Here is a 44745-nt window from a genome sequence, read left to right as displayed (position 1 = left end):
CACCCCTCTGCAGGCCCTCGTCCTCGGCGTCGACGAGCAGGAGTCCCCACCACGACACCCTCCGCGACGCCGACGACCTCCACGCGATGCCCGTCGTCGTCGCCGACCTCCACGCGATGCCCGTCGTCGTCGCCGACCTCCACTCCGCCCTGCCCGCCGTCGTCGCCGGCGCCCGCCACGCCGCGGCGCTCGCGGGCCGGCCCGCACCGCGCATCGCCTACGTCATGACCGACGGCGGCGCCCTGCCCGCCGCCTTCTCCCGCACCGTGGCGACCCTGCGCGAGACCGGCTGGGTCGACACCTGCGTCACCGTCGGCCAGGCCTACGGCGGCGACCTCGAGGCCGTCACCGTCCACACCGGCCTCCTCGCCGCCCGCCACGTCGCCGGCGCCGACCTCGCCGTCGTCGCCCAGGGGCCCGGCAACCTCGGCACCGGCACCCGCTGGGGCTACTCCGGCGTCGCCGCCGGCGAGGCCCTCACGCCGCCGCCACCCTGCGCGGCCGTCCCGTCGCCTCCCTGCGCGTCTCCGGCGCCGACCCCCGCGCACGCCACCGCGGCGTGTCCCACCACTCCCTCACGGCCTACGGACGCGTCGCCCTCACCGCCGCCGACGTCGTCGCCCCGGACCCCGCGCCCGACATCGAGACCCTCCCCGGCTGGGGGCCCGGGCTCAGCCACCTCGTCGCCGAGCAGGCCGCCACCCTCACCACCCCCGCCGGGCACCACCACCGCGTCGACGTCCCCGTCGACACGCCCCTCCTCCAGGCCCTGCGCACCACCCCCGTGCGCCTGTCCACCATGGGCCGCGGCCTCGACGACGACCCCGCCGCGTTCCTCACCGCAGCCGCCGCCGGCGTCCACGCCGAGCACCTCGCCCGGGCATGACCACCCACCAGGGGGCAGCCACCCAGCAGGAGGGGCACACACCGCCCCGCCGGCGCGGACCGCGCCCCACCACCCGCCCCACCACGCGCCTCGTCCTCGTCACCACCCTCACCGCCGCCGTCCTCGCCGCCGCCGCCACCGCGCCGCCCTGGACCTGGCAGCCCCCCGCCTGGCTCGAACGCGTCACCGGACCCACCGAGCAGCCCCCGCCCCTGCCCACCACCGCACCCACCCCCGACACCACCACCCACCTGCGCGACGCCGTCCACGACGCCCAGGACCACCACCACCCACCTGCGCGACGCCGTCCACGACGCCCAGGACCACCTCGCCCCCCGCGTCCCCCCGCGCGACGCCGTCGTCGCCGCCTGGGTCGCCCTCGAGGACGCGGCGGCGCTCGCGGGCGCGCGGCGCGCCCCGGCGCAGACGCCGACGGAGTTCACGGTCGCGGTGCTCGGGCGCACGCCGGCGGACCCGGGGGCGGTCGCGACGCTGCGGGGCCTGTACCAGCGGGCGCGGTTCGGGCGCGGCGACGTCACCGCGAGCGACGTCGAGACGGCGCGGGACGCCCTGGACCGCCTGGCCACGGACCTCTCGACGGACCGTCCGGTCCGCACCGCGGCCGGCACGGCGCGCGACGGCGCCGAGGAGAGCGGCGCGTGAGCCGCCGGGCGTCGCGCCACCGCGTGCCCGCGGCCGTGCGCCGCGGCGCACCGCCCGCGACGCTCGTGGTCGTCGCGGCGGCGGGCCTCGTCGTCCTCGGCGTCTCGGTCCCGCACGCGCTGGCCCTCGGCGCGGCCGGCCTGAGCGCCGTCCTGCTGTGGTTCGGCACGGCGTACACCGCCGACGGCGCGTGGCCCGAGCTGCCGACGCGGAGCGTCACGGCGCGCGGCGTGACGTGGCCGAGCTCGGCTGGGGCGTCGTCGGGAAGGACGGCCGCGCCAACGGTCGTGCCGCCCGGCGGGTCGGCGCGCTCGCCGAGCGCCACCTCGCCCGCCACGGCGTGCGCGGGCCGCTCGCCGCACCGGACGTCGCAGAGAGCGCCTCGCCCCTCCTCGGCCGCGCCGTCGCCCGCGGCCTCCACGCGCACGCGGCGCGCGGCCGCCTGCCCACGCAGACCGAGCTCGAGACGTGGATCGACGCCGTCGAGCGTCTCGCCACCCAGCCACCCGACGAGAGGACCACCCGGTGACCGAGAGCCCCGGCCACGACCGCCCCCGGACCGACCCGGCGCACGTGCGGCCCCTGCCCGTCGCGGACGTCGCCGAGCACGGCCGCCGCATCCTCGACGAGGTCGCGACGGCGGTCGTGGGCATGCGCGAGACGCTCACCCTCGCGCTCGCGACCGTGCTCGCCGGCGGGCACGTGCTCGTCGAGGACGTCCCCGGGCTGGCCAAGACCCTCGCCGCGCGCAGCCTCGCCAAGGCCCTCGGGCTCGACTTCGCCCGCCTCCAGTGCACCCCGGACCTCCTGCCGTCGGACATCACCGGGTCCACCGTGTTCGACCCGGCGACGCGCACGTTCGAGTTCCGCCCCGGTCCCGTGTTCACCGGGCTGTTCCTCGCCGACGAGATCAACCGCACCGCTCCCAAGACCCAGTCCGCGCTGCTCGAGTCGATGGCCGAGCGCCAGGTCACCGTCGAGGGCCGCACCCACCGCCTCCCGCGCCCGTTCCACGTCGTCGCGACCTCGAACCCCGTCGAGTACGAGGGCACCTACCCCCTGCCGGAGGCGCAGCTCGACCGCTTCATGGTCCGCCTCGCCGTCGGGTACCCCGACCGCGACGAGGAGCGCGACGTGCTCGCGCGCCGCATCGCGCGCCGCCACGACGAGCCCGACGTCGCCCAGGTGGTCGACGCGTCCACCGTCCTGGCGATGCAGGCCGGCGTCGAGGCCGTCGACGTCGACCCCGACGTGGTCGGGTACTGCGTCGACCTCGCCGCCGCCACCCGCACCCACGACGCCCTCGAGGTGGGCGCCTCGCCCCGCGGCTCCCAGAACCTCGCCCTGCTCGCGCGCAGCGTCGCCGTCCTCGACGGCCGCGACTACGTCCTGCCCGAGGACGTCAAGCGGGTCGCCGTCCCCGTGCTCGCCCACCGCCTCACCCCCACCCCCGCGGCCTGGGCCGCCGAGGTGCGGCCCGAGACCGTCGTCCGCACCCTCCTGAGCACCGTGCCCGGACCCGCGACCGTCGCCGCCGCCACCCCGGGCCACCCCGGGTGAGCACCACCGCGCCCGCACGGCCGCCCGCCGCACCGGGCCCGTGGCGCACCACCAGCACGCTCGGCGCCGGCGCGGCCGCCGGCATCGTGCTGCTCGCTCTCGGCCTCGTCCTCGGGCGGTCCGACGTCGCGCTGCTGGGCGTACCCGCCCTGCTCGGCGCCGCGTGGGGCTGGACCCGTCGCCCGGACGGGCCCGTCACCGTCGAGGTCCACGACGAGCCCGGCGCCGCGCCGGGCATGCTCGCCGCACGGCTCCGGGTCGGCGGCCCACCCGGCGCCGAGACCGCGCGCGTGCGCGTCGTCGCGCCGGGCGGCGCCACCGCCGAACGCGTCCTCGCGCTCACGGACGCCCCGCGCGACCTCGCCGTGCGCACGCGCTCCGCCCGCACGGGCGCGCTGCCCCCGTTCCGCGCCGACCTCCTCGCGTACGGGCCCGACGGCGTCGAGGAGCAGGGCCCCGTCACCACGACCGGCCCACCGCTGCTCGTGCTGCCACGCCCCGCAGCCCTCGCCCGCGTCCCGATCTCCTCACGGCTGCGCGGGCTCGCCGGACCGCACACCTCCCGCCGGCCCGGCGACGGCACCGAGCTGCGCGACGTCGCCCCGTTCGGCCCCGGCGACAGCGCCCGGCGCGTCGACTGGCGGGCCACCGCCCGACGATCGCCCGAGCTCGACACCCTGTACGTCCGCCGCACCGTCGGGACCGCGGAGGCGACCGTCGTCCTCGTCGTCGACTCGCGCGACGACGTGGGCTCCGACCTCACGACGTGGGGCGGCTCCGGCGCGCCGCACCCGGTCCAGCCGACCTCTCTCGACCTCGCCCGGCACGCCGCCGCGTCCGTCGCGCAGGCCGTGCTCGACGCGGGCGACCGCGTCGCGCTCGACGACCTCGGGAGGCTGCGCCGACCCGTCCGGCCCGGCGGCGGCCGTCGCCACCTGCGCCGCGTCCTGCACGGGCTCGCGCTCGCCCGACCCGTCGGCGAGCCGTCCGTCCGCGTCCGCGCCCCGCAGGTTCCCGCCGGCGCCGCGGTCCACCTCTTCTCGACGCTCCTCGACGACGGCGCCCCCCGGCTCGCGCTCCAGTGGCACGACGCCGGCCACGTCGTCGTGGTCGTCGACGTCCTGCCCCCCGTCTCTCTCGCCGACGCGGAGCCGCGCGTCGTGCTCGCCTGGCGCATCGCCCGGCGCGAGCGCGAGGACCGCGTCGCCGCACTGCGCACCGCGGGGATCGACGTCGTGCGCTGGGTCCCGCACACCCCGGGACGGCACGATGCCCGCCTCGGCCCGTCAGCGGCCCAGGACGACACGCTCGGACCCGCCGCGGCGCTGGACCTCGCCGCGCACGCGCGCCTGCGCGACCGTCGCCCCGCCGCCACCCGCGCCGGCGCACGATGAGGGCGCTCGCGGACCGCGTCCGGCGCCGTCGGGCCCTCGGTCCCCAGCCTGCGCGCGTCGACGTCGACACCGGACCTGCCGTGGGCGGTGCGGCGCTGCGCGTCGCCGTGCTCGTCGTCGCGAGCGCGTACGCCGCGCTCGCCCTGACGTTCGTCGGCGGCGACCTTGCCACCCGGTCGGCGGTGGCGGTCGCGGTGGGCGCGCTGGTCGCCTGGCGGTGCGCGGCACCGGCGCCGCACGTGGTCGTCGTCCTCGGCGGGCTCGCGCTGGCGGGCGAGGCGACGTCGTTCGCCCCGGTGGTCCTCGCCCTGGCCCCGCTCGCGCACCTGCTGCTGCGCGTCGCGTGGTGGGCGTCGCACGTCCCGCTCGCGGCGCGCGTCGAGCTGCGCGCCCTCCTGCCCGACGCCCGGCGCTTCGTCGTCGTGCAGGGCGCGGTGCAGGCCGTCGGTGTCGTGCTGCTCCTCGTCGCCGGCACGGTGACGTCCCCCGTCGTCCTCGCCGTCGGCGGCGCGGCGCTCCTCGCGCTCACGGTCGTCCTCCTGCGACGCACCTGAACCGACGCCCGGCCCGCACCCCGCCAGGGGCGTCGCGCCGGCGCGTGAGCACCGCCACGGACCGAGCGCGGCGTTCGACCTGCGAAGGGCACCGCGCCGCACCAGGATGGGGTCGACGGAGCCGACCGCCCGTCCGCCGCACCCGCGGCGTGCGCACCGACACGAGGAGGCGCCACCACATGGCTGCTCGCACCGACCTGCCGAAGTACACCGTCCCGTCGCTCACGCCCGAGGAGGGAGCGAAGGTCGCCGGGATCCTCCAGGAGCGCCTGCACGCGCTGAACGACCTCCAGCTCACGCTCAAGCACATCCACTGGAACGTGGTCGGCCCCCACTTCATCGCCGTGCACGAGATGATCGACCCGCAGGTCGACGCCGTGCGCGCCATGGTCGACGCGATCGCCGAGCGCATCGCGACCCTCGGCGTCTCCCCCCTCGGCACACCGGGTGCCATCGTCGCGGGCCGCACGTGGGAGGACTACTCCCTCGGCCGCGCGTCGACGATCGCGCACCTCGGCGCCCTCGACGAGGTGTACGTGGGCGTCATCACCGACCACCGCGCGGCCGCCGAGGCCACCGAGGAGCTCGACGACGTCACCAACGACCTGCTCATCGGGCACCTGCACGACCTCGAGCTCTTCCACTGGTTCGTCCGGGCGCACCTCGAGTCGTCCGGTGGCGAGCTGTCGACGTCGGGCGAGGGCACCGAGACCGGGGCGGCGTCGAAGGCGGAGGACGCGGCGAAGCGCCAGCCGTAGGCCCCCTCCCCTCCTCCACGGCGACGGGCCGCCACCGCACTCGCGGGGGCGGCCCGTCGCCATGTGCGGGGCCGGGTTTCCCGCGGCCGACCGGGCTTTTGGGCAGATCGGTGGGTCGAAAGGTCGGGTGCTCTGGATCATCGTTTGGACGCTTGGCACACTATTTATTTCGACATGCCAGGGAGGCACCTCCCGGAAGCGTCCGTCTAGGGTCGACCGCATGGACCCCGCAGCACAGCCGCCCGTGCGCCAGCTCCGTCTCGTCGTCGAGGCCGAGGACTACGACGCCGCGCTCGCCTTCTACCGCGACGTCCTGGGTCTCCCCCAGCGCGCCGCCTACGCCCAGGGGGACGAGGAGCGTGTGGCGATCCTCGACGTCGGGCACGCCACCCTCGAGATCGCGAACCCAGCGCACAAGCGCGCGATCGACGACCTCGAGGTCGGGCGGCAGGTCGCCGGGCACCTGCGCGTCGCGTTCGAGGTGGAGGACGCCACGACGACGACCGACCGCCTCGTCGAGGCCGGCGCGCAGCTCGTCGCTCCCCCGACCCGCACGCCGTGGAACTCCCTCAACTCACGCCTCGACGCCCCCGCCGGCCTCCACGTCACCCTCTTCGAGGAGCTCGGCGGCGAGGAGGGCGTCCCGCCCGGCGTCCGCCCCGAGCCCGGGCCCGACGGAGCCCCCGGGACCGCCCTCCCCTGACGCCTCGACCCACGCGCGCCGCACCTGCTCGAACCGCGTGGGCAACGGCTCGCGCACGGCGCCGTAGCGCGCGTTCGTCCGGTGCACGAACCGGCGCCAGGACAGCACGAGCCCCTGCTTGGTGATCGGCAGACCGCTGGAGACGGTCACCCCGTTGTCGTGCGTGTGGTGCACGGTGAGGAGCAGCGCGCGCGGCACGGAACCCTCGAGGTCCGCCGCGAGCTCCTGCCGCACGTCCATCCACCGCCGCAGCACCACGACGACGCTCGCGCTCAGCACGTGCTCGCGCGCCACGCGGTGCTTGCCGTGCGTGAGCAGGACCCCGCCCTCCCCCGCGCGTGCTCCCGCCGGGCCGAGGTCGATCGCGTCGACCGTGCAGCGCAGGAGGTCGGAGTACCGCGCCCCCGTGGCGCGCGTCAGCCCCGCGACGACCGCGAGACGGACCGTCTCGGGCTTCGCGCCGCCGGTCATGGCCTCCGTCGCGAGCGTGCGCCACACCCACTCGGCCTCCGCGAGGGTGACGGTGGGTCGCGGGTAGCGACCCGCGGACGCCTCGGCTCGGGGCGTTCCGCCGCCGGTGCTCCTGGTGCTCACGGGTGGAGTGTAGCGCTTGGCACACTATTTGCCCGGGTCACGACGGGACGGCCGCACGGCGCCACCGCCTACGCTCGGACCGTGGACGCGCCGAACCTGCCCTCGACGATCGCGGCGCCGGTCGACCACGAGCTCGTCGTCAAGAAGTCACGGTTCCTCGCCCACCTCTCCCCCGTGAGCGGCGTCCCCGAGGCCGACGCCGTCGTCGCCGCCGTGCGCAAGGAGCACTGGGACGCCCGGCACCACTGCGTGGCGCTCGTCGTGGGCGCCCACGCGGACCAGCAGCGGTCCACCGACGACGGCGAGCCCTCCGGCACCGCGGGGGTGCCGATGCTCGAGGTGCTCCGCCACCGCGGCGTCACCGACCTCGTCGCCGTGGTGACGCGCTACTTCGGCGGTGTCCTGCTCGGCGCCGGCGGGCTCGTGCGCGCGTACTCGTCCGCCGTCGGCGACGCCCTGGCCGAGGCCCGTCTCGTACGCCGCGCCGTGCGCACGCACGTGACGGTCGACGTCCCGCACGCCGAGGCGGGGCGCCTCCACGGTGTCCTCCAGGGCTGGGCGGCGGCGCACGACGCCGTCCTGGCCGGTGTCGCCTACGAGGCTGAGGCCCGCTTCAGGCTCCTCGTCGCCCCCGGCGACCTCGACCGGTTCGACGCCGACCTCGCGGCCGCGTCCTCGGGAGCGCTCTCCGCGCGCCGCGGCGACGACCGCGTGGTCGACCTCCCGGGCTGAGGCGGCTCCGGTCCGCGGCGGGGGCGCTCAGGCGCTCACGCCGTCCGGGCCGACGACCGCGCCGTCGGGGACCCGCGAGGCGTCGCCCGGGTCCGGCAGCTGCGCGTCCTCCACGACCGAGACCGCGGAGCCGAACGTCCAGTCGCCTCGCACCGTGAGCGAGCGCGCGCCCCGCAGCGACGGCGTGCCGTCGCCGAAGCGCGCGTCGAAACCGGCGATGGTCTTGTAGTACGCGGTGTCGAGGTCGACGAGGGGCGCGTCGGTGCGTGCGACGAACCGGTAGTCGTCGTCGAGGTCGTAGACGTCCGAGCGCAGCACGAGCAGGTCGTTCGTCGTCTTGACGGGCAGGAAGCGGTCGCGCCCCACCTCGATGGCGACCGCGCCGTCGAACACCTCGACGGCCGCGCCCATCGCCGACTCGATCTGCACCACCTCGGGCGACGACGGGTCCGTCGGGTCGACCGTCTTGGTGTTGCGGATCAGCGGCAGCTCGAGCACCCCCTGCGTCCGGTCGAGCTCGGCGGCCAGCGCCTCGAGGTCGAACCAGAGGTTGTTCGTGTTGAAGTACCGGTGGCGGGCGATGTCGGCGGCGGCGTCCTGGTCGTCCTTCGGGGTCTGCGCCGTCTCGCGCAGGACGAGGCGGCCGTCGGAGCGCCGCACGACGAGGTGGCCGCCCTTGCGGTCCGCCGGCGTGCGCCGGGCGACCTCGGCCGCGAACGGCGCGCCGCTCGCGGCGAACCACCCCGCCATCGCGGCGTCGGGCGCGGCGCCGAGGTTGTCGGAGTTGGAGACGCTGGCGTACCGGTAGCCGGCGTCCAGGAGCGCACGCAGCGCCCGACGCGTAGAGGGCGGTGTAGAGGTCGCCGTGGCCGGGCGGGCACCACTCGAGCTCGGGGTCGGCGGGCCAGTCGACGGGCGTGAGGTCGCTCGCGAGGAGCTTCGGCTCGCGGTTCTGGAGGAAGTCGAGCGGGAGCCCGTCGACGACGAGGTCGTCGTACGGGGCGAGGGCGCCGAGGGTGTCCTCCTGCGTGCGGAAGCTGTTCATGAGCAGCAGGGGCAGGCGCGCACCGGTGGCGCGCCGGGCGGCGCGGACCTGGGCGACGATGACGTCGAGGAAGGTCAGCGGCGCGTCGTGGCCGCGGTCGGGGTCGGCGTCCCGCACGGTGAGCAGGGACTTCGCGCGGTCCATGCCCATGGAGGTGCCGAGGCCGCCGTTGAGCTTGACGACGGCGGTGCGCTCGAGCGCGGCGCGCGCCTCCTCGGGGCTCACGTCGAGGTCGTCGCGCCGGACGACGTCGGTGAGGGGCTCGACGTCGGCCTCGGGGATCATGCCGGTCGCCCCGGACTCCAGGAGGCCGTAGAACCGCGTGAAGACGTCGACGGCGGCGGGGGCGACCCCGGCGGCGCGCATGCGGTCGATCGACTGGGTCAGGCCGGTGCTGCTCGACGGGCTGCTCATGTGCCCGATGCTAGAGGCGGCCCCGACCGCAGGCCCGGGCGACGGGTGAGACGCGGGTCACATGCCTACGGTGGGGCGGTGGAGGGGTTCGCCGGGTGGGTCGGCTCGTGGTTCTGGGCGGGCGACTACGACGTCGCGCGCGAGGTCCTGCAACGCGGGACGGCGGCGATCCTCGTCGTGGCGTTCTGGGCGGTCGTGCGGCAGTGGCGCGCGCTCCTGGGCGAGCGAGGGCTGACCCCGGCGCCCGGCTGCTGCGGCGCACGTCGTGGCGCGACGCCCGAGCGTGCTGCGGTGGCGGTGCTCGGACGGGTTCGTGACCGGGCTCGGCTGGTGCGGGGTCGCGCTGGCGGCGCTGCTCGTGGCGGGCGTGCCGCAGCTCGGGCCGTGGTGGGTGCCGGCGCTCGCGTTCCTCGTGCTGTGGGCGGCGTACCTGTCGGTCGTGAACGCGGGCGGGCGCTTCTACGGGTTCGGGTGGGAGTCGCTGCTGTGCGAGGTGACGTTCCTCGTCGCGTTCCTGGGGTCGTCGGGCGGGGCGGGGGCACGGGCCCCGCTCCCCCGCTGCTCGTGCTGGTGCTGGCCCGCTGGTGCCTGTTCCGCGTCGAGCTGGGCGCCGGCCTCATCAAGATCCGCGGGGACCGGGCCTGGCGCGACCTGACGGCGCTGGACTTCCACCACGAGACGCAGCCGCTGCCGGGACCGCTGTCCTGGCACGCGCACCGCGCGCCGCGCTGGTGGCACCGGGTCGAGGTGGCGGGCAACCACGTGACGCAGCTCGTGGTGCCGTTCGCGTTCTTCGCGCCGCAGCCGGTGGCGAGCTGGGCAGGGGCCGCCGTGGTGCTCACGCAGCTGTGGCTCGTGGTCACGGGCAACTTCGCGTGGCTGAACTGGCTGACGGTCGTGCTGGGGCTGTCGCTCGTGAGCGACGGGTCGTGGGCGGTCGTGGGCGGCTGGTTCGGGCTCGGCGCGTCCGCGGGCCCGGCGGCGGGAGCGGCACCCGACGGCGCGGGCGGGCTGGGCGGGCCGGTCGCGCAGGTGGTGGTCGTCGTGGCGGTGACGGCGCTGCTGCTCGTGCTGAGCCGGCGCCGGCGCGCAACCTCGTCGCGCGGCGGCAGCTGATGAACGCGAGCTTCGAGCCGTTCCGTCTCGTCAACGCGTACGGCGCCTTCGGGTCGGTCTCGCGGCGGCGGGACGAGGTGGTGCTCGAGGGCTCCACGGCGCGCTCCCCCGGCCCGGACGACTGGGTGGAGTACGCGTTCCGCGGCAAGCCGGGCGACGTGCGCCGTCGCCCGCCCCAGGTGGCGCCGTACCACCTGCGCCTCGACTGGCAGATGTGGTTCCTCGCGCTGGGGTCCGCGGGCGGCGGGTGGTTCGAGCGGCTGCTGCTGCGCCTGCTCGAGGCCGACGCGGCGACGCTGCGCCTGCTGCGCGCCGACCCGTTCGCCGACGACCCGGCGGGACCGGCGCCGCGGTGGGTGCGGGCCCGGCTGTACCGGTACCGGTTCACGACGCGCGAGGAGCGGCGCCGCACGGGCGACTGGTGGGCGCGGCACGAGCTCGCGGTGCTCGTCGATCCCGTCGACCTGGCGCGGATGCGCGCGCTCCTCGGTCGCGACGCCTGACGCGCGCGTCGTCCGGAGGGCACCGACGTCGGCGAGGTGTCCCGGACGGCGGTCGGCTACTCGAAACGGGACGGGTCCCCCGCGCCGACGCGCACGACCTCGGGCACGCCGTCGGACGCGTCGACGACGGTCGTCGGGGCGCTGCCGCGCTCCCCGCCGTCCACGACCGCGTCGACCACGTGGTCGAGCTCCTCCTTGATCTGCCACCCGTCGGTCATGGCGTCGTCGTGCCCGGGAAGGATGAGGGAGCTGGACAGGATGGGCTCGCCGAGGGCGGCCACGATCGCCTGGGCCACGGTGTCGTCGGGGATGCGCACGCCGACCGTCTTCTTCTTCGGGTGCGCCAGCCGGCGCGGGACCTCGGACGTCGCGCGCAGGACGAACGTGTACGGGCCCGGCGTCGCGGCCTTGATCGCGCGGAAGACGGAGTTGTCGACCATGACGAACTGGCCGAGCTGGGCGAAGTCCGCGCACACGAGCGTGAAGTGGTGGCGCTCGTCGAGGTGGCGGATGCGCCGGATGCGGTCGGCGCCCTCGCGGTCGTCCATGCGGCAGCCGAGCGCGTACCCGGAGTCCGTCGGGTAGGCGACGAGCGCGCCCTCGCCGAGCATCGCGACGACCTGCGCGATCGCGCGCGGCTGCGGGTTGTCCGGGTGCACGTCGAGGTAGCGGGCCATGCGGCCGAGACTAGGCGCGAGGGCGCCGTCGTGCCGCTCGGACGCCACGACGGGTCACGCGGGCACCGACGCCAGGACGCGGCGCAGCTCCGCCGGGCTCGCGTTGCCGCCGGTGCACACCACGCCGACGCGGCGACCCGCGAACCGCTCCCGGTCGGCGAGCACGGCGGCGAGACCGGCCGCCCCCGCGGTCTCCGCGACCGTGCGCGCACCCGTGAGGAACAGCCCCGCGGCGCGGTCGATCGCGTCGTCGTCGACGAGGACGAAGTCGGCGAGGTGGTCGCGCAGCACCGCCTGGGTGAGCGCGAAGCCGCACCCCGTCGCGAGGCCCTCGGCGCGCGTACGGATGTCCCGCTGCACGAGGTCGCCCGCGCGCCACGAGTCGTGCGCGGCCGGCGCGGCGGCCGACTGCACGGCGACCACCTCGAGGTCCGGGGCGAGCGCGGCGGCGACGAGGCACGCGGCCGCCGCGCCGCTGCCGCCGCCGACCGGGACGACGACGGCGTCGAGGTCGGGCGCCTGCTCCAGCAGCTCGAGGTACGCGGTCGCCACCCCCGCGACGAGCTCCGGCTCGTTCGCGGCGCTGACCAGCCGCGCACCGCTCGCGGCCGCGAGAGCCGTGGCGTGGGTGCGGGCGCGTCGAAGGTGGCGCCGTGGAGGACGAGGTCGGCGCCGAGGGCGCGGACGGCGGCGGCCTTGGTGGGGTTGGGGTCGGTGGGCATGACGATGGTGCAGCCGGTGGCGGTGGTGCGCGCGGCGTGGGCGACGGCCTGGGCGTGGTTGCCGGTGGAGAAGGCGACGACGCCGCGGGCGCGTTCGGCGGGGGTGGTGCGCAGCAGGAGGTTGAGTGCGCCGCGGACCTTGAAGGCGCCGGTGGGCTGAAGGTTCTCGTGCTTGACGAGGACGTGGGCGCCGGTGGCGTCGTCGAGGGGTGCGTAGCGGCGGAGGGGCGTGGGGTCGAGGTGGGGGGCGAGGAGGCGGCGGGCATCGAGGACGTCGCGCAGGGTGGGCGCTCGGGGTGTCTGTGGGGCGGGTGCGGCGTCGGTGCGGGGCATGCGTCCACGGTCCCGCGGGCCGACTCATCGGTCCAATGCTTGTTGTTGCTGGATCGATCGATGTCGTCGATGGGTGGCGTACGGTGGGCGGGTGGACCTGACGAGGCTGCGTGTGCTGGCGGCGGTGGCGCGGGAGGGGTCCGTGACGGGTGCGGCGCGGGCGCTGCACTACGCGCAGCCGTCGGTGAGTCATCACCTGGCACGGCTCGAGGCCGAGGTGGGTGTGCCGCTCGTGGTGCGCCACGGGCGCGGGGTGCGGTTGACGGAGGCGGGGCTGCTGCTCGCTCGCCGGGCGGAGGAGATCCTAGGCCGGGTGGGTGCGGCCCGCGAGGAGGTGGAGGCGCTCGCCGGTCTGGCCGCGGGCCGGGTGCGGTTGGCGGCGTTCCCGTCGGCGCTGGCGACGCTGGTGCCGGAGGTCGTGGCGCGTCTCGGGCGTGCGCACCCGGGCCTGGACGTGGGTCTGGTGGAGGCGGAGCCGCCGGAGGCGTTGGCGGCCTTGCGCCGGGGCGCGGTGGAGGTGGCGCTGGTGTTCGAGCACGACCGTTCGCCGGCGGACGTCGAGGGTCTGGTGGCGGTGCCGGTGCTCGTGGAGGAGCTGCACCTGGTCACGGCGCGCGCGCAGGGCCCGGGTCCGGGCTCGGGCGTGCCCGGGGTGGAGCCGGGGGTCGCCGCGTCGCTGGAGCGCCTGGCGGACGCGGACTGGATCGCGGGGTGCGAGCGGTGCCGCGCCGACCTGGTGGCGCGGTGCGAGCGGGCGGGGTTCTCGCCGCGGGTCGCGTTCGAGACGGACGACTACGTGGCGGTGCAGGCGCTCGTCGCGGCGGGTGCGGGGGTGTCGGTGCTCCCGGGTCTCGCGCTGCGTGCGCACCGGCACGCGGGTGTGGAGGTGCGGCGGCTGCCGGGCGCGGAGCGGCGGGTGCTCGCGGTGACGTACGGCGAGCGGCCGCCTCCCGGCGCGCGGGCGGTCGTGGCGGGGCTGCGCTCCGCGGGGGCGGCGCTGCCCGGGGGCTGACGGCGCGCCGGCGGCGTCGCGTCAGGCGCCCGGGCGACGTCGGGCGCGGCGAGCACGAGGAGGACGACGCAGAGGGCGGCGACCGCCATGGACAGGGTGAACGGGGTGCGCGAGCGGGGCCGGCGGGCGCGACGAGCCCGGCGGCGCCGGCAGCGAGGAGCGCCGCGCCGCCGCCGGTCCAGGCGACCGGGCCGGGCGCGCCGGGCGGTGCGAGGACCACGACGGCGACGGCGGCGGCGAGGAGCGCCGGCGCGAGGGTGCTGGCCGCGCGTCGGCCGAGGCGGTGCGGCAGCCCGCGCACGCCGGTGGCGGCGTCGTCGTCGAGGTCGGGCAGCGTGTTCGCGACGTGCGCGCCGGCGCCGAGCAGCGCGGCGGCGGCGAGGGCCCACGGTGCGGGCACGCGGTCGCCGGGGGCGGCGAGGACGACGAACACGGCGAGCAGGGCGAACGAGACGGCGTACGGCGCCCAGGACCACGGCGTGGCCTTGAGGCCGGCGTTGTAGGCCCACGCTCCGCCGACCGCGACGAGGTGCACCAGTCCCGGCACCACCCCGGTGGCGAGGGACAGCCCGGCGCAGGCCGCGAGGGCGAGCAGGGCGCCGGCGCGCAGCGCGCCGGGCGTGACGACGCCGCGCACGACGGGCTTGTCCGCGCGGCCGACGGCGAGGTCGCGACGGGCGTCGATCCAGTCGTTGGACCACCCGACGGACAGCTGGCCGGCGAGCACCGCCGCGGTGACGAGCGCGGTGGTCGCCGCGCCGGCGCCGATACCGAGGGACAGGGCGCACGCGAGGGCGGTGACGAGCGCCGCGGGGGCGGCGTGCGCGGCCGTGACGAAGCCGCGCAGGGTCGCGGCCGACGACGGCCTCGACCGGTGCGGGGCGGGCGTCGCGGGCGGCTGCGGCATGGGGGGACGCTAGCAGCGGCACCCCCGCTCGCACCGCCGTCCGCACCCCGCTCGCACCCCGCTCGCACCCCGCTCGCACCGTCGCCTTCACCGTCCCCGCGCGAGAACGTCCCGGCGGTGACACGATGCGGACATGTCGCGCCTCGTCGCGGTCGGGACCGCGCTGCCCGACCGGTCCCACACCCAGTCCGAGATCACCGACGTCATCGCTCCGCTGCTCACGGACGACCCCGTGCGCACGGCGCTCGCGCGGCGGCTGCACGCCCACGCGGGCGTCGACACGCGCCACCTCGCGCTCCCCCTCGGCGCGTACGCCGACCTGCGCACGTTCGGGGCGTCGAACGACGCGTTCCTCGCCGCCGCGACCGACCTCGCCGAGGCCGCCGCGCGGCGCGCGCTCGACGACGCGGGCGTCGCCGCGGCCGACGTGGACCACGTCGTCGTCACGTCGGTCACGGGCGTCGGCGCACCGTCGGTGGACGTGCTGCTCGCCGCGCGCCTCGGGCTGCGCGCGGACGTGCGCCGCACGCCGTCGTTCGGCTGGGGCTGCGCGGGCGGAGCGACCGGCCTGGCCCGCACGGACGACCTGCTGCGCGGGCGCCGCGCGACGTCGCGCTCCTGGTCGCCGTCGAGCTGTGCTCGCTCACCCTCCAGCACGGGGACGACTCGACCGCCAACCTCGCGGCGAGCGGCCTCTTCGGCGACGGCGCCGCCGCGGTCGTGGCGGTGGGCGACGAGCACCCCCTCGCCCGCCGCCCCGGCACGAGCGTCGCGGCGCGACGCACCGCCCGCGTCGTGGAGTCCCGCTCCACGCTGCACCCGGGGACCGCGGACGAGCTCGGCTGGCACGTGGGCGACACGGGCTTCGAGGTCGTGCTGTCCGCGCGCCTCCCCGAGCTCGTCGGCGCCCACCTCCTCGGCGACGTCAAGGCGCTGCTCGTCGAGCACGACCTCACGCCCGACCAGGTGCCCACGTGGGTGGTGCACGCCGGCGGTCCGCGCATCCTCGACGCCGTCCGCGACGCGCTCGGCCTCGACGAGGGCCACCTGGCGCACAGCCGCGAGAGCCTGCGCCGTGCCGGGAACCTGTCGTCGGCGTCGGTGCTGCACGTGCTCGCCGCGACCCTCGAGGCGTCGTCCGCCCCGCCCGGGTCGCCGGCGGTCCTCATGGCGTTCGGGCCGGGCGTGAGCACCGAGCTCGTGCTGCTGCGCCTCGACGGCGCGCCCGGCGCCCCGACGAGCACCGCCACGGGCGCCCGGGCCGGGCAGCGCGCGGGAGCGGCCGCGTGAGCCTCGCCTGGTACGCGGCACTCGTCGGGGCGACGGCGCTGGAACGGCTCGCCGAGCTCGTCGTCTCGGCCCGCACGCCCGCTGGTCGTTCGCCCGCGGCGGGGTCGAGACCGGCAGGGGCCACTTCCCCGCGATGGTCGCGCTGCACACCGGCCTGCTCGTCGCGTGCGTCCTCGAGGTCTGGCTCGCCGACCGCCCGTTCCTGCCGTGGCTCGGGTGGCCCATGCTCGTCCTCGTGCTCGCGAGCCAGGGGCTGCGGTGGTGGTGCATCGCGACGCTCGGCCCGCGCTGGAACACGCGCGTCATCGTCGTGCCGGGCCTCCCGCTCGTGGACCGCGGTCCGTACCGCTGGCTGCGCCACCCCAACTACGTCGCCGTCGTCGTCGAGGGCGTCGCGCTCCCGCTCGTGCACACCGCGTGGGTGACCGCGCTCGCGTTCACCGTGCTCAACGCCGTCCTGCTCGCGCGCTTCCGCATCCCCGCCGAGGAGCGCGCCCTCGGGCTCGTCACCCGCGGCGCGCCGTGACCGAGCACGTCGACGTCCTCGTCGTCGGCGGCGGACCCGTCGGCCTCGCCGCGGCCGTCCACGCCCGCGACGCCGGGCACGACGTGCTCGTCGTCGACAGGCGCGCCGCCGTCCTCGACGGCGCCCTCGACAAGGCGTGCGGCGAAGGCCTGCTTCCGGGTGCCCTCGCCGCCGTCCACGACCTCGGCGTCGACCCGCCCGGCCACCCGCTCGCCGGCATCAGCTACCGGAGCGCCGACGGTGCCCGGCACGCCGACCACGCCTTCGCCGCCGGACCGGGCCGCGGCGTGCGGCGCACCGCCCTGCACGCAGCCCTGCACGCCCGCGCGCTCGAGGCCGGCGCCCGCGTGCGGCACGCGACCGTGCGCGAGCTGGACCAGGACCCCGACTGCGTCGACGTCCGGCTCGCCGGCCCCGGCGGCGACGATGGCGGCGGCGACGACGGCGGCGGTGGCGACAGTGGGACCGCCACGCACGTGCGCGCCCGCTGGGTCCTGGGGTGCGACGGCCTCCACTCGACCGTGCGCCGCCTCGCGGGCCTCGACGGCGCGCCCTACCGTGCCGCGGCCACCCGGTACGGACTGCGCTCGCACCACCGCGTCGCGCCGTGGTCCGACTACGTCGAGGTGCACTGGTCGGCCCGCGCCGAGGCGTACGTGACGCCCGTCGCGCCGGACCTCGTCGGCGTCGCGGTCCTCGCCCCCCGCGGCGGGCCGGGCGGCGCCGCGCCCGGCACGGCGGAGGACCACCTCGCCGACTTCCCCGAGCTCGCGGACCGTCTCGCGGGCGTGCCCGCCGCCGGGAAGGTGCTCGGCGCCGGCCCGCTGCGCCGGCGCGCCCGACGCCGCACGGCCGGGCGGGTGCGCCTCGTCGGCGACGCCTCCGGCTACGTCGACGCCCTCACCGGGGAGGGGGTGCGCGTCGGCCTCGCCCAGGCGCAGGCCGCGGTGCGCCACCTCGACGACCCGGTCGCCTACGAGCGGGCCTGGTCGCGCGCCACGCGGGACTACCGCGTGCTCACCACGGGGCTCCTCGCGTGGGCCTCCAGCCCGGCACGGGGCGCCATCGTGCCCCTCGCCGCCACGGTGCCCCCGTTGTACGCCGCCGTCGTCGAGCGGCTCGCGCGCTGACGGCCGCGCCCCCACGACCGCGACGAACGCCCCGCACGACCGCGTGCCCCGGGCGCCGTCGGCGCCCGGGGCACGTCCTCAGCAGCTCGTCCGCGGCTCCTCAGCGGCTCCTCACCGGCGCGGCTGCGCGGGGTTCGTCGGCACGCCCTGCGACGGCGGGTTCTGCACCGGGCCCTGCGTCTGCGGGCTCACGGGGCTGCCGCCCGACGGCGGCGGCGCCTGCTCCGGCGCCACGCCCGCGGGGTCGCCGCCCGACGGCTCGGCGCCCTCGCGCAGCTCGGCGAGCCGCTGCTCGAGCACCTGGACGACGGGCAGCCTGTCCCCGTGGGCACGCTCGTACGCCAGCAGCGTCTCGATGCCGCCCGCGTCGAGCGACCGGACCCGGTGCCCGAGCGCCGCGACCGGCAGGTGGTCGTAGTCCGGGACCGGGAGCTCCTCGCGAGCGGCCCCGCCCGGTCCGGTGCCGTGCGTCGCGTCGTTCGTCATCGTCCCTCCTTCGTTCGCGGTTCCCCGCCACCGTAGGCACGGGGCGCGCCCGCTCGCCGCTCGGCGCCGCCCGCGGGCCCGCCGCGGCGCGCGACCGGGCCCCGCGTGCGAGGGGACCGCACGCCTCCCAGGCTGGGGGCATGACGCCGCCCGACCTCGACCCGCGCACCGGCGCCCCGGCCCGCGAGCCCGACGGCGCGCCGGCGCGGCCCGTCGCCCTCGTCACCGGCTCGGAGTCGGGGATCGGTCGCGCCACCGCCGTGGCGCTCGCGCAGGCCGGGTTCGACCTCGCCCTCACCTGGCACGACGAGGACCACGACCCCGAGCGCACCGCCCACGAGGTGCGCGCCGCCGGGGCGCGGGTCGCCCTGCGCCGGCTCGACGTCACCGACGTGGGCGCGCTCGCGCCCGCCGTCGACGCGCTCGCCGACGAGCTCGGCCGGCTCGACGCCCTGGTCGCCGTCGCGGGCACCGGCACCTCCACCCTCCTGCTGGACCTCGACCTCGCGCGCTGGCGGCAGGTGCTCGCCACGGACCTCGACGCGCCGTTCGTGCTCCTGCAGGCCGCCGCGCGGCGCATGATCGCGGGCGGGCGCGGCGGGCGCGTCGTCCACGTCACGAGTGTCCACGAGCACGCCCCGCGCGTCGGCGCCGGCCCCTACTGCGCCGCCAAGGGCGGGCTCGGGCTGCTCACCCAGGTCGCGGCCCTCGAGCTCGCCGAGCACGGCATCACCGTCAACGCCGTCGCACCCGGCGAGATCGCGACGCCGATGACCGGGCAGGAGGACGAGGACCCGCACGACGCCCACCGCCCCGGCGTCCCGCTCGGCCGGCCCGGCGACGCGCGCGAGGTCGCAGCCGTCGTCGCCTTCCTGTGCGGGCCGTCCGCGACCTACGTCACCGGCGCGTCCTGGGCCGTCGACGGCGGCATGCTCCGCATGGGCCCGATGGCCGGGTCGCACCTGACGTCCGACGACTGGCGACGCCCCTGAGCACACCGCGGCGCACGCGCCCGCCGCCCCCGCACCCGTCCGACCACCACGCGCACGGACACCGTCCGTCCCGACCCCGGAGCAGGAGACCCCATGACCCACCACACGCCGTCCGACCCCGACCCCGCGGAGTCCCCGCGCCGCTCCCCCGCCGCCGACTTCTCCGCGAGCGGGGACGTGCAGCCCGGCGAGACGCCGCCCGCGGAGGACCAGGTCAGCGCCCCGCAGCCACGACGAGCAGGGCCCGGCGCGCGCCGTGCCCTGGGTCTGGGTCGCCGTGATCGGCGGCATCGCGGTCCTCACCGCGCTCTACTTCGTCGGCTACGCGGTCGGTCTCCTGGACTGAGCGGCCGCACGACGACGGGGCGCGCCCGGGCGTGGGTGACGGCGGCTAGCGTGCGGGCATGACCGTGCGCGTGCTGCCCGACCGGTTCGTCCTCGCCCACGACCCGGGCGCGACCTTCCCGGACGACGACGAGTGGGTCGCCCTCGTGCGCGCGCCCGAAGGACTGACCGTGCTGCGCCACGCCTCGCCGTTCGGCGGCGACGGCGAGCGCTGGGCCGGCTTCTACGCCGACGCCCACGGCCTCGACGTGCCCGGGGTGCTCGCCGCCGTCGTCGGCCCGCTCGCCGACGCGCGCGTCCCCGTCTTCGTCGCGTCGACGTTCCACGCCGACCTCGTGCTGGTCCCGGAGCACCGGCTCGAGGACGGCGTCGGGGCGCTGCGCGCCGCCGGGCACGCCGTCTCCGACGCCCCCCGGTCCGGCCGCCGCTGACCGCCCGACCCGTGGACGCCGGGCGGCCGCGGGTGCAGGATGGGCAGCGGCCCGCCGGGGCCGGCCGAGGAGGACGCGTTGGAACCCACCGCACCGCCCGTACGCGCCGCGATCGTCACCGTCGACGACGACCCGGGCGTGTCCCGGGCCGTCGCCCGCGACCTGCGCCGACGCTACGGCGACCGGTACCGGGTCGTGCGCGCCGAGTCCGGCCCGGAGACGCTCGACGCGCTGCGCGAGCTCGCGCTGCGCGGCGAGGACGTCGCCGTGATCCTCGCCGACCACCGCATGCCCGGCATGACGGGCGTCGAGCTGCTCGAGCAGGCGATGGACCTGTTCCCCGCCGCGCGGCGCGTGCTCCTCACCGCCTACGCCGACACCGACGCGGCGATCGAGGCGATCAACGTCGTCGACCTCGACCACTACCTGCTCAAGCCGTGGGACCCGCCCGAGGAGAAGCTCTACCCGGTCGTCGACGCCCAGCTCGAGGCGTGGCGCGCCACCGACCGCCGCCGGCCCGAGGAGGCCGTCGTCGTCGGGCACCGGTGGTCGGCCCGCTCCTCGCAGGTGCGCGAGTTCCTCGCCCGCAACCGCGTCCCCTACCGCTGGTACGCGTCCGACTCCGACAAGGGCACCCGCCTGCTCGCCGCCGCGCAGGCGGACGCCGCCACGCTCCCCCTCGTCGTCACCCCAGGGGGCGAGGCGCTCGTCGCGCCCGACGACGCGACGCTCGCGGAGAAGGTCGGGCTCGCCACCACGCCCACCGAGGCCTTCTACGACCTCGTCGTCGTCGGCGGCGGCCCCGCCGGGCTCAGCGCCGCGCTCTACGGGGCGTCGGAGGGCCTGCGCACCGTGCTCGTCGAGCGCACCGCGACCGGCGGCCAGGCCGGGCAGAGCTCGCGCATCGACAACTACCTCGGCTTCCCCGACGGGATCTCCGGGGGCCAGCTCGCCGAGCGCGCCCGCCGCCAGGCCGTGCGCTTCGCGCGGAGATCGTCACGACACGGGACGCCGTGGAGCTCGTCGTCGAGGGAGCCGCGCGCGGGGTGCGGTTCGGCGACGGGTCGTCGATCGACGCGCACGCCGTGATCCTCGCCTCCGGCGTCACCTACCGCCTGCTCGACGGGCCGGGCCTCGCCGACCTCGTGGGGCGCGGGGTCTACTACGGGTCCGCGCTCACCGAGGCGGCCGCGTGCGAGGACCAGGAGGTCTACGTCGTCGGCGGCGCCAACTCCGCCGGGCAGGCGGCCCTCTACCTCGCGCGCCTCGCCAAGCAGGTGACCCTCGTCGTGCGCGGCGACGAGCTGTCCCGCTCGATGTCGGCCTACCTCGTCGAGCAGGTCGAGGCGCACCCGCGCGTGCGGGTCCTCACCCGCACCGAGGTGGTGTCCGCGACGGGCGACGACCACCTCGAGCACCTCGAGCTGCGCGACGTCGACACCGGCGCCGTCACCTGCGTCGAGTGCGGCTGGGCGTTCGTCTTCATCGGGGCCGCCCCGCACACCGACTGGCTCGACGGCCTCGTCGCCCGCGACGCGCGCGGGTACGTCCTCGCCGGCCCCGACCTCACCCAGGACGGCGCACCCCCCACCGGCTGGACCCTCGACCGCGTCCCCTACCACCTCGAGACGTCCGTCCCGGGCGTGTTCGCCGCCGGCGACGTGCGCTCGGAGTCCGCCAAGCGCGTCGCCTCCGCCGTGGGCGAGGGCGCCATGGCCGTCATGCTCGTCCACCGCTACCTCGAACAGCTCTGACCGGGCCCCCGGCGGCCTCCGCAGGCCCGTACCGCTCCGACCGCACCGTCACCGGAGGTGACACCATGAGCGACTCCCAGACCGGCGCCACGACCGGCACCGGGACCGACACCGGGACCGGCACGAGCGGCTGGCTGCCGTGCGACGTCGACGAGCTGCGCGCCACGTTCCTCTTCGAGCACCTCACCGACGACCAGCTCGCGTGGCTGTGCCGCAACGGGCACGTCGAGCACGCCGAGCCCGGGTGGCTGTGCCGCGAGGGCGAGCCCGCCGAGTGCTTCTACGTCATGCTCTCGGGCGGCGTCGCGCTCTTCCGCCGCGTCGGCAGCGACGACGTCGAGATCAGCCGCACCCGCCAGGTCGGCGTCTACATGGGTGCGTGGAACGCCTACCTCGGCGACCGCCTGCCCCAGACGTACCTGCACAGCGTGCGCATCCTCGAGCCGTCGCGCCTGTTCGTGCTCGCCGCGCCGGACTTCGCCAAGCTCATGACCGAGTGGTTCCCCATGGCGGTCCACCTCCTCGAGGGCGTGTTCTGGGGCACGCGCGACGCGCAGCAGCTCCTCGGGCAGCGCGAGCGCCTCCTCGCCCTGGGATCGCTGTCCGCCGGGCTCACGCACGAGCTCAACAACCCCGCGGCGGCCGCCGTGCGCGCCACCGGAACGCTGCGCGAGCGGGTCGCGGCGATGCGGCACAAGCTCGCCCTCATCGCCGACGGCCCCTACGACCGCGCGACGCTCGCCGTGCTCATCCGCCTGCAGGAGGAGGCGCTCGAGCGGTACGCCGACGCCCGCACCGCCGACGCGGTCGGCGCCCTCGCGACGTCCGACCTCGAGGACCGCCTCACCGACTGGCTCGACGACCACGGGATGCCCGAGGGCTGGCGCGTCGCGCCGGCGCTCGTCCAGGCCGGGATCGACGAGCCCTGGCTCGACCGCGTCGCGCAGCGCGTCGACTCCGGCGCGCTCACGGGCGCCGTGAGCTGGCTCGCGTACACGATCGAGACCGAGCAGCTCATGGCCGAGATCGAGGACGCGACCGTGCGCATCTCCTCGCTCGTCGGCGCGGCCCGCCAGTACTCCCAGCTCGACCGCGCCCCGTTCCGCCCCGTCGACGTGCACGAGCTGCTCGACTCGACCCTGACCATGCTCGAGCACTCCCTCGACGGCATCGAGGTGGTCCGGCACTACGACACGACCCTGCCGCCGGTCCCCGTGTACGCCGCGGAGCTCAACCAGGTCTGGACCAACCTCGTGGAGAACGCCGCCCAGGCCATGGGAGCGCGGCCCGGCGGGCCGAGCACGGGGCCGGGACCCTGACCGTCACCACGCGCCGCACCGAGGACGCGGCGGAGATCGAGATCGCCGACACCGGGACCGGCATCCCCGAGGACGTCCGGCCCCGCATCTTCGAGCCGTTCTTCACCACCAAGCCCGTCGGGCAGGGCACCGGTCTCGGCCTCGACATCTCGTGGCGCATCGTCGTGGACAAGCACCACGGCGACCTCGCCGTGACGTCCCGCCCGGGCGACACCCGGTTCGTCGTCCGCCTGCCGCTCACCGCCCCACGGGCCGGCGGCGGCGACTGACCGCCCGGACGACGCACCTCATCGCACGGCCGCCAGCCAGCGGTGCAGCTCCGTCGCGAGCGCGACGGGCGCGTCGAGCTGCACGAGGTGACCGGCGTCCGGCACGACGTGGAGCGTGGCGCCGGGGATCGCGTCACGCAGGCGGTGGGCCCGGTCCACGGGGACCCACGTGTCCTCGGCGCCCCACACGACGTGCACCGGCGCCGCCACGCGGCCGAGCGACGGCTCGAGCTCGGCCGTGTGCGCCTCGTCCGCCTGCGCGACCTGCCGGTAGAACGCGGCGCGGCCAGCGTCGTCGGTCCACGGCCCGACGAGGGCCGCGAGGTCGTCGTCGCGCAGCCCGCGGTGGCTCGCGCCCCGCACGTAGGCCTCCAGCGCCCCGCGGTGCACGGCGGCCGGGAGCCGCTCGAGGACGTCGGCGTGCTCGCGCACGAGCCGGAAGAACGGTGAGCCCCACGGCCGCAGCACGACCGCGTCCACGAGGCACAGCGACGCCAGCGGCACCCCGTGCAGCAGGTGCGCGCGCAGGGCGACCGCGCCGCCGACGTCGTGCGCCACGACGTGCGGGGCCGCGCCCGCTCCGCCGTCCCGGCCGTCCAGGCCCCACAGCGCGAGCAGGTCCGCGAGCAGCTCGCCCTGGGTCGCGAGGTCGACGGCGTGGTCCGCGTCCTGGGACGACAGGCCGAAGCCCGGCATGTCCCACACGTGCACGGTCATCTCGGCCGCGAGCGCCTGCGCGTAGGGGGCCCACAGCCACGACGACCACGGCGTCCCGTGGCACAGCACGAGGGGCGGTCCGCTCCCCCACCGTGCCCACGCGACCTCGCGCCCGCGCCACGTCGTCCGTTCCCTGAGCTCCACGTCCCCGACCTCCTGCACGTCCTCGACACCTCGGGTAGCCACGCTATCCGGGGGAAAACCGTGGACGGCAGGCTCGCACCGGCATAGCCTTCTCCCGTCCGGGTGATGCCGTCCGGACGCTCGACCGTGACGACGACCAGGGGAAGGCGGGTGGACCCGATGCTCTGCCGGTGCCCCGTCGTCCCCGCCCGAAGGCGCTCGTCAGGTAGACGGCGCCCCGTCGTCCGCCTGCAGAGCCGTCCTGGGTCGTCGTCCTGGGGCGGCTCTCGTCGTCCCGAGGCCCGGCACGACGGAGGGAGGCGGACGATGAGCGAGGTGGTGATCTACAACCTCGGCGGGAGCCAGGTGCTCGGCCGCGTCTCGTTGCGTCACGCCATCCGCATGCTGCACCGGCGCGTCGCCGAGGTCCTCGAGGCGGTGGAGGGCGAGACGTTCGGCCCCTACCAGCGGCCGCGGTCGGTCGAGCTCGTCCGGTACGTGCACGCCCGCTGGGTGTACGAGCGTCAGGGGCGCGTGCCCTACTCCCGCGCCGCGCTGCTGCGGCGCGACGCGCACCGCTGCGCCTACTGCGGCGGGACGGCGACGACGATGGATCACGTCGTGCCCCGCTGCCAGGGCGGCACCACGACGTGGCTCAACGCGGTCGCGGCGTGCGAGCCGTGCAACGCGGTCAAGGGCGGCCGCACGCCCGCGCAGGCGGGCATGCGGCTGCTCAGACCCCCGTTCGAGCCGACGTTCCGGGACGTCTACCCGGGGGCTCAGCGCAGGATCTCGACGAGCAGCACCCACGCGTTGCCGATCGACGCGACGAAGGCGGCGAGCACGCCGGCGGTGACGACGTAGAGCCCGGCGTCCTGCCGCAGGCACAGCAGGATCCCGCCGCCGACGACGACCGCCGCCGGCACGTAGCCCACCATCCCCTTGGCGACGACCTGCCCGCGCCGCAGGGGCGAGGGCGCGCGCAGGAGCAGCCGTGCCGAGCGCACACCGACGACCAGCACGACGCGCCCGCGAGGACGGTCACCGCGCCCAGCACGGCGAGCGGGACGCCCGGCACGAGCCCGACGCACGCGACGACGAGGACGAGCACGAGGCCCGCGACGCTCGTCGCGGCGCGCGACGTCATGCCGCGGATCGCGACGATGGCCTGCACGTTGACCGACAGCGCGACGATGAGCAGGCCGGCGAGGGCGGCCGCCGCGCCGGCGAACGTGGTGAGCAGCGGGTCCCAGTCGGCGTCCACGGCGTCCACGGCCCCACCCCCGTCCCCGCACCCGCGGTCCTCGGAACGTAGCGAGGACCCGCGGGCCACGGCAACCCGCTCAGCCCGCGCGGCGGAACGGCCCCCAGGCGTCGGCGCCCGGCTCCTGGCCGCGGGTCCACCACCGCGCGACCCACACCGCGCCGTCGTGCACCACCGCGTCGCCCGCGGTGACGACCCGCGTCGGGGTCCACACCGGCGTGCCGGTCGCGTCGACGGCGAGCTCCTCCCACGGGCCCCACGACGACGCACCGGGGGTGGTGCCGCGCGCGTACCACTGCGCCCGGTACAGCGCGCCGTCGTGCACGACGACGTCTCCCGCCCCGTAGGTCGTGCCCGCGTCATAGGCGGGTGCCTCGACGGGACCGATCACGCCCGCGCCGGCACCCGCCCGCACGATCGCCGGGACGGCCCACGTCGGGTCGATCCGCCCGTGCAGCGTGGGTGTCCAGCGCGCCGCGTCGGCGAGCCGGTCCGCCGGGTCCACCGACGCGTTGTAGAGCGCCAGGAGGTCGACGGGCTCGCCGTTCACGGTCGAGCCGGTCTCGAACAGCCGCTCGCCCTTCCAGCGCGTGATCACGCGGGCGGGGTCGACGCCGTCGGCGAGCTCGAACGCGTTGTTCTCGGCGTAGATGCTCGAGCCGATCCCGGCGCCCCAGTAGTACTGGAAGATGCCCTCGCGGGTCTGCTCGTAGAGGTTGTCGTAGACGTGCACGTCCCCGAACCGCACGCGCGGCGCGCGCTGCCCGACATCGGTCCACCGGTTGTGGTGGTACGTCACCCGGTGCGTGCCGGCGTCCTGGGTGCGGCTGTCCGAGGACCCGAGGATGGCCGTCTTGTCGTGGTCCGAGAAGTGGTTCCAGGAGACCGTCACGAGGTCGGACCCGTGCGTGATGTCGAGCAGGCCGTCGTGGATCTCGAACGGGCGCCGAACACCGTCGGCAGCGACGACGGCGGGTGGGCGCCGTCGTCGAACGAGCTGTGGTCGACCCACACGTTCCGCGACGTCCAGACCGACAGGTTGTCGTACGCCGAGTTCCAGTTCCCGGACTCGCCGTCGCCCGGGTCCCACTCGGGGAAGCAGTCTCGCGCGTCGGAGAACGTCAGGTTGCGCACGATGACGTCGCGCGCGTCCCGCACCCGCAGGCTCGCGCCGACGATCCGCGCGTCGTCGCCGAGGCCGACGAGCGTGACGTGGGACCCGACGTGCTGGAGGGTCACCGCGGCCTGCGCGGCCGCCGCGGTGACGCGCGCGTCCTCGAGCGGTCCCGCCGGCGCTGCCACCCGTACGTCGCCGGGTCGTAGGCGGCGACGTAGTCGTCCATCGAGAACGGCTCTCCGGTGCCGGCGACCGGGACGGTCGCGGCGATCGCCTCGCAGCTCGTGCCCGCGAACGCGTCGATCTCCCCGTCGACGTAGACGATCCGCGGTGTCGTGTCCGTGCGGCCCCCGCGCCGCCGAGGGCCGCGCGCAGCTCGTCCCAGGTGTCGACGACGACCACGTGCTCGTCGTCGGCGGCCGCGCCGCCCGTCGTGCCGCCGTCCGCCGCTGCCCAGCCGTCGTCGGGCGCCAGCGTCTGCCGCCCGAGGTCCGCGGCGCCGGGTCCTCCGGGCGGCGCGTCCTGGGCGCCGGCGGCACCGGCACCCGTCACGGCCAGCGCCGTGAGCGTCGTCATCACCGTCGCTGCCGCGAGAGGTCGCGAGAGCGCTCGCCGTCGTGCCATCACCCAACTCCTTCGTCGTGTGCTGCGAATGACGCGGGAAACCGGTTTCTGCGCGTCGCCGGCGAGTCTGGCACACGCGCCCGGGAAAGCGCTACCCGCGGCGTCGCGCTCGACGCCCGCACGTCCCGGGACGACGATGGGTGGCGGACGGGAGGTCGTGCCCATGGGCTGGTACACCGAGCACGTGCTCGACGCCGGTCGCGCGCCCGCGCTGTTCGCGCTCGTCGGGTTCGTCCTCACGTTCGTCGTCGTCCGGGCGATCACGCGACGCATCCGCGCGCGGAGCACGGCGCCGGGCCCGGCGGGCGGGACGGACGCCGCGCACCCCGCCGTCCCCGGCCCCGACCGGCCGGCGGGCGGCCGCGAGCGCCGCGGGCTGGTCGGGGACGTGACGATCGGCGGGGTGCACGTGCACCACCAGGTGTGGGGGATCCTGCTGGTGCTGCTGACGGGGATGCTGGAGTTCCGCTACTCCCCCGCGAGCCCGTGGTCGGAGGTGCTGGCGCTGCTCTTCGGTGCCGGTGCGGCGCTGGCGCTCGACGAGTTCGCGCTGTGGCTGTACGTCGACGACGTGTACTGGACGCAGGACGGGCAGAAGTCGATCACCGCGATCCTCGTGGGTGGCGCGCTGGGGGGTGCGCTGCTGCTGTCGACGTCGCCGGTGGGCGAGTCGCCGGAGGACGGGACGGCGCCCGCGCGGGTCGCGTTCGTCGTCACGGTGGTGGTGCACCTGGTGCTGGCGTTCGTGGCCGTGCTCAAGGGCAAGCTCGCGACGGGGCTCATCGGGGTGGTGGTGCCGCTCGTCGCGCTCGTGGGAGCGGTGCGCCTCGCCAAGCCGGCCTCGTACTGGGCGCGGCGGCGGTACGCGGGCCGTCCGCGGCGCCGGGAGCGGGCGGAGCGGCGCTTCGGCCCGCGGTACCGGGCGCGGCAGGAGCGGCTGCGCACGCTGCTCGGTGGCGCGCCGGGACCGGCAGGGGCGGCGGGGGCGGCGGGGGCGGCGGAGGCACGGACGACGGCGCAGTCCTCGCGCTCGGGCCCGCCGGCGACCGGCTGAACCGCGGCGAGCGCTGGGCTCGCACGGGGCGCAGGGCTACCGTGAGAGATGGACGGTCGCGGGGCGGCTCGGTGTCGTCGACGGTCCTGTACCCGAGGAGGGGTGCGCCATGAAGGACGTGCGCTGCATGCTGGGCATGCACCGGTGGGTCAGGCGTCAGGTCGAGGACTCGCAGTTCGTGGAGTGCGCGCGGTGCGGTCGGGACCGGCCGACGATCCCGGCGGGGTCGCGGGGATGGCGCCTCGGTCAATGACCCGCGGTCTCGGCGCCGACGAGCGCCGGGTGCTGGAGCAGGTCGCGCGGCTCTGCGCCCGCGCGGACGACCCGCTGGCGCTGCTGCGCGACGTCGCGACGGTGGTGCGGCGCGCCGTCCCGTACGCGGCGGCAGGGTGGCTGCTCGTCGACCCCGACACCCTGCTGCTCACGGGGGTGCACGCGGAGGACGTCACGCGCGAGCAGCACCTCGCGCTCATCGAGCTCGAGCTCACCGAGGAGGACGTCAACACCTTCCAGGAGCTAGCCGCGCGGGACGTCGCCGCGGCGTCCCTGTCCGCCGCGACCGGTGGCGACCTGGCGCGCAGCGCGCGCTGGCGGCGCGTCTACCGCCCGGCGGGGTACGGCGACGAGCTCCGGACGGTGTTCCGGTCGGCGTCCACCACGTGGGGTCATGCGTGCCTCACGCGCCGCGCGGACGACCCGTTCTTCAGCGCGCGCGAGGTCGCGCTCGCGGGTCGGGTGTGTCCTCACGTCGGCACCGGGCTGCGGACCGCCCTGCTCCTCGCGGGCGCGGCGCGTGCCGAGGACCCGGGTGCCCCGGCTCTTGTCGTCCTCGACGCCGAGGGGCGTGTGCGCTCCGTCAGCGAGCGCGCGTCGACGTGGCTCGGCCCGCTCGAGGACGCCTCGCTCGCGAGCACGATCGTGCTGCACGAGGTGGCGCAGCGGACCCGGGCGCTGGCGTCCGGGACGCCGGGGCCGCCCGCGTGGGCGCGCACGCGGTCCGTGACCGGGGACTGGCTCGTGGTGCGGGGAACGCTGCTCGACGACGGGCACGTCGGCCTGGTGTGCGAGCCGGCGAGCCGGGCGGAGGTCGCCCCGGTGCTGCTGCGCCTGCGCCGGCTGACCGATCGCGAGCGCGAGGTCACCGGGTTGCTGCTGCGCGGGACGTCGACCGCCGGGGTCGCGCGCGAGCTGTGGATCACCCCCGAGACGGTGCGCGGTCACGTCAAGGCCATCTTCGCCAAGCTCGGGGTGAGCAACCGGGCGCAGCTCGCCGCGCTCCTCGCGGACGACCCGGCCGCGCAGGTCGTCACGTCCGGGCCGCGGTGACCGCTCGTGCACCGCCCGCCGCGATCTCGTCGGCGACCCGGCGCGCGGTGCGCCCGACGTACCCGGTGAGCCCGGGGCGGAACACGAACCCGACGAAGCGCAGTCCGGGCGCGACCTCGGCACCGTCGCCGTCGCGCGGCATGCCGCGACGGTCGAGCACGCCGAGCCCGCCGACGAGGCGCTCGAGCCCGGTCCGGTACCCGGTCGCGGCGACGACGACGTCGGCCGGCACCGTCTCGCCGCCGGCGACGACGACGCGTCCGGCACCAGGCGGACGGCCGAGGGCACGCACCGGATCGCACCGGAGCGGATCGACCCGAGCACCTCGCGGTCGACGATCGCGGTGCCCGCCCCGCGCTCGAGGAGCTGGGAGACGGCTCCCCGCGTGGGTCGCGGCAGACCGTAGGCGGACAGGTCGCCGACCGTGGCCCGTTGCAGCGCGAACAGGAGGCGGTCGACGAGCCGCACCGGCAGGCGGAGCAGCAGCGGCACCGGCAGGTCCCCGGGCAGGCCGCCCATCTGCCGCAGCAGGATGTTGGGCGCCGTCCTGACGGAGAGGTGCACCGAGGACGCGCCGGCGTGCGCGAGCTCGTGGGCGATCTCGAGCCCGGTCGACCCTGCTCCCACGACCACGACGCGCCGGCCCGCGTACGGCGCGGCGCTGCGGTACTGCGCCGCGTGCAGCAGCTCGCCGTCGAACCTCCCCGGCCAGGCCGGGACGACCGGCTCCCGGTAGACCCCGGTCGCGACGACGACGTGCTGGGCGCGCCGCGGACCGTCGTCCGTCTCGAGCGTCCAGGAGTCGCCGTCGCGGCGCAGGGCGCGCACGTCGACGCCCGGCTCGACGGCGACCCGGTGGTCGGCCGCGTACCGGCGCAGGTAGGCCACGTACTGGTCACGGGTGGGGAACTGCCCGAACACGCGCGGGAACGGGGCGCCGGGCAGCGCGGACCGGCCGCGCGAGGTGTTGAACCGCAGCGCGTCGTAGCGCGCGGACCAGGCCGCACCGACCTCGCCCCGCTCGAGCACCACGGTCTCGATGCCACGCGCGGTCAGCGCGGCCGCCGTCGCGAGGCCGGACGGTCCGGCGCCCACGACGAGCACGCGCGGGACCACGGAGGCGGGTGCGGTGGACATGAGGTGACCTCCTCCTTCGCCGCGGCCCTGGACGAGCCGTCGCTCCCAGCCTCGCCCGCCCGCGGGGCACGCGGCCATCCCCCACCTGGGGGGTCCCGCGAGGTCGGACGGACGGGGGGCGAGGCACCGGCCGCCGGTCAGAGCATCCGGTGCAGCAGCCGGTCGCGGTCGACGAGCTGGTGCTTGAGCACGAGCCCGAGGTGCAGCGCGAGCGCCGCGAAGAGGACGACGTGGCTGGTCACGTGGAGCCAGAGCAGGTCGTCGTCCCCCGACAGGAGCAGGACGACGCCGGTGGCGGGCATCACGAGGAGCGACACGTAGAGCGCGAGCTCGGTGCCGTGCGCGAGGCGGCGCTCCCCCGCGGTCAGGCCGGGCGCCCACGGGGGCAACGGGGTCAGTCGCCGCCACGCCAGCCTCGCCAGGGCGAGGACGACGATCGTCGTCCCGAGCGCGACGTGCGCCACGAGCAGCCCGTCCACGTCGCCGTCGAGCAGCGCGCCCAGCCCGTCGCCGTCGGTCGCCTCGTCGGTGTCACCCCCGCGTCCGCGACCGCGGCCCGGCTCGTCGCCGGGTCCGCGCCCACGACCCCGGCCGCCCCCGCCGTCGTCGAGGAGGTAGCCGATCGCGAGCTGCACGGCGAGCGCGGCGACGGTGACCCAGTGCAGGGTCTTCGTCACCGTCCCGTAGCCGCTCGCGTCGTTGCGCAGCCTCACGCCCGCATCATCGCGGGTGGGCGCGGGCTCGGCCACCCCGGGCGGTCGCGCGACCTCGCGTCGTCCGCCGCGGAAGGAGCCACCGGGTCCGGTTCGGACGGCGTGGCAGCACGCGCCGCCGTAGCGTGACCGGCATGAGCACTCCGGTCCACCACGACGTGCTGGTCGTCGGCGGCGGCAACGCCGGCCTGTCCCTGGCCGGGCGCCTGCGGCGCGACGGCTGCACCGACGTCGCGGTCGTCGAGCCCAAGGACGTGCACGAGTACCGGCCGCTGCTGTCGTACGTCGCGTCCGGCATGGCCACGGTCGACGACCTCACCCGGCCGCAGGACGACGTCGTGCCCGACGGCGTGCACCGCTACGCGGACCGGGTGGTCGCCGTCGACCCCGTGCGCTCCGTCGTGCGCCTCGCGAGCGGCACCGAGCTCGGCTACGGCGACCTCGCGGTGTGCCCCGGGGCGGAGGTCGACTGGGACGCGGTCCCCGGGGCGCAGGACGCCGTCCGCACGCCGTACGCCGCCACGAGCTACGTCACCGAGCACGCGGCCTCGACGTGGTCCATGCTGTCGTCGCTGACGTCTGGGCGCGTGGTGTTCGCGGTCGCCGCCCGGCACGTGCCGTGCTACCCGGTCGGGTACAAGCCGTTGTTCGTCGCCCTCGACCACTGGGAGCGCGAGGGCGTGCTCGACGCGATCGACGTCGAGCTCGTCGTCGAGGCGCACCGGCTCGTGGACGACCCGCGCGCCGAGCCCGCGCTGCGCGCCGCGGCCGAGCGGTACGGCGTGCACGTGCGCACGGGGACGCGGGTCGAGTCGGTGGACGCCGACGACCGCACCCTGCGGCTGGCCGGCCCGCAGGGCAGCAGCACCACCGCGTACGACGCCCTGTACGTCGCGCCCCCGCACCGGGCCCCCGCGTGGATCGCCGAGAGCGGCCTCGCCTCGCCGGAGAGCGACGGCTTCGTCGCGGTCGACCCGCGCACCCTCCAGCACGTCGCCCACCCCCGCGTGTGGGGCCTCGGGGACGCTGCCGCCGTCGACGCCATGCCGTCCGGCGGAGCGCTACGGCGGCAGGTGCCCGTGGTCGCGCACAACATCCAGGCCCGGCGCAAGCACACCTCGATGCAGCACTACGACGGCTACACGGTCGCGCCGGTCACGACGTCGGGGCGCGAGCTGCTGCTCGCCGAGTACGACCGCGAGGGACGGCCCGACCCCGGCTTCCCCCTCGTGAACCTCGCCCGGCCGAGCCGCGCGCTGCTGCTGTTCGACCGGTACCTCCAACCCCCGATCTACTGGCGCCGGCTCATCCAGGGCAAGGTCTCCTGATCCGCGTACGCCCGCCCACGCACGCGTCGCCGCGACCCTGCGCGGAATCCGGTCGAGACGCCGCCGGCTCCCGTGGCACAGTGCGTCCATGACCGGTGTCCCCCGGACGGCGACCGACCCGCTCGCGCGCGTCACCTGGCCCGTCACCACCGCACGCCTGGCGCTGCGACGTCTCGACCCGGCCGACGCCGAGGCGTTGTGGTCCTACCGGCAGCTCGAGGACGTCGACCGCTGGCTCGGTGTGCGCCCGCGCGACCTCGACACGTGGCGCTCCCACCTCGGCGAGGCCCCTCGCGCCGCCCAGACGCTCGTCGTCGAGCACGCGGGCGCCGTCGTCGGGGACCTCTACCTCGCCGTCCGCGACGGCTGGGCGCAGAGCGACGTCGCCGACCGGGCCGCGGGGGCCGAGGCCGAGGTCGGCTGGGTGCTCGACCCCGCGCACCAGGGCCGCGGGCTCGCGACCGAGGCCGTGCGCGCGCTGCTGCGCGTATGCTTCGCCGACCTCGGCCTGCGCCGCGTCACCGCGAGCGCCTTCGCCGCCAACGCCCCGTCGTGGCGGCTCATGGAACGCGTCGGGATGCGTCGCGAGGCGGTCGGCGTGCGCGACTCGCTGCACCACGAGCTGGGCTGGATCGACGGCGTGACGTACGCCCTGCTCGCCGAGGAGTGGACCGCAGCACCGCCCGCGGCGAACTAGGCTCGACAGGTGGCTACCTTCTCCGCCGTCACCCGCCAGCACATCCTCGCCGCGATCGCGGAGTACGACGACCGCGGGGCCGAGAACTTCCTCGGCGTCTACGGGTTCACGCCGTCGGTGCGCGAGACGCTCGACCACGAGGGCCGCACGTACGACGCGAAGGCGGTCCTCGGCGTCGCGCACCGGCACGCGACCGGTCGCGTGGCCACCGCCGACGAGCTCGCGGGCGGCAAGGTGGACGCGGTGACGATCCTGCGCAAGCGCGGGTTCGAGGCGAGCGGCCCGGTGTCCGCCGCGCCCGCGCCGGCCGCCCCGTCCCGGCGCGCGCCCGCCGCCCCGCGAACGCGGACCACGACGCCGCGACGCACCGCCGAGCCGGAGAAGCCCGCCGCCGTGTGCCCGACGTGCTTCATGACGCTCCCCGCGACGGGTGTGTGCGACACCTGCGGCTGAGCACCGCCTCGTTCAGCTCGCGCACGACACGACGGGAGCCGTGTCGGCCGCAACGGCGGCCGTACACGTCCAGCGGCCGGAGACCACCGTCACCAGGACGTCTTCACGAGGGTCTGTGGAGACGGCCGTCAACTCCTGCTTCAGCGTGCCGTCCTCGGCGGCCGTCGTCGTCATCGTGGCCAGGGTCTCTGCCGCGCCACGGACCGTGGTGGTCGACGCCGCCCCGGGCTCGGCGCCGGACACGTCCACGGTGACGGCCACCGTGGCGGACCGTGAACCGTCCGCCGCCACCGGGTCGAGAAGTCGGGAGACGGCGAGCCGTGGCTGGTCCCCGGGCTCCACGACGAACGCGTGGAGCCCGGCCGCCGCCCCCAGCAGCACGGCCACGATCATCGCGATGGCCGCCCACCGGAGCGCCACCCCGCGCACCTCGACACGGCGGCGGTACCAGCGGCGCAGCTCCTCGCGGTTCACCGTGTTCAGCCGGCTCGAGGTGAGCACCTGGCACGTCATCGCCGCGGCCACGGCGAGCACCGCCAGAGCGACCGCCGCGAGCGCCAGTCGACGCTCCCAGGGGTCTGTGAGGATCGTGGCCGTGGCCACGAGCCCCAGCGCGGTGAGCACCGTGCCCACGAGTGCCAGCTGCCCGACCACCCGCTCCGCCGCGGCGTCGACACGCTGGAGGGACTTCGCCGGGGTCAGCTCGTCGGCCAGCGCGTCCCAGGCGTCGTCGGCCGGGGTGGGCGGCAGTCCGTAGGAGACGGTGCCGTCCGCCTCGGGCGGACTCGACGTCGTCATGGCGCCCTCACCCCTGCCCGTCGGCGTCGACGTCCGCCCACGTCGAGCGCCGGTAGTAGGTCTCGTGCCAGTCGTCGGCGGTGAAGCCGTACTTTCCGCGCGCCCGCACCGGATGGGGGGCGGGCGGCTTGCCGTCCGTGACGCCGGGGCACGACACGGTGATGTCGAACGGCAGCCGCTCCGCCGAGGAGCGCGCGCGCAGGCTCAGACCGAGCCGGGTGGAGGACTGGTCGAGCACAAGGGAGCCGTCGCGGTAGCCGACCTGCGTCGGCGTCCCGTCCGCGGTGAGGGACGCACGAACGGCCTCCGTGATCGCGGTCGTGTTCGCCCGGCCCCGGTGCGTGGCGCACCCGTGGCGGGGAGGATCGAGCTGCATCGCGGCGCCCTCGTCTCGACGTGCCTGCCTTCACCGTTCCTTGCCATGGTCGTGCGGTGCGCCGGGTCCCGGCAAGGTCACGCGCGGGTGAAGCCGGAGACCGTCGGAGAGCACCTGCGCAGCACGAAGAAGAACGGGCGTGCCATGCCGCGGGCGTCCATGAGGCCGAGCAGCGTGTCGTCGTCGACGGCGCGGAGGTGGTCGTCGATCGGTTGCGCGTCGTAGGTCATGGTCGCGCTCACGACGCCGCGGAACACCGTCTCCCGCAGCCGCGCCCGCGGCCGCCGGGTACGTGCGAGAGGCAGCGCCGCCCGCACGACGCGCGCGACGAACGGTCGCCGCAGGACGGCGGCACAGCGCAGCACCAGTCCCAGTGGCGCGAGCGCCGGGTTCAGGTCGAGCACCCGGCCGCGGCCGGTGTCGCACAGCAGCGGGTGCGCGTCGCCGTCGGGCTCGAACCGCTTGCCGTACCAGCGACCGCCTCGAGCACGCCTTCGAGCGGGTGCGCCGTCGGCAGGCCGGACCCGCGCCACGTGCCGACCAGGGCGCCCGGGCTCGCCCCGGGAAGGGCGTCGAAGAACGCGAGCGCCGTGGCCGTCGTCGTGCCGTCCTCGAGCGCGGCCAGGGTGGCCGCGGCCGTCGCCGGGCGCGGCGACGCCTCGTCGTCCTCACCCACGTCCCACCTCCCCGCCCGCGGTCCTCGACGATCCTCCCCGGTCGCGACCGCCGCCGCCTCCGGGCGCGGGGACCGTCCCGATTGCCGGGTTCGCGGCGCTCCCGCAGGCTGGGGCGATGACGGACGACCCCCGCGTCACCTCGCTGCGCCGCGGCGGCCTGGTGTTCGACGTGCACGACGACGGCCCGCTCGACGGCGAGCCGGTCGTCCTGCTCCACGGCTTCCCGGAGGACTCGTCCAGCTGGTCGCGTGTCGTCCCGCTGCTGCACGACGCCGGCCTGCGCACGGTCGCGCTCGACCAGCGTGGGTACTCCCCCGGTGCGCGGCCGCTCGCGCGCGGGGCGTACCGGCTGGACTTCCTCGTCCAGGACGTCCTCGCGCTGCTCGACCGGACCGGTCCGGCGCACGTCGTCGGGCACGACTGGGGCGGCGTCGTGTCCTGGGCGCTCGCCGCGTGGGCGCCCGCGCGGGTGCGCAGCCTCACGGTGCTCTCCACGCCGCACCCGGGTGCCCTGTCCCGCTCCCTCGTGCGCTCGAACCAGGGGCTCCGGTCGCTGTACGTGGCCGTGCTCCAGCTTCCCGCTCTGCCGGAGGCGCTGCTCGGGCGGGCGCTGCCGTCGCTGCTCCGGCGCTCCGGCGTGCCGGGCGAGGACGCCGACCGGTACGCGGCGCGGATGCGGGACCCCGGCGCGCTGCGCGCGGCCCTGCACTGGTACCGCGCGCTGCCGCTGTCGCGCACGCCCGTGGCCGACGTGACCGTGCCGACGACGTACGTGTGGGGCGCCCGCGACCCCGCGCTCGGGCGTCGTGCCGCGGAGGACACCGAGCGCTTCGTGCGGGCGCCCTACCGGTTCGTCGAGCTCGACGCGGGCCACTGGCTGCCCGAGGTCGCGGTGGACGACGTGGCCGGTGCCGTGACCGACCGCGTCGCGACGGCGTGATGGCGCACCCGCGCACCGCGCGCCATCCCCTCGTGCCCGGCGACCTCGTCCGGGCAGCCGCGCTCGTCAGCCTGCTGGTCGCCCCGTTCGTCCTCGGCGGCCTCGGCGCCGCGTTGTTCCTGCTCGTGCTCGGCGGTGTCATGGTGCCGCGCGCGATCGGTGTCCCCGCCGCACTGGACGTCCCGTACGGGCTCTCCCTCCTCCTGGCGGCGTGGGCGGCGCAGCTCTCCTGGTACGAGGCGGTGCCGTGGCTGGACCTGCCGGTCCACGCGGCGTGCACGGGGCTGATCGCGGCCGTCGCGTTCCACGTCCTCGCCCGTGCGGGCCTGGACCCCGCTCCCGCGACGGGTCGCACCCGACGGCGTACGGCGGCCGTCGTCGCGACGACCGGGCTCGGCGCGGTCGTCGCGATCCTGTGGGAGGTCGGCGAGTGGGCCGGGTACACCTACCTCGACGACGGCATCGGCGTCGGGTACACCGACACGATCGGCGACCTCGTCTGGGCGCTGGCCGGAGCCGTCGTCGCCGGCGCCCTCGTCCCGCTCCGCGACCCGGTGCCCGGCGACGACCGCGCGCGTCTCGACCACCGGGCGCCCGACGCCGGCTGAGCGCAGGATCGACCCGACGGCATCGCTCGGAGGAGGACACGTGGACGCCCCCGCACTGCACGACCCCGCACCCCACGGGCCGGACGACCCGGGCCCGTTCTTCCACGGCACGAAGACCGCCCGGGAGCCCGGCGAGACGATCGAGCCCGGGTACGGATCGAACTTCGGCAGCCGCCGCACCGCGCGCTTCGTCTACCTCACCGCGACGCTCGACGCCGCCGTCTGGGGCGCCGAGCTCGCGGTCGGCGAGGGCCGCGGGCACGTCTACCGTGTCGAGCCGACGGGGCCGTTCGAGGACGACCCGAACCTCACCGACACGCGCTTCCCCGGGAACCCGACGCGCTCGTACCGCACCCGGTCCCCCCTGCGCGTGCTCGGCGAGGTCGAGGACTGGGAGAACCACCCGCCCGACGTCCTGCAGCACATGCGCGACCACCTCGCCGAGCTCGACCGTCAGGGTGTCGAGGCGATCGAGGACTGAGGCGGCCCTCCCCGCCGCGCGTACCCGCGCGCCGTGCCGCGCGTCAGCCGGGCATCAGCCGAGCGTCAGCCGGCCGCCGGCGGCTGCACGTCGAGCACCCAGGTGACGCCGAACCGGTCGGTGAGCATCCCGAACCCCGGGCTCCAGGGCGAGGCCGCGAAGGGCTCGACGATCTCGGCGCCGTCGGCCAGCGCCTCCCAGTACGTCGTGACCTCGGCGAGGGTCTCGCCGCGCACGGACTGGAAGAACGTGCGGTCGGTGATCGTGGCGCCGTTCTCGCGCGTCGTGGTGCCCGCGACCGCGGCGCCGTCGGTGTCGTCGTGGCCCGGCACGTCGTAGGCCATGAGCCGGAAGCCGTCCGCGGCCGAGACTGGCCGAAGACGACCTTGTCCGCGCCGGGCGCGTCCTGCGGCATCCCGACGTCGCCGTAGGTCGTCGCAACGACCTGCCCGCCGAACACGGACCCGTAGAAATCGAGCGCCTGCCGTGCGGTGCCGCGGAAGTTGAGGTGGGTGGTGGTGGTGATCGCCATGAGGTGTCCTTCGTGTCGCTGGTGGCGTGCGGCGGTGTGCCGTCAGGACGACGCTGACACCATCGGAGGACAGGTGCGGTCCTCCGAGTGCGCGAGACTCGTGCCATGGTCGGCACGTCGTCCCGGATGCTCACGCTGCTGTCGCTACTGCAGACGCGACGCGACTGGCCCGGGCACGTCCTCGCCGAGCGCCTCGGCGTGACCCCGCGCACCGTGCGCCGCGACGTGGACCGGCTGCGCGAGCTCGGGTACAAGATCGGCGCCGCGAAGGGGCGGCACGGTGGCTACCGGCTCGCGGCCGGGTCCGAGCTCCCGCCGCTGCTGTTCGACGACGCGCAGGCCGTCGCGGTCGCCGTCGCCCTGCAGGACGCGCCGTCCAGCGGTGTCGCGATCGACGAGGCCGCGCAGCGGGCGCTCGCCACCGTCCGGCAGGTCATGCCCTCGCGGCTGCGTCACCGCGTCGACGGCATCCGCTTCACCGGCACGGAAGCCACCTCCCGCGTCGCCCCGGACGTGCTCGAGACCGTCAGCGCCGCGACGCGCGACCGGCGCACCCTCCGGTTCGACTACGCCGACGAGGACGGCCCGGCACGTCACGCCGAACCGCACTCCGTCGTCGCCCGCGGCGGCCGCTGGTACCTCGTCGCGTGGGACCTCGACCGGGCCGACTGGCGCATCTTCCGCCTCGACCGCCTGGCCCCGCGCACGCCCGGCGGCGCGCGGTTCACCCCGCGAGCGCTCCCCGCGCCGGACGCGCGCACGTTCGTCGCCGCGCGGGCCAAGGGATCGCCGGCGCAGGACCGGTGGCCCTGCACCGGCGAGGTCGTCGTCGAGCTCCCGGCCCGCGAGGTCGCCCCCTGGGTCGAGGACGGCGAGGTGACCGCGATCGACGAGCGCTCGTGCCGGCTCGTCGCCGGGTCGTGGTCCTGGACCGGGCTCGTCGCGCTCGTGCTCCGGTTCGACGCCCCGTTCACGGTTGTCGGCCCGGAGCCGCTGCGCGCGGCTGCAGCCGCGCTGTCGACCCGGCTCGCCGCCGCCGCGACCGCACCCTGACCCCACGACGCCGTGGCGCGAGAAGGAGGACCGCTGGTGTCCCCGGCGCGCGCGAGGATGGGAACCATGGCCGACGACGCGCGCGCACCCGAACCGCTGATCGTCCCCGACGCCGCCGCGTGGCGGGCGTGGCTGGACGCCCACGAGGACACGTCCGACGGCGTGCGCCTCGTCCTCGCGAAGAAGGGGACGCGCGAGCCGACGTCGCTGACCTACGCCGAGGCCCTGGAGGCCGCGCTGTGCAGCGGCTGGATCGACGGGCGCCGCAACGCGCGCGACGCCGGGACGTTCCTCCAGCACTTCACGCCACGACGCGCCCGCTCGCTCTGGTCGCAGCGGAACGTCGGCCTCGTCGCCGGGCTCGTCGCGTCGGGGCGCATGCGCGCCCGCGGGCACGCGGAGGTCGAACGGGCGAAGGCCGACGGCCGGTGGGACCGGGCGTACGCCGGGCAGGCCGCGGCGGAGGTCCCGCCGGACCTCGCGTCCGCGCTGGAGGCCTCGCCCGTCGCGGCGGCGCGGTTCGCCGGGCTCACGCGCGCCGACCGGTTCGTCACCATCAGCCAGGTCGTCACCGCGACCGACGACGACACCCGCGCCCGCCGGATCACGCGCGCCGTCACCGCGCTGGAGCGCGACGAGCCCTGAGACCCGGCGTGCGGCACGGCTCGGCGTCTGGCGGCACGGCTCCTGGCGGCACGGCTCCTGGCGCGGCTCAGCGGGAGAGCGGCGCCTCGACCTCGGAGCTCCGCTGAGGCTCGGTCGCCGTCGTGCGCCGCGCGCGCCGCAGCGCGAGGGTCGCGAGCGCCACACCGATCGCGGCGCCGATGGTGTTCGCGAGCACGTCGTTGGTGTCGCAGGAGCGGCCGAGCGCGGGCAGGAGCGTCTGCAGCAGCTCGATCGTCACGGACCCGAGCACGCCACCGGCGAGGACGAGCCACGGGCGCCGGCTCGCGGCGACGGCGAGCAGCGCCGGCGGCACGAACAGCGCGATGTTGGACACCATCTCGACGTTGCCGGGGGTCGGGAGCTGCCAGGTGACGACGCAGGCCTCGGCGTCGCCGCCGGTGGGCACGAGGGTGAGGAACGCGACGGGCACGAGCGCGACGCCGAAGGCCGTCCACGCCGCGCGCGGGCGGCCGGCGAGCCGGCGCGCCGCGACCGGGCCGAGCGCGACGAACGCGGTGAGCGCGGCCATCGGCAGCCACGAGTGGGTGAGGATCACCTGCATGAGCACGAGGGACGACGCTACCCGTGCCGGACCGGACGAGCGGTCACCGCACGCGGGGCGTCCGCGACCGGTGCTCGAGCCGGATCGCCGCGGCGCCGAGGACCGCCCCCACGAGCGCGCCGATCGTGTTGGACAGCCAGTCGTTGGTGTCGCAGGAGCGTCCGAGCGCGGGCACGAACGCCTGCACGGTCTCGATCGCGGCGGAGGCCGCGACGCCGGCGCGCAGCGCGAGGAACGGTCGGCGCGTCGCGACGGCCGCGAGCAGGACGGGCGGGACGAAGAGGATGACGTTCGCCATGAGCTCGACGCGGCCGAACGTCGGCAGCGCCCAGTCGACGGCGCAGCGCTCGACGATCTCGCGGCTCGTCGGCACGAGGGTCAGGAGGACGACCGGGAGCAGCGAGGCGCCGAACAGCGTCCACGCCGCCCGGGGCCGGCCGAGCAGCCAGCGGCCGGCGAGCGGACCGAGCAGCACGAGCACGGCCAGCACGACCGGCGAGAACCACGGGTGCGCGACGAGCAGGGTGGTGATCACCGGGTGACAGTACTGGTCAGCCGGTCTCCACCGTCTCGCGCCGCTTCTGCCGGGCGAACCGCGCGGCAGGTCCGGGCCGTCCCACACCTGGATCGACTTCCAGATCGACGCGGCGATCGGCACGGCGAGCACGGCCCCGGTGATGCCCGCGAGCACGGTCCCGGCGGTCAGCGCGACGAGGATGACCAGGGGGTGCAGGCGCAGCGTCTTGCCCATGACGACCGGCTGCAGCAGGTCACCCTCGAGCTGGTTCACCGCGATGACGATGGCGACGACGATGAGCGCCTCGACCGGCCCGAGCGCCACGAGCGCGACCAGGGTGGCGAGGATGCCCGCGAGCGTGGCCCCGACGAGCGGGATGAACGCGAGCAGGAACACGAGCACCGAGAGCGGGATGACGAGGGGCACGCCGACGATCGCGAGCCCGATGCCGATGGCGACGGCGTCGACGAGCGCGACGATCGCGGTGCCGCGCACGTAGCCGCCGAGGGTGCTGACCGTGGCGTCCCCGACGCGCTTGCCGCGCGCGTACCGCTCGCCCTCGAACGGGCGCAGCAGGAACTCCCACATCGCCGGGCCGTCCTTGAGGAAGAAGAACAGCACGACGATCATCACGAGGAACCCGGCGACGAAGTCGACGGTCTGCGACACGCCCGCGAGCGCCCCGGCCCCGACGGCGTCGGACTGCAGAAAGCCGACGACGGAGTCCTGCACCGACTGGAGCTGCTCCTGGGAGATGTCGAACGGCAGGTCCTCGACGAACGACTGGAGCTCGTCGAAGCCCTCGATCGCCTGGTCGCGCAGGATGGGCCACTGGTCGACGACGGCCGCGGCGACGAGCCACACGACGCCGGCGAGCGCGGCCACGACGGTGGCCAGGGAGATGATCGTCGCGAGCAGGGACGGCACCCCCTTGCGCCGCAGGAAGCCCACGAGCGGCGAGATCGCGGCGGCGAGCACGAGCGCGATGAGCACGGGGATGACGATGAGGGTCAGCCGCGTGACGACGAACACCGCGACGGCGATCAGGGCGAGGATCGCGAGGACCTGCACGGACCGGGTGCCGACACGGCCGACGCCGTCGGCCCAGAGCTGGGACACACCCGAGCGGTCCGGGCCGGCGGGGCCGGGCTGCGTCGTCGTCCCGCGGCGCGCGGGCGTGTCGGCGGGCCCTCCGGCCGCGGGCGCCCTGTCGTCGACGCGGCCGGTCGCGCGCTCCTGCGGTCGACGCCTGCCCCAAGCCATCCTGTCCCCTCTCGTCGCACGGTCAGGGGCCACAGTGCCACGTCACCGGCGTGCCCGCTGGCTGCGCGGTCGCGCGCGCCGGGTCAGTCGTCGCCGTCGAACAGCCCGCCGTCGAGCAGCCAGTGGTACCGCAGGCGCAGGGCGCGTTCCGTGCTGGCGAGCAGGGTCGCGACGACGAGCGCGACGTTGACCGCCCCGGAGAGGTGGACGGGGGAGGTGAACGTGCCGACGTTCTCCGCGACGGGCGGGATCTGCGAGACCTGCTCCACGAGCTGGGGGACGCCGAGGACGAGGGCGACGGCGAGCACGGCCCACGAGACGGCCCCGATGGCCCGGCTCGCTCCCGGGTGGTCGCGCTCGAGACGCGCGCGGCGCCCCTCGGCCGACGCCGGGTCGGGCACGAGCTGGCGCGCCGGCCCGCCGTCGTCCGGCACGTAGTGGCACCGCCGGAGCCCGTAGCTGCTGGTCTCGACCTCGATCGTGCCGCCGGTGACGGGGAACGCGGCCGGCAGCTTCGACGTCGCATGGTGGCGTCCGTCCCGGTACAGCCGCGCCCGCACCTCGCCGTCGTCCTTGTCGCCCCAGAGCCGGACGTCGACGGACCACTCCTCCGGCCGGCCGTCCGCGTCCGTCAGGCGCAGGTGGAACACGGTGCGCGAGAACGGCTGCCACCACCGGAAGCGCGGGAGCGCGTGACCGTCGCCGGGCCGGAGTCGCCGGGCGGCACGCCGCCGCTTCCAGTTCGAGGGCACGCCCGCAACCTAGCAACGCAGGCCGAGATGCGCCGTTCGTCCCGGCGGCCCGCTACCGACGGACCCGGTGGCGGTGGTACACGACGTTCGGCCCGAAGACGCGGCTCTCGACGAGCTCGAGGTCGACGTGGCGCTCGTGCTGCGGGAAGTACGAGATGCCGCCGCCGACGAGCACCGGGTAGACCATGACGCGGTACTCGTCGATGAGGTCGTGCTCGGCGGCCTGGGCGGCGAGCGTCGCCCCGCCGATCGCGATGAGGCCCTCCCCCGGCTCCACCTTTAGCTTGTCGATCTCCGCCGCGACGCCCTCCGTGGCCAGCCGCGCGGAGTCGTCGACCTCAGTGAGCGTCTTGGAGAACACGACCTTCGGCAGGGGGTTCCACAGGTCCGCCCACACGCGTTCGGCCTCGTCGAACGACGCGGCGTTGTCCGGGTCGTCCCAGTACCGCATCGTCTCGTAGAGCCGGCGCCCGAGCAGGTGGACGTCGACCTCGCGGATCTCGTCCGTGAAGTGCTGGAACACCTCCGGCTCCGGTCCGGACCAGTCGAAGCCGCCGTCCGGTCCGACGATGTAGCCGTCCAGCGAGATGTTCATCGAGTAGATCACGTCGCGCATCGGTCGTCTCCTCCGTGGTGTGGGGTCGGCAGTGAGACCGCGCGGGCCGGTCAGACTCGTCGGCCCGGCGCCGCCTCGCGCCGCTCCGGCTCCCCGCCCGGAGCGAGGTCCTGCGTCCCCAGCACACCGAGCAGCCGGATCTTCTCCTCCGACGCGCTGCCCGGCGACGCGGTGATGACGAGCAGCGCCTGCAGCTGGTCCTCGGTGAGCAGCACCTGGCAGTCGACCTCGATCTCCCCCACCTCGGGGTGCACGAGCACCTTGTGATCGGCGAACCGCCGCGCGACCTCCTGCCGGTCCCACAGCTCGGCGAACTCCGGGCTCGTCTCCTGGAGGACGGCGACGAGCTCGCCGGCGCGCGACGTCGCACCGAGCGTCCCGACGGCGGCGCGCAGTCCCGCGACGAGCGCCCGGCCCTGGCGGTCCCGGTCGTGCTCGGGGTGAGACGGCGCGCGCCGTCCCGGGGTGGGCGAACCAGCGGTAGATCTCGCTGCGCTCCCACCCCGTGTACGCGGTGGCGTCGCCGTAGAGGGCGCGGGCGAGGTCGTTCTGCGCGAGCGTCTGCCCCAGCGGGTCGAGGATCAGCGCGGGGGTGTCGGAGAGCCGGTCGAGCACGCGCTGCAGGGCGGGCGCGACGTGGCCGGGGTCGACCGTGCGGTCCGGCACGCCGTGGCCGGCGACGCGGTAGAGGTAGTCGCGCTCGTCGGCCGTCAGACGCAGCGCGCGGGCGACCGACGCGAGGATCTGCGTGCTCGGCTGCGGGCCGCGCTGCTGCTCCAGGCGCGTGTAGTAGTCCGTGGACATGAGGGCGAGCTGCGCCACCTCCTCGCGGCGCAGTCCCGGTGCCCGACGACGCAGCCCGGGTCCCAGCCCGACGTCGCCCGGCTGCAGGGCCTCGCGGTGGCGGCGGAGGAAGTCGGCGAGGGCGGCGCGGTCCATGGTGCCCATCGTGGTCGGCGTGCGCCGTCCGTGCCAGGGATCCCCGGTCCCCCGTTCACCCGTCTCTGCCGCGACCGGCGAGGGCTGCCGAGGATCGAGGCATGGACATCACCAACAGCACCGTCTTCATCCCCGGCGCGACGAGCGGCATCGGTCTCGCGCTCGCCGTCGCGCTCCACGAGCAGGGCAGCACCGTCGTCGTCGGCGGGCGCCGCACCGAGCTGCTCGAGCAGATCGCCGCCGAGCACCCCGGCATCGACACCGTCCGCATCGACACCACCGACCCCGAGAGCATCG

At 76.3% G+C, this 44745-nt stretch carries 50 protein-coding genes and 11 pseudogenes; 38 read left to right on the top strand and 23 right to left on the bottom strand.

What is annotated here, in order from left to right; genetic code table 11:
• The 8 genes and pseudogenes from BJF88_RS09805 to BJF88_RS09770 all read left to right on the top strand — a co-directional run.
• Nucleotides 1-886: pseudogene (locus BJF88_RS09805) on the top strand (DUF3866 family protein); the annotation flags it as partial.
• A gap of 294 nt (nucleotides 887-1180) precedes the next feature.
• Nucleotides 1181-1549, top strand: a complete 369-nt coding sequence (locus BJF88_RS18340; RefSeq protein WP_083649022.1) for a DUF4129 domain-containing protein — start codon at nucleotides 1181-1183, stop codon at nucleotides 1547-1549.
• A 190-nt stretch (nucleotides 1550-1739) separates the two neighbouring features.
• Nucleotides 1740-2078 (top strand): hypothetical protein, encoded by a 339-nt coding sequence (locus BJF88_RS09795; RefSeq protein ID WP_139315997.1) that lies wholly within the window; start codon nucleotides 1740-1742, stop codon nucleotides 2076-2078.
• Nucleotides 2075-3109, top strand: a complete 1035-nt coding sequence (locus BJF88_RS09790) for a MoxR family ATPase (RefSeq protein ID WP_255371926.1) — start codon at nucleotides 2075-2077, stop codon at nucleotides 3107-3109. Before BJF88_RS09795 ends, BJF88_RS09790 begins: the two co-directional genes overlap by 4 nt.
• Entirely contained in the window at nucleotides 3106-4503 is a 1398-nt protein-coding gene (locus tag BJF88_RS09785) for a DUF58 domain-containing protein (protein WP_075828653.1), read from the top strand. Before BJF88_RS09790 ends, BJF88_RS09785 begins: the two co-directional genes overlap by 4 nt.
• Before the next feature lie 80 nt (nucleotides 4504-4583).
• On the top strand, nucleotides 4584-5057 hold the full coding sequence (locus tag BJF88_RS09780) for a hypothetical protein (RefSeq protein WP_139315996.1): 474 nt from the start codon (nucleotides 4584-4586) through the stop codon (nucleotides 5055-5057).
• Nucleotides 5058-5236: 179 nt separating this feature from the next.
• The gene (locus BJF88_RS09775) at nucleotides 5237-5815 is read left to right on the top strand and encodes a Dps family protein (protein WP_075828659.1); all 579 of its coding nucleotides are present in this window, start codon (nucleotides 5237-5239) and stop codon (nucleotides 5813-5815) included.
• Between the two features lie 220 nt (nucleotides 5816-6035).
• Nucleotides 6036-6518, top strand: coding sequence for a VOC family protein (locus BJF88_RS09770; protein ID WP_075828651.1), 483 nt, complete (start codon nucleotides 6036-6038; stop codon nucleotides 6516-6518).
• A 30-nt stretch (nucleotides 6519-6548) separates the two neighbouring features.
• Here BJF88_RS09770 and BJF88_RS23480 read toward each other — a convergent pair.
• Nucleotides 6549-6989, bottom strand: a pseudogene (locus BJF88_RS23480) (tyrosine-type recombinase/integrase); the annotation flags it as partial.
• A 204-nt stretch (nucleotides 6990-7193) separates the two neighbouring features.
• Here BJF88_RS23480 and BJF88_RS09760 point away from each other — a divergent pair.
• The gene (locus BJF88_RS09760; RefSeq protein ID WP_075828650.1) at nucleotides 7194-7844 is read left to right on the top strand and encodes a YigZ family protein; all 651 of its coding nucleotides are present in this window, start codon (nucleotides 7194-7196) and stop codon (nucleotides 7842-7844) included.
• Nucleotides 7845-7871: 27 nt separating this feature from the next.
• Here BJF88_RS09760 and BJF88_RS09755 read toward each other — a convergent pair.
• Nucleotides 7872-9255, bottom strand: a pseudogene (locus BJF88_RS09755) (UTP--glucose-1-phosphate uridylyltransferase).
• Here BJF88_RS09755 and BJF88_RS21935 point away from each other — a divergent pair.
• The 4 genes from BJF88_RS21935 to BJF88_RS23465 all read left to right on the top strand — a co-directional run bounded on the left by BJF88_RS21935 (nucleotide 9212) and on the right by BJF88_RS23465 (nucleotide 10922).
• Nucleotides 9212-9352, top strand: a complete 141-nt coding sequence (locus BJF88_RS21935) for a hypothetical protein (protein WP_255371928.1) — start codon at nucleotides 9212-9214, stop codon at nucleotides 9350-9352. The pseudogene BJF88_RS09755 and the gene BJF88_RS21935 sit on opposite strands and share 44 nt — an antisense overlap.
• Before the next feature lie 216 nt (nucleotides 9353-9568).
• Nucleotides 9569-9958, top strand: a complete 390-nt coding sequence (locus tag BJF88_RS23475; protein ID WP_369824555.1) for a hypothetical protein — start codon at nucleotides 9569-9571, stop codon at nucleotides 9956-9958.
• A complete protein-coding gene (locus BJF88_RS23470) occupies nucleotides 9874-10419 on the top strand; it encodes a lipase maturation factor family protein (RefSeq protein WP_369824553.1) in 546 nt (181 codons plus the stop codon). Before BJF88_RS23475 ends, BJF88_RS23470 begins: the two co-directional genes overlap by 85 nt.
• Complete coding sequence (locus tag BJF88_RS23465) at nucleotides 10419-10922, top strand: lipase maturation factor family protein (RefSeq protein ID WP_369824552.1); 504 nt, start codon at nucleotides 10419-10421, stop codon at nucleotides 10920-10922. Before BJF88_RS23470 ends, BJF88_RS23465 begins: the two co-directional genes overlap by 1 nt.
• 56 nt (nucleotides 10923-10978) lie before the next feature.
• Here BJF88_RS23465 and BJF88_RS09745 read toward each other — a convergent pair whose 3' ends face one another.
• Both BJF88_RS09745 and BJF88_RS09740 read right to left on the bottom strand, forming a co-directional pair.
• Nucleotides 10979-11599, bottom strand: coding sequence for an L-threonylcarbamoyladenylate synthase (locus tag BJF88_RS09745; protein ID WP_075828649.1), 621 nt, complete (start codon nucleotides 11597-11599; stop codon nucleotides 10979-10981).
• Nucleotides 11600-11653: 54 nt separating this feature from the next.
• Nucleotides 11654-12654 (bottom strand): annotated as a pseudogene (locus BJF88_RS09740) (threonine/serine dehydratase).
• Between the two features lie 91 nt (nucleotides 12655-12745).
• On the opposite strand from BJF88_RS09740, the gene BJF88_RS09735 reads away from it, so the two are divergent.
• On the top strand, nucleotides 12746-13666 hold the full coding sequence (locus BJF88_RS09735) for a LysR family transcriptional regulator (RefSeq protein ID WP_075828648.1): 921 nt from the start codon (nucleotides 12746-12748) through the stop codon (nucleotides 13664-13666).
• Nucleotides 13667-13874: 208 nt separating this feature from the next.
• Here the strand turns inward: BJF88_RS09735 and BJF88_RS09730 are convergent.
• Nucleotides 13875-14573 (bottom strand): annotated as a pseudogene (locus tag BJF88_RS09730) (UbiA family prenyltransferase); the annotation flags it as partial.
• 133 nt (nucleotides 14574-14706) lie between these two features.
• Here BJF88_RS09730 and BJF88_RS23460 point away from each other — a divergent pair.
• From BJF88_RS23460 to BJF88_RS09710, 4 genes and pseudogenes are all read left to right on the top strand, one after another.
• Nucleotides 14707-15105, top strand: a pseudogene (locus BJF88_RS23460) (type III polyketide synthase); the annotation flags it as partial.
• 194 nt (nucleotides 15106-15299) lie between these two features.
• The gene (locus tag BJF88_RS23455) at nucleotides 15300-15863 is read left to right on the top strand and encodes a 3-oxoacyl-[acyl-carrier-protein] synthase III C-terminal domain-containing protein (RefSeq protein WP_369824551.1); all 564 of its coding nucleotides are present in this window, start codon (nucleotides 15300-15302) and stop codon (nucleotides 15861-15863) included.
• Nucleotides 15860-16389 (top strand): annotated as a pseudogene (locus BJF88_RS09715) (isoprenylcysteine carboxyl methyltransferase family protein). The gene BJF88_RS23455 and the pseudogene BJF88_RS09715 overlap by 4 nt, the downstream one beginning before the upstream one ends.
• Complete coding sequence (locus BJF88_RS09710) at nucleotides 16386-17519, top strand: NAD(P)/FAD-dependent oxidoreductase (protein ID WP_075828645.1); 1134 nt, start codon at nucleotides 16386-16388, stop codon at nucleotides 17517-17519. The pseudogene BJF88_RS09715 and the gene BJF88_RS09710 overlap by 4 nt, the downstream one beginning before the upstream one ends.
• A gap of 111 nt (nucleotides 17520-17630) precedes the next feature.
• Here the strand turns inward: BJF88_RS09710 and BJF88_RS09705 are convergent, their stop codons facing one another.
• Nucleotides 17631-18005 (bottom strand): hypothetical protein, encoded by a 375-nt coding sequence (locus BJF88_RS09705; RefSeq protein ID WP_075828644.1) that lies wholly within the window; start codon nucleotides 18003-18005, stop codon nucleotides 17631-17633.
• Between the two features lie 140 nt (nucleotides 18006-18145).
• Here BJF88_RS09705 and BJF88_RS09700 point away from each other — a divergent pair, with 140 nt between their 5' ends.
• The 8 genes and pseudogenes from BJF88_RS09700 (at nucleotide 18146) to BJF88_RS21920 (ending at nucleotide 23115) form a co-directional block, all read left to right on the top strand.
• Nucleotides 18146-18997, top strand: a complete 852-nt coding sequence (locus BJF88_RS09700; RefSeq protein WP_075828643.1) for an SDR family oxidoreductase — start codon at nucleotides 18146-18148, stop codon at nucleotides 18995-18997.
• Nucleotides 18998-19090: 93 nt separating this feature from the next.
• A pseudogene (locus tag BJF88_RS23450) lies at nucleotides 19091-19174 on the top strand (hypothetical protein); the annotation flags it as partial.
• A gap of 79 nt (nucleotides 19175-19253) precedes the next feature.
• Nucleotides 19254-19343, top strand: coding sequence for a hypothetical protein (locus tag BJF88_RS20435; protein WP_222843974.1), 90 nt, complete (start codon nucleotides 19254-19256; stop codon nucleotides 19341-19343).
• Between the two features lie 58 nt (nucleotides 19344-19401).
• Nucleotides 19402-19773 carry an ACT domain-containing protein gene (locus tag BJF88_RS09695; RefSeq protein WP_075828642.1) on the top strand — a complete coding sequence of 124 codons (372 nt, stop codon included), beginning with the start codon at nucleotides 19402-19404 and terminating at the stop codon, nucleotides 19771-19773.
• A 78-nt stretch (nucleotides 19774-19851) separates the two neighbouring features.
• The gene (locus tag BJF88_RS21930) at nucleotides 19852-20862 is read left to right on the top strand and encodes an FAD-dependent oxidoreductase (RefSeq protein ID WP_255371925.1); all 1011 of its coding nucleotides are present in this window, start codon (nucleotides 19852-19854) and stop codon (nucleotides 20860-20862) included.
• A complete protein-coding gene (locus BJF88_RS21925; RefSeq protein ID WP_255371924.1) occupies nucleotides 20820-21527 on the top strand; it encodes an NAD(P)/FAD-dependent oxidoreductase in 708 nt (235 codons plus the stop codon). Before BJF88_RS21930 ends, BJF88_RS21925 begins: the two co-directional genes overlap by 43 nt.
• A gap of 65 nt (nucleotides 21528-21592) precedes the next feature.
• Complete coding sequence (locus tag BJF88_RS09685) at nucleotides 21593-22846, top strand: cyclic nucleotide-binding domain-containing protein (protein ID WP_255371923.1); 1254 nt, start codon at nucleotides 21593-21595, stop codon at nucleotides 22844-22846.
• Entirely contained in the window at nucleotides 22768-23115 is a 348-nt protein-coding gene (locus BJF88_RS21920; RefSeq protein ID WP_255371927.1) for a sensor histidine kinase, read from the top strand. The genes BJF88_RS09685 and BJF88_RS21920 overlap by 79 nt, the downstream gene beginning before the upstream one ends.
• Before the next feature lie 18 nt (nucleotides 23116-23133).
• On the opposite strand, the gene BJF88_RS09680 is transcribed toward BJF88_RS21920, so the two are convergent.
• Complete coding sequence (locus BJF88_RS09680) at nucleotides 23134-23976, bottom strand: alpha/beta fold hydrolase (RefSeq protein WP_075828658.1); 843 nt, start codon at nucleotides 23974-23976, stop codon at nucleotides 23134-23136.
• Nucleotides 23977-24282: 306 nt separating this feature from the next.
• Between BJF88_RS09680 and BJF88_RS09675 the strand changes: the two genes are divergently transcribed.
• Nucleotides 24283-24819 (top strand): HNH endonuclease, encoded by a 537-nt coding sequence (locus BJF88_RS09675; RefSeq protein WP_075828641.1) that lies wholly within the window; start codon nucleotides 24283-24285, stop codon nucleotides 24817-24819.
• On the opposite strand, the gene BJF88_RS09670 is transcribed toward BJF88_RS09675, so the two are convergent.
• From BJF88_RS09670 to BJF88_RS19580, 3 genes are all read right to left on the bottom strand, one after another.
• Nucleotides 24735-24977 carry a hypothetical protein gene (locus BJF88_RS09670; protein WP_075828640.1) on the bottom strand — a complete coding sequence of 81 codons (243 nt, stop codon included), beginning with the start codon at nucleotides 24975-24977 and terminating at the stop codon, nucleotides 24735-24737. The two genes, BJF88_RS09675 and BJF88_RS09670, sit on opposite strands and share 85 nt — an antisense overlap.
• A gap of 321 nt (nucleotides 24978-25298) precedes the next feature.
• The gene (locus BJF88_RS09665; protein WP_187346211.1) at nucleotides 25299-26111 is read right to left on the bottom strand and encodes a carbohydrate-binding protein; all 813 of its coding nucleotides are present in this window, start codon (nucleotides 26109-26111) and stop codon (nucleotides 25299-25301) included.
• A complete protein-coding gene (locus BJF88_RS19580) occupies nucleotides 26108-26521 on the bottom strand; it encodes a hypothetical protein (protein WP_075828638.1) in 414 nt (137 codons plus the stop codon). Before BJF88_RS19580 ends, BJF88_RS09665 begins: the two co-directional genes overlap by 4 nt.
• A 602-nt stretch (nucleotides 26522-27123) precedes the next feature.
• Here BJF88_RS19580 and BJF88_RS09655 point away from each other — a divergent pair.
• Nucleotides 27124-28014, top strand: coding sequence for a hypothetical protein (locus BJF88_RS09655; RefSeq protein ID WP_139315994.1), 891 nt, complete (start codon nucleotides 27124-27126; stop codon nucleotides 28012-28014).
• Between the two features lie 249 nt (nucleotides 28015-28263).
• Nucleotides 28264-29340 carry a helix-turn-helix transcriptional regulator gene (locus BJF88_RS09650; RefSeq protein WP_075828636.1) on the top strand — a complete coding sequence of 359 codons (1077 nt, stop codon included), beginning with the start codon at nucleotides 28264-28266 and terminating at the stop codon, nucleotides 29338-29340.
• On the opposite strand, the gene BJF88_RS20430 is transcribed toward BJF88_RS09650, so the two are convergent.
• The 3 genes and pseudogenes from BJF88_RS20430 to BJF88_RS09640 all read right to left on the bottom strand — a co-directional run bounded on the left by BJF88_RS20430 (nucleotide 29321) and on the right by BJF88_RS09640 (nucleotide 31190).
• Nucleotides 29321-29632 carry a hypothetical protein gene (locus tag BJF88_RS20430; protein ID WP_222843973.1) on the bottom strand — a complete coding sequence of 104 codons (312 nt, stop codon included), beginning with the start codon at nucleotides 29630-29632 and terminating at the stop codon, nucleotides 29321-29323. The two genes, BJF88_RS09650 and BJF88_RS20430, sit on opposite strands and share 20 nt — an antisense overlap.
• A 284-nt stretch (nucleotides 29633-29916) precedes the next feature.
• Nucleotides 29917-30477 (bottom strand): annotated as a pseudogene (locus tag BJF88_RS23445) (FAD-dependent oxidoreductase); the annotation flags it as partial.
• Nucleotides 30478-30614: 137 nt separating this feature from the next.
• Nucleotides 30615-31190, bottom strand: a complete 576-nt coding sequence (locus BJF88_RS09640) for a cytochrome b (protein ID WP_158068915.1) — start codon at nucleotides 31188-31190, stop codon at nucleotides 30615-30617.
• Nucleotides 31191-31324: 134 nt separating this feature from the next.
• Between BJF88_RS09640 and BJF88_RS09635 the strand changes: the two genes are divergently transcribed.
• From BJF88_RS09635 to BJF88_RS09625, 3 genes are all read left to right on the top strand, one after another.
• A complete protein-coding gene (locus BJF88_RS09635) occupies nucleotides 31325-32518 on the top strand; it encodes an NAD(P)/FAD-dependent oxidoreductase (protein WP_075828657.1) in 1194 nt (397 codons plus the stop codon).
• A gap of 88 nt (nucleotides 32519-32606) precedes the next feature.
• On the top strand, nucleotides 32607-33215 hold the full coding sequence (locus BJF88_RS09630) for a GNAT family N-acetyltransferase (RefSeq protein ID WP_075828634.1): 609 nt from the start codon (nucleotides 32607-32609) through the stop codon (nucleotides 33213-33215).
• Between the two features lie 9 nt (nucleotides 33216-33224).
• Entirely contained in the window at nucleotides 33225-33668 is a 444-nt protein-coding gene (locus tag BJF88_RS09625; RefSeq protein ID WP_075828633.1) for a hypothetical protein, read from the top strand.
• Between the two features lie 12 nt (nucleotides 33669-33680).
• Here BJF88_RS09625 and BJF88_RS09620 read toward each other — a convergent pair whose 3' ends face one another.
• The 4 genes from BJF88_RS09620 to BJF88_RS20415 all read right to left on the bottom strand — a co-directional run bounded on the left by BJF88_RS09620 (nucleotide 33681) and on the right by BJF88_RS20415 (nucleotide 35518).
• Entirely contained in the window at nucleotides 33681-34466 is a 786-nt protein-coding gene (locus BJF88_RS09620; protein ID WP_075828632.1) for a hypothetical protein, read from the bottom strand.
• 7 nt (nucleotides 34467-34473) lie between these two features.
• The gene (locus BJF88_RS09615) at nucleotides 34474-34842 is read right to left on the bottom strand and encodes a hypothetical protein (protein WP_075828631.1); all 369 of its coding nucleotides are present in this window, start codon (nucleotides 34840-34842) and stop codon (nucleotides 34474-34476) included.
• Between the two features lie 77 nt (nucleotides 34843-34919).
• Complete coding sequence (locus BJF88_RS20420; protein ID WP_222843972.1) at nucleotides 34920-35246, bottom strand: DUF4334 domain-containing protein; 327 nt, start codon at nucleotides 35244-35246, stop codon at nucleotides 34920-34922.
• On the bottom strand, nucleotides 35234-35518 hold the full coding sequence (locus BJF88_RS20415; RefSeq protein ID WP_222843971.1) for a GXWXG domain-containing protein: 285 nt from the start codon (nucleotides 35516-35518) through the stop codon (nucleotides 35234-35236). Before BJF88_RS20415 ends, BJF88_RS20420 begins: the two co-directional genes overlap by 13 nt.
• 116 nt (nucleotides 35519-35634) lie before the next feature.
• On the opposite strand from BJF88_RS20415, the gene BJF88_RS09605 reads away from it, so the two are divergent.
• The 3 genes from BJF88_RS09605 to arr are packed head-to-tail and all read left to right on the top strand — an operon-like array spanning nucleotide 35635 to nucleotide 37548.
• Entirely contained in the window at nucleotides 35635-36459 is an 825-nt protein-coding gene (locus BJF88_RS09605) for an alpha/beta fold hydrolase (protein WP_075828630.1), read from the top strand.
• A gap of 32 nt (nucleotides 36460-36491) precedes the next feature.
• Nucleotides 36492-37067 (top strand): hypothetical protein, encoded by a 576-nt coding sequence (locus tag BJF88_RS09600; protein WP_255371922.1) that lies wholly within the window; start codon nucleotides 36492-36494, stop codon nucleotides 37065-37067.
• Between the two features lie 40 nt (nucleotides 37068-37107).
• A complete protein-coding gene (gene arr, locus BJF88_RS09595; RefSeq protein ID WP_255371921.1) occupies nucleotides 37108-37548 on the top strand; it encodes an NAD(+)--rifampin ADP-ribosyltransferase in 441 nt (146 codons plus the stop codon).
• 65 nt (nucleotides 37549-37613) lie between these two features.
• On the opposite strand, the pseudogene BJF88_RS09590 reads toward arr, so the two are convergent.
• Nucleotides 37614-38080, bottom strand: a pseudogene (locus BJF88_RS09590) (VOC family protein).
• 105 nt (nucleotides 38081-38185) lie between these two features.
• Between BJF88_RS09590 and BJF88_RS09585 the strand changes: the two are divergent.
• Nucleotides 38186-39133, top strand: coding sequence for a YafY family protein (locus tag BJF88_RS09585; RefSeq protein ID WP_075828628.1), 948 nt, complete (start codon nucleotides 38186-38188; stop codon nucleotides 39131-39133).
• Nucleotides 39134-39199: 66 nt separating this feature from the next.
• Nucleotides 39200-39778, top strand: coding sequence for a YdeI family protein (locus tag BJF88_RS09580; RefSeq protein WP_083649021.1), 579 nt, complete (start codon nucleotides 39200-39202; stop codon nucleotides 39776-39778).
• Nucleotides 39779-39845: 67 nt separating this feature from the next.
• Here the strand turns inward: BJF88_RS09580 and BJF88_RS09575 are convergent, their stop codons facing one another.
• The 5 genes and pseudogenes from BJF88_RS09575 to BJF88_RS09550 form a co-directional block, all read right to left on the bottom strand.
• On the bottom strand, nucleotides 39846-40361 hold the full coding sequence (locus BJF88_RS09575; protein ID WP_139315998.1) for a VanZ family protein: 516 nt from the start codon (nucleotides 40359-40361) through the stop codon (nucleotides 39846-39848).
• 43 nt (nucleotides 40362-40404) lie between these two features.
• A complete protein-coding gene (locus BJF88_RS09565) occupies nucleotides 40405-42141 on the bottom strand; it encodes an AI-2E family transporter (protein ID WP_255371920.1) in 1737 nt (578 codons plus the stop codon).
• Between the two features lie 83 nt (nucleotides 42142-42224).
• Entirely contained in the window at nucleotides 42225-42893 is a 669-nt protein-coding gene (locus BJF88_RS09560) for a hypothetical protein (RefSeq protein ID WP_075828624.1), read from the bottom strand.
• A gap of 52 nt (nucleotides 42894-42945) precedes the next feature.
• Nucleotides 42946-43509 (bottom strand): dihydrofolate reductase family protein, encoded by a 564-nt coding sequence (locus BJF88_RS09555; RefSeq protein WP_075828623.1) that lies wholly within the window; start codon nucleotides 43507-43509, stop codon nucleotides 42946-42948.
• 50 nt (nucleotides 43510-43559) lie between these two features.
• A pseudogene (locus BJF88_RS09550) lies at nucleotides 43560-44448 on the bottom strand (helix-turn-helix transcriptional regulator).
• Nucleotides 44449-44549: 101 nt separating this feature from the next.
• Here BJF88_RS09550 and BJF88_RS09545 point away from each other — a divergent pair.
• Nucleotides 44550-44745: SDR family NAD(P)-dependent oxidoreductase (locus BJF88_RS09545; protein WP_139315992.1), on the top strand; the 196-nt coding region annotated here is incomplete at its 3' end.

The sequence above is a fragment of the Cellulosimicrobium sp. CUA-896 genome, from assembly GCF_001942335.1.
In the GTDB taxonomy this organism is placed as follows: Bacteria; Actinomycetota; Actinomycetes; order Actinomycetales; family Cellulomonadaceae; genus Cellulosimicrobium.
This window is presented reverse-complemented; position numbering and strand designations above follow the sequence as displayed.

Coding starts and splice junctions, on each gene's coding strand:
- BJF88_RS09775 (WP_075828659.1), top strand. CDS start 5,237: ATGGCTGCTCGCACCGACCTGCCGAAGTACACCGTCCCGTCGCTCACG.
- BJF88_RS09770 (WP_075828651.1), top strand. CDS start 6,036: ATGGACCCCGCAGCACAGCCGCCCGTGCGCCAGCTCCGTCTCGTCGTC.
- BJF88_RS23465 (WP_369824552.1), top strand. CDS start 10,419: ATGAACGCGAGCTTCGAGCCGTTCCGTCTCGTCAACGCGTACGGCGCC.
- BJF88_RS09745 (WP_075828649.1), bottom strand. CDS start 11,599: ATGGCCCGCTACCTCGACGTGCACCCGGACAACCCGCAGCCGCGCGCG.
- BJF88_RS09705 (WP_075828644.1), bottom strand. CDS start 18,005: ATGACGAACGACGCGACGCACGGCACCGGACCGGGCGGGGCCGCTCGC.
- BJF88_RS09700 (WP_075828643.1), top strand. CDS start 18,146: ATGACGCCGCCCGACCTCGACCCGCGCACCGGCGCCCCGGCCCGCGAG.
- BJF88_RS09695 (WP_075828642.1), top strand. CDS start 19,402: ATGACCGTGCGCGTGCTGCCCGACCGGTTCGTCCTCGCCCACGACCCG.
- BJF88_RS09685 (WP_255371923.1), top strand. CDS start 21,593: ATGAGCGACTCCCAGACCGGCGCCACGACCGGCACCGGGACCGACACC.
- BJF88_RS09675 (WP_075828641.1), top strand. CDS start 24,283: ATGAGCGAGGTGGTGATCTACAACCTCGGCGGGAGCCAGGTGCTCGGC.
- BJF88_RS09655 (WP_139315994.1), top strand. CDS start 27,124: ATGGGCTGGTACACCGAGCACGTGCTCGACGCCGGTCGCGCGCCCGCG.
- BJF88_RS09650 (WP_075828636.1), top strand. CDS start 28,264: ATGACCCGCGGTCTCGGCGCCGACGAGCGCCGGGTGCTGGAGCAGGTC.
- BJF88_RS09635 (WP_075828657.1), top strand. CDS start 31,325: ATGAGCACTCCGGTCCACCACGACGTGCTGGTCGTCGGCGGCGGCAAC.
- BJF88_RS09630 (WP_075828634.1), top strand. CDS start 32,607: ATGACCGGTGTCCCCCGGACGGCGACCGACCCGCTCGCGCGCGTCACC.
- BJF88_RS09620 (WP_075828632.1), bottom strand. CDS start 34,466: ATGACGACGTCGAGTCCGCCCGAGGCGGACGGCACCGTCTCCTACGGA.
- BJF88_RS09615 (WP_075828631.1), bottom strand. CDS start 34,842: ATGCAGCTCGATCCTCCCCGCCACGGGTGCGCCACGCACCGGGGCCGG.
- BJF88_RS09605 (WP_075828630.1), top strand. CDS start 35,635: ATGACGGACGACCCCCGCGTCACCTCGCTGCGCCGCGGCGGCCTGGTG.
- BJF88_RS09585 (WP_075828628.1), top strand. CDS start 38,186: ATGGTCGGCACGTCGTCCCGGATGCTCACGCTGCTGTCGCTACTGCAG.
- BJF88_RS09580 (WP_083649021.1), top strand. CDS start 39,200: ATGGCCGACGACGCGCGCGCACCCGAACCGCTGATCGTCCCCGACGCC.
- BJF88_RS09575 (WP_139315998.1), bottom strand. CDS start 40,361: ATGCAGGTGATCCTCACCCACTCGTGGCTGCCGATGGCCGCGCTCACC.
- BJF88_RS09565 (WP_255371920.1), bottom strand. CDS start 42,141: ATGGCTTGGGGCAGGCGTCGACCGCAGGAGCGCGCGACCGGCCGCGTC.
- BJF88_RS09555 (WP_075828623.1), bottom strand. CDS start 43,509: ATGCGCGACGTGATCTACTCGATGAACATCTCGCTGGACGGCTACATC.